Annotated in this window: 50 protein-coding genes and 1 tRNA gene (1 of these 51 only partly in view); 19 read left to right on the plus strand and 32 right to left on the minus strand. The window is 72.3% G+C overall.

All coding sequences use genetic code 11. The features are described from left to right. Positions 1-802 carry the start of a class I adenylate-forming enzyme family protein gene (locus ACZ79I_RS30785; RefSeq protein ID WP_471501534.1) on the minus strand. The gene continues 911 nt to the left of window position 1, outside the view, so the window shows 802 of its 1,713 coding nt (coding positions 1-802); it begins with the start codon at positions 800-802; the stop codon falls past the left edge of the window. A gap of 66 nt (positions 803-868) precedes the next feature. Further along, complete coding sequence (locus ACZ79I_RS30790; RefSeq protein ID WP_471501536.1) at positions 869-2,728, minus strand: sigma-54-dependent Fis family transcriptional regulator; 1,860 nt, start codon at positions 2,726-2,728, stop codon at positions 869-871. A 253-nt stretch (positions 2,729-2,981) separates the two neighbouring features. Here ACZ79I_RS30790 and ACZ79I_RS30795 point away from each other — a divergent pair, with 253 nt between their 5' ends. From ACZ79I_RS30795 to ACZ79I_RS30825, 7 genes are all read left to right on the plus strand, one after another. Beyond that, positions 2,982-4,895, plus strand: coding sequence for a hydantoinase/oxoprolinase family protein (locus ACZ79I_RS30795; RefSeq protein ID WP_471501538.1), 1,914 nt, complete (start codon positions 2,982-2,984; stop codon positions 4,893-4,895). Between the two features lie 95 nt (positions 4,896-4,990). Continuing rightward, on the plus strand, positions 4,991-5,419 hold the full coding sequence (locus tag ACZ79I_RS30800; RefSeq protein WP_381085119.1) for an acetone carboxylase subunit gamma: 429 nt from the start codon (positions 4,991-4,993) through the stop codon (positions 5,417-5,419). A gap of 34 nt (positions 5,420-5,453) precedes the next feature. Continuing rightward, a complete protein-coding gene (locus tag ACZ79I_RS30805; RefSeq protein WP_471501541.1) occupies positions 5,454-7,583 on the plus strand; it encodes a hydantoinase/oxoprolinase family protein in 2,130 nt (709 codons plus the stop codon). Between the two features lie 49 nt (positions 7,584-7,632). Then, positions 7,633-9,936 (plus strand): hydantoinase B/oxoprolinase family protein, encoded by a 2,304-nt coding sequence (locus ACZ79I_RS30810; RefSeq protein WP_471501543.1) that lies wholly within the window; start codon positions 7,633-7,635, stop codon positions 9,934-9,936. Between the two features lie 218 nt (positions 9,937-10,154). Next, positions 10,155-10,961, plus strand: coding sequence for a hypothetical protein (locus ACZ79I_RS30815; RefSeq protein ID WP_471501545.1), 807 nt, complete (start codon positions 10,155-10,157; stop codon positions 10,959-10,961). 17 nt (positions 10,962-10,978) lie between these two features. After that, a complete protein-coding gene (locus tag ACZ79I_RS30820) occupies positions 10,979-11,758 on the plus strand; it encodes a CoA transferase subunit A (RefSeq protein WP_471501547.1) in 780 nt (259 codons plus the stop codon). Between the two features lie 2 nt (positions 11,759-11,760). Further along, a complete protein-coding gene (locus ACZ79I_RS30825; RefSeq protein WP_471501549.1) occupies positions 11,761-12,399 on the plus strand; it encodes a CoA transferase subunit B in 639 nt (212 codons plus the stop codon). Positions 12,400-12,476: 77 nt separating this feature from the next. Here ACZ79I_RS30825 and ACZ79I_RS30830 read toward each other — a convergent pair whose 3' ends face one another. Then, complete coding sequence (locus ACZ79I_RS30830; protein ID WP_471501551.1) at positions 12,477-13,058, minus strand: hypothetical protein; 582 nt, start codon at positions 13,056-13,058, stop codon at positions 12,477-12,479. Between the two features lie 265 nt (positions 13,059-13,323). Between ACZ79I_RS30830 and ACZ79I_RS30835 the strand changes: the two genes are divergently transcribed. The 3 genes from ACZ79I_RS30835 (at position 13,324) to ACZ79I_RS30845 (ending at position 16,933) form a co-directional block, all read left to right on the plus strand. Further along, positions 13,324-15,750, plus strand: coding sequence for a nitric-oxide reductase large subunit (locus tag ACZ79I_RS30835; RefSeq protein ID WP_471501553.1), 2,427 nt, complete (start codon positions 13,324-13,326; stop codon positions 15,748-15,750). Further along, complete coding sequence (locus ACZ79I_RS30840; protein WP_471501555.1) at positions 15,747-16,136, plus strand: hypothetical protein; 390 nt, start codon at positions 15,747-15,749, stop codon at positions 16,134-16,136. Before ACZ79I_RS30835 ends, ACZ79I_RS30840 begins: the two co-directional genes overlap by 4 nt. Positions 16,137-16,216: 80 nt before the next feature. Then, positions 16,217-16,933: a helix-turn-helix transcriptional regulator gene (locus tag ACZ79I_RS30845; RefSeq protein ID WP_471501557.1), complete on the plus strand. Its 717-nt coding sequence runs from the start codon at positions 16,217-16,219 to the stop codon at positions 16,931-16,933. A gap of 2 nt (positions 16,934-16,935) precedes the next feature. Here ACZ79I_RS30845 and ACZ79I_RS30850 read toward each other — a convergent pair whose 3' ends face one another. The 18 genes from ACZ79I_RS30850 to ACZ79I_RS30935 all read right to left on the minus strand — a co-directional run bounded on the left by ACZ79I_RS30850 (position 16,936) and on the right by ACZ79I_RS30935 (position 38,695). Continuing rightward, complete coding sequence (locus ACZ79I_RS30850; RefSeq protein WP_471501559.1) at positions 16,936-17,241, minus strand: putative quinol monooxygenase; 306 nt, start codon at positions 17,239-17,241, stop codon at positions 16,936-16,938. Then, positions 17,238-18,191 carry a sugar kinase gene (locus ACZ79I_RS30855; RefSeq protein ID WP_471501561.1) on the minus strand — a complete coding sequence of 318 codons (954 nt, stop codon included), beginning with the start codon at positions 18,189-18,191 and terminating at the stop codon, positions 17,238-17,240. Before ACZ79I_RS30855 ends, ACZ79I_RS30850 begins: the two co-directional genes overlap by 4 nt. Next, on the minus strand, positions 18,188-18,856 hold the full coding sequence (locus ACZ79I_RS30860; RefSeq protein WP_471501563.1) for a bifunctional 4-hydroxy-2-oxoglutarate aldolase/2-dehydro-3-deoxy-phosphogluconate aldolase: 669 nt from the start codon (positions 18,854-18,856) through the stop codon (positions 18,188-18,190). Before ACZ79I_RS30860 ends, ACZ79I_RS30855 begins: the two co-directional genes overlap by 4 nt. Continuing rightward, positions 18,853-20,418, minus strand: a complete 1,566-nt coding sequence (locus ACZ79I_RS30865) for a GMC oxidoreductase (RefSeq protein WP_471501565.1) — start codon at positions 20,416-20,418, stop codon at positions 18,853-18,855. The genes ACZ79I_RS30860 and ACZ79I_RS30865 overlap by 4 nt, the downstream gene beginning before the upstream one ends. Continuing rightward, the gene (locus ACZ79I_RS30870; protein WP_471501567.1) at positions 20,415-21,329 is read right to left on the minus strand and encodes a carbohydrate ABC transporter permease; all 915 of its coding nucleotides are present in this window, start codon (positions 21,327-21,329) and stop codon (positions 20,415-20,417) included. Before ACZ79I_RS30870 ends, ACZ79I_RS30865 begins: the two co-directional genes overlap by 4 nt. A 1-nt stretch (position 21,330) precedes the next feature. Next, positions 21,331-22,389 carry a carbohydrate ABC transporter permease gene (locus tag ACZ79I_RS30875; protein WP_471501569.1) on the minus strand — a complete coding sequence of 353 codons (1,059 nt, stop codon included), beginning with the start codon at positions 22,387-22,389 and terminating at the stop codon, positions 21,331-21,333. A gap of 85 nt (positions 22,390-22,474) precedes the next feature. Continuing rightward, positions 22,475-23,740 (minus strand): ABC transporter substrate-binding protein, encoded by a 1,266-nt coding sequence (locus tag ACZ79I_RS30880; RefSeq protein ID WP_471501571.1) that lies wholly within the window; start codon positions 23,738-23,740, stop codon positions 22,475-22,477. A 204-nt stretch (positions 23,741-23,944) separates the two neighbouring features. Further along, a complete protein-coding gene (locus ACZ79I_RS30885) occupies positions 23,945-25,114 on the minus strand; it encodes a glycoside hydrolase family 88 protein (RefSeq protein WP_471501573.1) in 1,170 nt (389 codons plus the stop codon). Continuing rightward, the gene (locus ACZ79I_RS30890; protein WP_471501575.1) at positions 25,111-26,616 is read right to left on the minus strand and encodes an aldehyde dehydrogenase family protein; all 1,506 of its coding nucleotides are present in this window, start codon (positions 26,614-26,616) and stop codon (positions 25,111-25,113) included. Before ACZ79I_RS30890 ends, ACZ79I_RS30885 begins: the two co-directional genes overlap by 4 nt. A 19-nt stretch (positions 26,617-26,635) precedes the next feature. Beyond that, entirely contained in the window at positions 26,636-27,433 is a 798-nt protein-coding gene (locus tag ACZ79I_RS30895; protein WP_471501577.1) for an enoyl-CoA hydratase/isomerase family protein, read from the minus strand. Next, entirely contained in the window at positions 27,426-29,021 is a 1,596-nt protein-coding gene (locus ACZ79I_RS30900; protein WP_471501579.1) for an acyl CoA:acetate/3-ketoacid CoA transferase, read from the minus strand. The genes ACZ79I_RS30895 and ACZ79I_RS30900 overlap by 8 nt, the downstream gene beginning before the upstream one ends. Further along, positions 29,018-30,049 (minus strand): Gfo/Idh/MocA family protein, encoded by a 1,032-nt coding sequence (locus tag ACZ79I_RS30905; protein ID WP_471501581.1) that lies wholly within the window; start codon positions 30,047-30,049, stop codon positions 29,018-29,020. The genes ACZ79I_RS30900 and ACZ79I_RS30905 overlap by 4 nt, the downstream gene beginning before the upstream one ends. Next, entirely contained in the window at positions 30,046-31,089 is a 1,044-nt protein-coding gene (locus ACZ79I_RS30910; RefSeq protein WP_471501583.1) for a LacI family DNA-binding transcriptional regulator, read from the minus strand. Before ACZ79I_RS30910 ends, ACZ79I_RS30905 begins: the two co-directional genes overlap by 4 nt. Positions 31,090-31,128: 39 nt before the next feature. Further along, positions 31,129-32,715 carry a GMC family oxidoreductase gene (locus ACZ79I_RS30915; protein WP_471501585.1) on the minus strand — a complete coding sequence of 529 codons (1,587 nt, stop codon included), beginning with the start codon at positions 32,713-32,715 and terminating at the stop codon, positions 31,129-31,131. Positions 32,716-33,402: 687 nt separating this feature from the next. Next, positions 33,403-34,623: a vWA domain-containing protein gene (locus ACZ79I_RS30920; RefSeq protein ID WP_471501587.1), complete on the minus strand. Its 1,221-nt coding sequence runs from the start codon at positions 34,621-34,623 to the stop codon at positions 33,403-33,405. 9 nt (positions 34,624-34,632) lie between these two features. Next, positions 34,633-35,871 (minus strand): AAA family ATPase, encoded by a 1,239-nt coding sequence (locus ACZ79I_RS30925; RefSeq protein WP_471501589.1) that lies wholly within the window; start codon positions 35,869-35,871, stop codon positions 34,633-34,635. Then, positions 35,859-37,565: an ankyrin repeat domain-containing protein gene (locus ACZ79I_RS30930; RefSeq protein ID WP_471501591.1), complete on the minus strand. Its 1,707-nt coding sequence runs from the start codon at positions 37,563-37,565 to the stop codon at positions 35,859-35,861. The genes ACZ79I_RS30925 and ACZ79I_RS30930 overlap by 13 nt, the downstream gene beginning before the upstream one ends. Then, complete coding sequence (locus ACZ79I_RS30935; RefSeq protein ID WP_471501593.1) at positions 37,562-38,695, minus strand: leucine-rich repeat domain-containing protein; 1,134 nt, start codon at positions 38,693-38,695, stop codon at positions 37,562-37,564. Before ACZ79I_RS30935 ends, ACZ79I_RS30930 begins: the two co-directional genes overlap by 4 nt. A 176-nt stretch (positions 38,696-38,871) precedes the next feature. Here ACZ79I_RS30935 and ACZ79I_RS30940 point away from each other — a divergent pair, with 176 nt between their 5' ends. Next, positions 38,872-40,068: an RNA-guided endonuclease InsQ/TnpB family protein gene (locus ACZ79I_RS30940; RefSeq protein ID WP_471505322.1), complete on the plus strand. Its 1,197-nt coding sequence runs from the start codon at positions 38,872-38,874 to the stop codon at positions 40,066-40,068. A 139-nt stretch (positions 40,069-40,207) separates the two neighbouring features. Here ACZ79I_RS30940 and ACZ79I_RS30945 read toward each other — a convergent pair. Continuing rightward, a tRNA-Cys gene (locus ACZ79I_RS30945) sits at positions 40,208-40,283 on the minus strand. A gap of 115 nt (positions 40,284-40,398) precedes the next feature. Then, on the minus strand, positions 40,399-41,367 hold the full coding sequence (locus ACZ79I_RS30950; RefSeq protein ID WP_471501595.1) for an XRE family transcriptional regulator: 969 nt from the start codon (positions 41,365-41,367) through the stop codon (positions 40,399-40,401). Positions 41,368-41,600: 233 nt separating this feature from the next. Here ACZ79I_RS30950 and ACZ79I_RS30955 point away from each other — a divergent pair, with 233 nt between their 5' ends. Next, positions 41,601-41,891 carry a hypothetical protein gene (locus ACZ79I_RS30955; protein ID WP_471501597.1) on the plus strand — a complete coding sequence of 97 codons (291 nt, stop codon included), beginning with the start codon at positions 41,601-41,603 and terminating at the stop codon, positions 41,889-41,891. An 81-nt stretch (positions 41,892-41,972) separates the two neighbouring features. On the opposite strand, the gene ACZ79I_RS30960 is transcribed toward ACZ79I_RS30955, so the two are convergent. Then, entirely contained in the window at positions 41,973-42,242 is a 270-nt protein-coding gene (locus ACZ79I_RS30960) for a hypothetical protein (protein ID WP_471501599.1), read from the minus strand. A gap of 233 nt (positions 42,243-42,475) precedes the next feature. After that, complete coding sequence (locus ACZ79I_RS30965) at positions 42,476-42,706, minus strand: hypothetical protein (RefSeq protein ID WP_471501601.1); 231 nt, start codon at positions 42,704-42,706, stop codon at positions 42,476-42,478. Between the two features lie 270 nt (positions 42,707-42,976). Between ACZ79I_RS30965 and ACZ79I_RS30970 the strand changes: the two genes are divergently transcribed. Genes ACZ79I_RS30970 through ACZ79I_RS30980 form a run of 3 tightly spaced genes read left to right on the plus strand, consistent with a single transcriptional unit; the run spans position 42,977 to position 45,482 of the window. Continuing rightward, positions 42,977-44,107, plus strand: a complete 1,131-nt coding sequence (locus ACZ79I_RS30970; protein ID WP_471501603.1) for an ABC transporter ATP-binding protein — start codon at positions 42,977-42,979, stop codon at positions 44,105-44,107. Beyond that, positions 44,104-44,817: an ABC transporter permease gene (locus tag ACZ79I_RS30975; RefSeq protein ID WP_471501605.1), complete on the plus strand. Its 714-nt coding sequence runs from the start codon at positions 44,104-44,106 to the stop codon at positions 44,815-44,817. Before ACZ79I_RS30970 ends, ACZ79I_RS30975 begins: the two co-directional genes overlap by 4 nt. After that, a complete protein-coding gene (locus ACZ79I_RS30980) occupies positions 44,814-45,482 on the plus strand; it encodes an ABC transporter permease (RefSeq protein WP_471501607.1) in 669 nt (222 codons plus the stop codon). Before ACZ79I_RS30975 ends, ACZ79I_RS30980 begins: the two co-directional genes overlap by 4 nt. Positions 45,483-45,551: 69 nt before the next feature. Here ACZ79I_RS30980 and ACZ79I_RS30985 read toward each other — a convergent pair whose 3' ends face one another. The 4 genes from ACZ79I_RS30985 to ACZ79I_RS31000 are packed head-to-tail and all read right to left on the minus strand — an operon-like array spanning position 45,552 to position 50,018. Then, a complete protein-coding gene (locus ACZ79I_RS30985) occupies positions 45,552-46,151 on the minus strand; it encodes a GTP-binding protein (protein WP_471501609.1) in 600 nt (199 codons plus the stop codon). Further along, positions 46,138-46,587, minus strand: coding sequence for a DUF742 domain-containing protein (locus ACZ79I_RS30990; RefSeq protein WP_471501611.1), 450 nt, complete (start codon positions 46,585-46,587; stop codon positions 46,138-46,140). Before ACZ79I_RS30990 ends, ACZ79I_RS30985 begins: the two co-directional genes overlap by 14 nt. 36 nt (positions 46,588-46,623) lie before the next feature. After that, the gene (locus ACZ79I_RS30995) at positions 46,624-47,100 is read right to left on the minus strand and encodes a roadblock/LC7 domain-containing protein (RefSeq protein WP_359394351.1); all 477 of its coding nucleotides are present in this window, start codon (positions 47,098-47,100) and stop codon (positions 46,624-46,626) included. Beyond that, on the minus strand, positions 47,097-50,018 hold the full coding sequence (locus ACZ79I_RS31000; protein WP_471501614.1) for a sensor histidine kinase: 2,922 nt from the start codon (positions 50,016-50,018) through the stop codon (positions 47,097-47,099). The genes ACZ79I_RS30995 and ACZ79I_RS31000 overlap by 4 nt, the downstream gene beginning before the upstream one ends. 419 nt (positions 50,019-50,437) lie before the next feature. On the opposite strand from ACZ79I_RS31000, the gene ACZ79I_RS31005 reads away from it, so the two are divergent. Beyond that, the gene (locus ACZ79I_RS31005) at positions 50,438-51,400 is read left to right on the plus strand and encodes an ABC transporter substrate-binding protein (RefSeq protein WP_471501616.1); all 963 of its coding nucleotides are present in this window, start codon (positions 50,438-50,440) and stop codon (positions 51,398-51,400) included. 10 nt (positions 51,401-51,410) lie between these two features. Then, positions 51,411-52,907 carry an aromatic amino acid ammonia-lyase gene (locus tag ACZ79I_RS31010; protein ID WP_471501618.1) on the plus strand — a complete coding sequence of 499 codons (1,497 nt, stop codon included), beginning with the start codon at positions 51,411-51,413 and terminating at the stop codon, positions 52,905-52,907. Between the two features lie 46 nt (positions 52,908-52,953). Here the strand turns inward: ACZ79I_RS31010 and ACZ79I_RS31015 are convergent, their stop codons facing one another. From ACZ79I_RS31015 to ACZ79I_RS31025, 3 genes are all read right to left on the minus strand, one after another. Beyond that, positions 52,954-53,769 (minus strand): SAM-dependent methyltransferase, encoded by an 816-nt coding sequence (locus tag ACZ79I_RS31015; protein WP_471501620.1) that lies wholly within the window; start codon positions 53,767-53,769, stop codon positions 52,954-52,956. A 105-nt stretch (positions 53,770-53,874) separates the two neighbouring features. Further along, positions 53,875-54,111 (minus strand): DUF397 domain-containing protein, encoded by a 237-nt coding sequence (locus ACZ79I_RS31020; RefSeq protein WP_471501622.1) that lies wholly within the window; start codon positions 54,109-54,111, stop codon positions 53,875-53,877. Between the two features lie 2 nt (positions 54,112-54,113). Beyond that, positions 54,114-54,989 carry a helix-turn-helix domain-containing protein gene (locus ACZ79I_RS31025; RefSeq protein WP_471501624.1) on the minus strand — a complete coding sequence of 292 codons (876 nt, stop codon included), beginning with the start codon at positions 54,987-54,989 and terminating at the stop codon, positions 54,114-54,116. 694 nt (positions 54,990-55,683) lie between these two features. On the opposite strand from ACZ79I_RS31025, the gene ACZ79I_RS31030 reads away from it, so the two are divergent. After that, complete coding sequence (locus tag ACZ79I_RS31030; protein WP_471501626.1) at positions 55,684-56,154, plus strand: hypothetical protein; 471 nt, start codon at positions 55,684-55,686, stop codon at positions 56,152-56,154. Between the two features lie 161 nt (positions 56,155-56,315). After that, positions 56,316-57,116, plus strand: a complete 801-nt coding sequence (locus tag ACZ79I_RS31035; RefSeq protein ID WP_471505324.1) for a VOC family protein — start codon at positions 56,316-56,318, stop codon at positions 57,114-57,116. The last annotated feature ends 4 nt before the right edge of the window (positions 57,117-57,120 follow it).

The raw sequence follows: 57,120 nt of genomic DNA on the forward strand, positions 1-57,120 counted from the left end.
TCATCCGGATCGGCGCGGCGAACAGACTCGCGTGGGTCGCGCCCAGCTCGGCGACCTCGTGGGGCCACCGGCTCGCGGTGAAGCGGGCGGTCAGCCCCACCGAGGCGCCGACGGCGATGGCCGACGCGAAGCAGTAGTACTGCGCGTTCGCGTGGAAGAGCGGCAGACAGACGTACCAGCGATCCATGGGGCCGAGACCCGAGAGGTCCGCCATGGCCGTGGCGACATGGAGGTAGTTCCGCTGGGTGAGCTCCACCGCCTTCGGCTCCGACGTCGTTCCGGAGGTGAACATGACCGCGATCCGGTCCTCGGGGCGAGGACGTGCTGAGCGCTCGGGGCGCGGACGCGGAGCCGCGAGGAGCAAAGAGCCCGGTGCGAGGTCGGCGGCCGTCTCGGTGAGCGGGAGGACACAGGGGACGCGGCCGTCGGCGCCCTCGCGTACCGTGGCCTGCCGCGCGGCGGCGCACACCGTCACGACGGGGCGGGTGCGGGTGACGTGGCGGGCCACGTCCCGGGCTGACGACGCCGGGTCCACCGGCACCATCCACGCGCCGAGCCGGCTCGTCGCCAGCCACAGCGCGACGAAGGCCGGGCAGTTGCGCAGAACGACATGGACCGGACTGCCCGGGCGCACACCGCACGCCGTCAGCCGGGCCGCCACGCCCTCGACGAGCGCGTCGAACTCGGCGTAGGTCCAGGTGGACACCGCTCCGCTGTCGGCACGGAAGAGAAGGAAGGGATGGTCTGCGTGGTTCCTGACGGCCCGGTCCCAGAGGCCGGCGAAGGTCTGCGGGCTTTCCATGCCCTCGACGATAGGGAGAGCGGCGGCACGCCGGCCGTCCCAATGTGGGACAGTCCCGGCCACCTCTCAAGCCGTGATCCCGTACGACCGCAGCTTGCGGTACAGGCTGCTCCGCGACATGCCGAGGTGTGTCGCGGCGGCGACGCGGTTGCCGTCCTTGTCCCGCAGCGCGGCGATGATCGCGTCGCGTTCGGCGGCCTCGATGCGTGTGAGGATCTTGTGGGACCGGGTCTGGCAGTAGTTCGGCAGGTCCTGGTCCTGGATCTCCCCCACCGGCCGCGCGCGCAGCGCATGGGTCAGCGCCTCGCGCAGCTGCGAGACATTGCGCGGCCAGGTGTACCGGGCGACGGTTCGCATGGCCGTGGGGGACAGCCGCACCCGCCGGCCCGGCGCGATCTCCTCCAGGACCCGGCTGACGATGAGCGCCAGGTCCTCGGTGCGGAATCGGAGCGGCGGGATGGTCACGGCGACCTCGAAGTGTCCGAGGAGCGCATGGAACGGCAGGTCGGAGTCGAGGCTGGAGTCCGACACCGTCGCGGCGAACGTGACAGGAGCCTTCGTCGAACCGAGGGTCGTGAACAGCTCGTCGATGCGTTCGACTCCCTCCGTGCTCGCCTGGTCGATGTTCCGGACGATGCACAGGGTCTGCTCACGGGTGCTGCCCAGCAGCGCGTCGAGGTCGCTCTCCGCCCCCGAGTGCAGCTGGGTCGCGTCGACGGCGACGCTGCGGCCGCAGGGGTGGTCGGCGTGGAAGAGCTCGGCGACGAGGGTGAACTTGCCCGCCCCCGTCTCGCCGAGGACGATCGTCGGGGCCTTCGCGGTGAGGGCGTCGCGCAGTTCCGAGCAGGCGCGGATCCACGCCGGGGACGAGCCGGAGGCGATCGGCACATGCGGCCGGCGCAGGTCGCCGACGAGCCCTCTGGTCTCGGCACCCGCCGTCGCCACTCGTGGCAGGACACGGTCGTCGAACTCCGGGCCGGGGGCGGGGGACCAGGGATGTGACGCCTGGTCGGTCACGGCCTCGGCGACGACGACGATGCCCGCGGTGTCGGAGCCCGTGACGATCCGCGTCCCGCGTATCCGGATCATCCGGCCGGACTGCAGGGCCATCGTCTCGCTGACACGGTCGCGGCGGGCCATGAGGAAGGTCGCGTGTTCCCGGACGGCCAGCTGCTCGACCGGGTCGAACATGGCCTGGGCCGCGGCATTGGCCATGAACACCGAGTCCGCGAAGGCGAACACCGCCTGTCGGGCCGAGCGGGCGTCGGCCCTCAGATAGGTCTCGAAGAGTGCCTGCTGGGCCTGGTTCCGGTCGAGCAGAAGGTTGCGCCCGATGTCCTTGGCCGCCGACTTGACGAGCGTGTGCACGAGCGGGCTCCACGCGTCGGCCAGTGTGGAGACGTCGAGGATGCCCTCGATGCGCCCGGTCAACGGGTCGATGACCGGCGCGCCGGTGCAGGCGAACGCCTGCAGCTCCTCTGTGAAGTGCTCAGGACCGACCACCGACACGGCCTGTCCCGCCTCCAGGACGGTCCCGACCCCGTTGGTGCCCTTCTTCCCCTCGGCGTAGTTGTACCCCGGGGCGAAATCGACCCGGTCGAGCAGCCGCCCGACGGCCGAGGAGGAGTCCCGGCGCTGCACCAGGCGGGCGTGGCTGTCGGTGAGGGCGATGACCAGCGGCAGGTCGGCGGTGTCGTTGCCGAGCTGGTCGAGGACCGGCTCCGCGCAGCGGACCAGACGGGAGCTGGTGTCGATGTCGTCACTGAAGTCCGTCGGCGGACGGGAGATGTCCACCCCGGCCCGCTGACTGCGCACCCATGACGCGGCGAGGACGTCGGGAACGCCCGCGGCGCCCTGCTGTCCGTATTCCAGGAAGTCGGCCCGGGCTGCCGCCATACGCAGCAGCCTGCTGTTCCTGTCCGGCATACGGCCTCCTTGTCGCGGCCACCGACGCGTGCGGCCCTCACGCGCCGGGCCCTCATGATGCCTGCGCCGGTGGCCCGAACCAACCGGCGTGCATGTCCCAAGTTGGGACGGCCGCGGAACCTGGGACGCCAGCACCTTGGATCTCACCGTCGAGGGCGACGGCCGGGCCGGACGTCGGGGGTGCACCCCGGGGGCGGCGGCCGCGTCCCTCCCGCGGATCCGTTGCAGCCCGAGTTGCAGCCCAAGGAGTGGCATGGAAACCCTCATCAACATCGACAACGGTGGGACCCTCACCGACATCTGCGTCTGGGACGGCACCGGCTTCACCTTCACCAAGACGCTCACCACCCCCCACGACCTCTCCGAATGCCTCTTCACCGGCGTGGAGAAGGCTTCGGCGGCCCTGTACGGCACGCCCGACATCGAGCGGCTGCTGCACGCGACCCAGCACATCCGGTACTCGACCACCCAGGGGACGAACGCGCTCGTCGAGCGCCGCGGCCCGATGATCGGCATCCTCACGCCCCTGCCGGACCTCGGACCGGCGATGCGGGCCACGGCCGCGGAGGAGGAGCTCTTCGAGAGCCTCGTCGGCGACCGCCTCCTCACGATCGACATGGACGCCGACAACGAGACGATCGATTTCGAGGTCGTCCAGCAGGTCAACCGGCTGGCCACGCTCGGAGCCGCCCGCGTGGTCGTCGCGGGGGGTGACCCCGAGCAGGAGCGCCGACTGCGGACGGTCCTGCTCCGCAAGTTCCCCCGGCATCTGCTCGGGTCCATCCCGGTCATCTACAGCTGGGACCTGGCGGGCGACCGCAACGACCCCCGCCGGGTCTGGTCGTGCGTCATCAACTCCTTCCTCCACCCGACGATGGAGCGGTTCCTCTACGGCGCCGAACGGCGCCTGAAGTCCTACAAGGTCCTCAACCCGCTGCTCGTCTACCGCAACGACGGCGCTTCCTCGCGGGTCGCCAAGTCGGTGGCGCTCAAGACCTACTCCTCCGGCCCCCGCGGCGGGCTGGAGGGCACGGCGGCGCTGGCCAGGGCGTACGGGCTCGCACACACCCTCATGATCGACATCGGGGGCACCACGACCGACGTCGGAGTGGTCGTCGGCGACCGGGTCGCGGCGGACGAGCGGGGCACGATCAAGGGAGTCCCGGTCTCCTACCCGATGAGCAACGTCCACTCCAAGGGGGTCGGCGGGTCCTCCGTCATCGCCGTCGAGGACGGGCGGATCACGGTCGGCCCCGCATCCGTCGGGGCGGCCCCGGGGCCGGCGTGCTTCGGCTTCGGCGGCAAGCAGGCGACCATCACCGACGTCAATCTGCTGCTCGGCGTCCTCGACCCGGACACCTATCTCGACGGCACGTTCAGGCTGGACGCGGAGCGCTCCCGGGCCGTCATCACCGACACCATCGCGACCCCGCTCGGGATCGGTCTCGAAGAGGCCCTGGTCCGGATGGAGCAGGCGTACTTCGAGGCGCTGTCCTCGTCGTTCGCGCACCTCGTGACCGAGGACACGACCCTGGCCGCGTTCGGTGGGGCAGGACCGATGAGCGCGACCGGCGCCGCCCGGCCCGCGGGGGTGCGGCAGGTCCTCGTCCCGCGTACGGCGGCGGTCTTCTCCGCGTTCGGGATCGCCTTCTCCGACGTCGGCAAGACCTACGAGGTCGGCGCGCCCAAGCCGACGACCGAGGCGGCGAGGCAGACGTACGACGAACTGCTCGTCCGGGCCGAGCGGGACATGTTCCAGGAGGGCTACGCGCTCGCCGACTGCGAGACCACCTGGGAGCTGAGCGTCGAGGAGGAGGACGGGACGCCGGTGTCGCGCTCCCCCTACCGCCCCGGCGATCCGGTCGACCACCCGGGCCGGGAGGTCTCCCTCCGGCTCACCGTCACCGCCCCGCTGCCGCATCCGGAAGTGACCCCGGAGGAGGAGACCGGGACCCGGCCGGCCCCGGTCGCCGGAACCCGCTCGGTGCGGTCGGCGGCCGACCGGGTCGACGAGGTGCCGGTCCACGTCCTGGCCGAACTCAGCCCCGGGGACACCGCAGCGGGCCCGGCGATCGTCGAGGGTCCCTTCTTCACGGCCCGGGTCCTGCCCGGCTGGACCTTCCGGGTCACCTCGGCCGGCGACCTGCTGCTCCACGACACGCTCTGACCCTTCCCGCGACGCCGCCCCCCCCCGGCCCCCGCCCCCCGCCCCCACCCTCGACCCTCGACCCCTTGTTCTTCCCACCCCGAAGGAGGGCTCCCATGCGAGTCCCCATGACCGAGTACCTCGTCATCGACCTCGACACCGAACGCTGGGTGTGCCGGGTCTGCGACCAGGACATGGGCAGCGCGCACGGCAACTACAAGGAGGGCACCCTGGTTCACGACCGGGACCCCCGCGAGATCCACCAGCCGGTCATCGACCCCGAGCGGTACGAGTTCACCTTCTCCCCGGACCCGGAGTACTGCCGGATCCTCGAGTACTACTGCCCCGGCTGCGGCACCCAGATCGAGACCGAGTACATCCCGCCGGGCCACCCCCCGACGGTCGACATGCTGATCGACGTCGCGGCGCTCCGGGCGCAGTGGGAGGAGCGCGGTGTGGATCCCGAGGAGGTCCACACCTACGGCCCCGGCGACGACGCCCAGAAGTACACCGCCGCCCTCAGGGCCATCGGCCACGTCCGCTGACCGCACCGCGCACACGACACCCCAGGGACAGCCCATGAAGCGCATCTCCGTCGACATCGGCGGCACGTTCACCGACTGCTTCTTCGTCTGGGACGACCAGTACGTGGAGGCCAAGGCCCTCACCACCCACCACAACCTCGCCCTCGGCTTCAACGAGGCCCTCGACCTGGCGTGCCGGCGGGCGGGGCTCGACCGCGGCACCGCCCTCAAGGAGGTCGACTCGGTCCGCTACGCGACGACCCTCGGCACCAACGCGCTCATCGAACGCAAGGGCCCCAAGGTCGCCGCGATCGTCACCCACGGCTTCGAGGACACGATCCCGCTCTCCCGGGGCCGCGGTTACGGCGAGGGCCTGGACTACTCGATGCAGCAGAACCTGCCCGCGGCCGAGCGGCCGGAGCCGATCGTGCCGCGCCAGATGATCCGTTCGGTCAAGGAGCGCATCAACTCGGCGGGCAAGGTCGTCGCCCCGCTCGACCCCGAGGACGTCCGTACGGTCGTGCGCGAACTCGTCGACGCCGGGGCGGAGGCGCTCGTCGTCACCCTCGTCAACGCGACCGAGAACCCGGTCCACGAGCTCGCGATCCAGGAGATCGTCCTGGAGGAGTTCCCCGCGCATGAGCTGGGGGCCATTCCCGTCCTGCTCGGCCACCAGGTCTCGGGCCGCAAGGGCGAGTACGTGCGGGCGACGTCGACGATCATCGACGGCTTCCTCCACGAGATCATGTTCCACGCGCTGTCCCAGCTGTCGAACAACCTGCGCGACTCGGGCTACGACAAGCCGATGCTGGTGATCCACAACTCCGGCGGCATGGCGCAGATGAACTCGACCGACGCCCTCCAGACGATCCATTCCGGCCCGATCGCCGGCGTCGGAGCCGCCGAGCACCTCTCGAACGAGACGGGGCTCGGGCACGTCATCTCGACCGACATGGGCGGCACGTCGTTCGACATCGGCCTCGTGCCCGAGGGCGGCGTCAAGCACTACGACTTCCTGCCCACCATCGACCGCTGGCTCGTCTCGGTGCCGATGGTCCACCTCGACACCCTCGGTGCGGGGGGCGGTTCGATCGCCACGTACGACCGCATCCACGACTCGATCAAGATCGGCCCGGAGTCGGCCGGCTCCAACCCCGGTCCGGCCTGCTACGACCGCGGCGGTCTGCGCCCGACGGTGACCGACGCCGACCTCCTCCTCGGCTACCTCGACCCGGACAACTACGCCAACGGCTACATCAAGCTCAACCCGAAGCGCTCCCGGTTCGCCATCGAGGAGACCCTCTGCGACCCGCTCGACATGGACGTCCTGGACATCGCGCGGGCGATCAAGGACGGGGTGGACGAGCAGATGGCGATCGGTATCGGCAAGGAGCTGCGGGTCCGCGGCTACCTGCCGGAGGACTTCACGATGCTCGCCTACGGCGGCAACGGCCCGCTGCACGCCTGCGGCATCGCCCGCCACGCGGGGATCAGACGAGTGCTGGCCCCGCCGTTCTCCTCGGTGTTCTCCGCCTGCGGCGCCGGGAACATGAAGCAGCTCCACTTCCACGAGCGCGGCGTCCACGTGACGATGTACAACCCGACGACGCGGCACCTCTACGACGAGTACGACGAATTCAACGCCGTGGTCGAGGAACTGGAGGCGCGCGGGCGCGAGGACCTGGTCCGCCAGGGCTTCGCCGCCGAGGACGTGAAGTACCGGCTCGAACTCGACATGCGCTACGGCAACCAGTTGCTCACCCAGGCGGTGGCGCTGGAGGACATCAGCCGCATGAACGGCGTGGCCGACGTCCTCGCCATGATCAAGATCTTCGGTGATGTCTACAGCCACCGCTTCGGGGCGTCGAGCGCCGCTCCGGAGGCCGGCATCCGGTGCAACACCGTCCGGGTCGCGTCCTACGTCGACGGGGACGTGGTGAGCTTCGACTCCCTGGAAGCCGGGGGAGAGCGCACGGTCCCGGCCGAGGTCTCCCGCCGCGACGTCGTCTTCATCGGCCATGACGAGCCGGTCAGCACGCCCGTCCACGACCACAGTGTGCTCACCCACGAGCACGTCGTCCCAGGTCCGGCGATCGTCACCACGGAGAACACGACGTACCTCGTCGAGCCCGGCTGGCGGCTCGAACCGACGCGCCAGGGTGCGGTCTGGTTCCTCCGGGACTGACCCGGCACCGGCCGCCGACCCGCCACGCGAAACAGAAGGAGCCACTGACATGACCACCATCGACGACAGGCCGCCGACACCCCTGACTCCCCAGGAGCAGGAGTGGGTCGACAAGTTCATGGACGAGACGACCCTCTTCCTCGGCCCCGACCCGGCCATCATGCGCGACCACAGCATCGCGCCCAGGTCCACCCATGAGGAGCGGGCCATCGCCGCCGGCGTCGACCGACTCCAGGTCGAGCGCATCCGCAAGCGCATCGCCGGCGCCCTCGACGAGGGTTATGAGATGTGCGAGGCGCAGGGAGCGGCGCCCGGCGCGAAGTGGGGCGACCTCACGACCGCCATCTACACCGCGGCCGGAGACGTCTCCTACCTCTCCTGCCACGGTGTCATCGCCTTCAGCGCGATCCTGCACCACCCGATCCGCTACATCATGAAGTACTGGAAGGACGAGCCCACCGTCGGGATCCACGAGGGCGACGGGTTCATCCACAACGACGCGCGGTTCGGGAACATCCACAACACCGACCAGTCGATGATCATGCCGGTCGTCAGGGACGGCGAGATCATCGCCTGGGTCGCCGCGACCATCCACGAGGGCGAGAACGGTGCCTGCGAGCCGGGCGGTATGCCCTCCGGGTCCGAGACGCCCTTCGACGACGGACTGCGGATGAGCCCTTTCAAGATCGTCGAGCGTGGTCGGCTCCGCCGCGACCTGCTCACCTTCCTCCAGCACTCCGTGCGTGACCCCAAGCTCCAGCTCGCCGACCTCAAGGTGAAGATCACCGCCGTACGCAAGATCATGGAACGGGTCGACAAGATCATCGACGAGGTCGGGGTCGACACCTTCGTCGCGGCCCTGCGCACCACGGTCGAGGACGTCGAGGTGGAGGTGCGCCGGCGGATCAGCGAACTGCCCGACGGCACCTACCGTTTCGACCAGTTCATGGACTCGACCCTGAAGGAGAACATCCTCATCAAGTTCGCCTGCAAGGTGACGGTCAAGGGCGAGAAGATGACCATCGACCTGCGCGGCACGGGCCCGGAGATCCTCAACCGCGCCATCAACAGCCCGCTCTGCTCGGTCAAGTCGATGATCATGCAGGCCATCCTGGCCTTCTGGTGGCCCGACCTGCCGCGCTGCACCTCGGCCATGAGCTGTATCGAGATCATCTCGGACGAGGGCACCTGGGCCGACGCCTCCTACGACGCGCCGATGGGGCAGTCGCTCCAGGCGTCGTTCCGCGGCTTCTCCGCCGCGCAGGCGCTCTACAGCCGGATGTCCTTCTCCACCCCGGAGAAGTACAGCAACGTCGTCGCGAACTGGTTCAACCAGATCAACACGTTCCTGTGGGGCGGAATCACCCAGCACGGCGACATGGTCGGAAACCTCTGCGCGGACCTCAACGGCATGCCGGGCGGCGCCAAGCCCTTCCGGGACGGCGAGGACGCGGTCTCCCCGCTCTTCTGCGCGATGGCCGACACCGCCGAACAGGAGGTCATGGAGGAGGAGGTCCCCTTCATGCAGCTCGTGTCCAAGCGGCTCGTCCGCGACAACATGGGCTTCGGCAAGTTCACCGGCGGAATGGGCTACGAGATGATCGTCGCCGCCGAGGGCACCCCGCAGTGGGGCTTCATGACCGTGACCTCGGGGGCGAAGTTCTCCTCCATCTACGGCATGTACGGCGGCTACGGCTGCGGCACCTACCCGCTCGCCATGGTCAAGGGGACCAACGTCTACGAGCACATCCGCCGGGACAGCAAGAAGTTCGACCTGTCGATCGAGAAGGTGATGAACGAGCGTCCCTTCGAGGACGGCCGCTACTCGACCTACCACATGGGCCTGCAGTTCGACATCGCCAAGGACGGCGAGCTCTACATGATCAGCCAGGGGGCCGGCGGCGGCTACGGCGACCCCCTGGAGCGGCTCCCCGAATCGGTCGTCAAAGACGCCGAACTGGGCCGGATCAGCCAGAAGGCCGCCGAGGAGATCTTCGGGGTGCGCTACGACCCGGAGACCTTCCGGCTGGACGTCGAGGGCACCCGGGCGGCGCGCGAGGCCGCCCGCGCGGCCAGGCTCCGGCGGGGCAAGCCCTATGCCGAGTTCTGTGCCGAGTTCGTCACCCCCGAGCCGCCGGAGAACCTGCACTACTACGGCTCCTGGGGGTCGGACACCGACGACATCACGGCGACGGTCTTCACCATCGACGGCCCGCAGCGGGTGACGGCTCCGCTGAAGGAACTCCCGATCGTCATGGTCCCCGACCGGCGCGAGGTCAAGATCGCCCAGCTTGAGGAGCGGGTCCACGAGCTGGAGGACAAGCACGGCGAGGAGGTGCACCGCAAGTCCTGACCCGCCGTGCGCGACGGGCAGCCGCCCGTGGACCGGTTCGCCGGTCGCCCCCACCCGGTGGGGAGCCGCAGCGAGGCTCCCCGCCCCAGGGCCTGTTCCGAGTTCCCCGCCTGCGCCCCGACGCCCGGCACGCACGCCGCTGCGCCCGCGCTCCGCGCGGACGCCTGGAACCCGGAACAGGCCCTCGTCCGAGCCGCTCCCCGACCCCAGGAACGCCCATGGCCATGGACTTCGCCACCCTCCTCGCCGCCCCGCCCTCCGGCCGGCGGACCGCGTTGATCGTCGACCACCAGCACTACGCCCGGGCGGTCGTCCTGCAGGGCCGCCCCGTCCCGTGGACCGACCCGGTCGCCTTCGCCCAGTACACCGGGCAGGTCCAGGGCCTGCTGCGATCCGACACCACCCTGCTGGACCTGGGCGCCTACTACGACGACGCCCTGGCCCGCGAGGACACGTTGCGCGCCGGCCTGTCCGCCCGGCCGCGGACCGGATACGCCCTGCGCACGCTGCTGGGCCACGAGCCCACCGCCGTCGCCGCCGCCGAGCTGGCCGAGGTCGTGGCGCGGGCCTCGGCCGCCCCGCTCGTCGTGCAGATCCCCTCCCCGATGCTGTGGCTGGCGCGGACCCACGAACTCAGCGGCGCCGGTCCGCTCACGGACCTGACCGCCGATCACGCGGAGACCGCCGCGATGTATGTCGCGGACTGGCTGCGGCGGCTGGCGGCACCGCCGGTCTCGATGCTGCTGCTCGACGAACGCGACCCGCGCCCCGGACGGCTGCCGCAGGTCGACGACAGCGTCTACGCACCGGTCGTCAACGTGACCGACCACTACCGCTGGACGCTGGGCCGCCGGACCGGGCAGGGCGTGACGGTCGGCGGCTCCGGGCTGACCGGACCACGGATCCCGCAGGAGTTCTGGCACGGGGACGGCGCGGCGCTGCCGTCCGGTGACTTCCTCCTCGCCGACATCCCCGCGGACGCCGCGCCGGAGACCGTCCTCGCCCAGCTCGCCAAGCTCAACTGACCGGGAAGGAGACAACGGTGGACAAAGTGGTCGCCACCGCGGCCGAGGCCGTGGCAGGCATCCGGGACGGGGCGTCGGTCGCCTCGGGCGGCTTCGGGATCTGCGGCATCCCCGCCGTGCTCATCGACGCGGTCGTCGAGGCCGGCGTGGAGCGGCTGGAGATCTTCTCCAACAACTGCGGGACCGACGGCGTGGGTCTCGGCAAGCTGCTCGACCGCGGCCGGATCCGCAGGATCGTCGCCTCCTACGTGGGGGAGAACAAGGAGTTCGCCCGGCAGTACCTCGGCGGCGAACTGGAGGTCGAACTCACCCCGCAGGGCACCCTCGCCGAGCGGTTGCGCGCGGCCGGTGTCGGCATCCCCGCGTTCTACACCAGGACCGGCACCGGCACGGCGGTCGCCTCCGGCGGGCTGCCGTGGCGGTACGCCTCCGACGGCCGGGTCGAGGTGGCCTCGCCGGCCAAACCGACCGCCGAGTTCGGCGGCGTCCCGTTCGTGCTGGAGCGGGCCCTGCCGGCGGACTTCGCCCTGGTGCGCGCCTGGAAGGGCGACCGGCACGGCAACCTGGTGTTCCGCAAGGCCGCCCGCAACTTCAACCCGGTCTGCGCCATGGCCGGCCGGATCTCCGTCGCCGAGGTCGAGCACCTCGTCGAACCCGGCGAACTCGACCCGGACGCGGTCCACCTCCCCGGCATCTACATCGACCGAGTCCTGCCGCTGACGCCCGGGCAGATCGCGGACAAGGGCATCGAAAGGCTGACCACCAGGCCCCGCCGGGGCGCGGGACGAGGAGCGTGACCATGGCACTGACCAGAGACGAGATGGCCGCCCGCGCCGCACGGGAACTGAGGGACGGCGACTACGTCAACCTGGGCATCGGGCTGCCGACCCTGGTACCCAACCACGTCGACGCCTCCGTGGAGTTGGTGCTGCAGTCCGAGAACGGCATCCTCGGCACCGGCCCCTACCCGTACGACGGGGACGAGGACCCCGACCTGATCAACGCCGGGAAGGAGACCGTCACGGTACGCCCCGGCGCCAGCTTCTTCGACTCCGGCGCCAGCTTCGGGATGATCCGCTCGGGCCGGATCGACGCGGCGATCCTCGGGGCGATGCAGGTGTCGGCGCGCGGCGACATCGCCAACTGGATGATTCCGGGAAAGATGGTCAAGGGGATGGGCGGCGCGATGGACCTGGTCCACGGCGCGCGCAAGGTGATCGTCCTGATGGAGCATGTCGCCCGGGACGGCACCTTCAAGATCGTCAATGACTGCTCGCTGCCGCTCACCGGCGAACGCGTGGTCCAGCGGATCATCACCGACCTCGCCGTGCTGGACGTCACCGACCACGGGCTGCGTCTGGTCGAGTGTGCGCCCGGGGTCACCGAGGCCGAGGTCCGCGCGGCCACCGAACCCGAGCTGATCACCGGGTCCGTGTGAGCACCGCCCCGCTGCCGTGCCCGAACGTCCCGACCGCGGGATCGGCGTACGGGCGGCGTACGAAGGTCCGTGAGGCGTCACACCCCGAACAGTGAACCGGCCGCGGCCGAGAGCTCCGCGGCGCAGCGGATCGCCGTGTCGGGCGGTGCGGCCATCCGGCGCAGTGCCCCGCACATCACGTCCTCGATCAGGGCCAGGCGGGCGGTGAGGTCGGCCGGGCCGACCGGGCCGCCGCGTGCGCGGCCCACCAGGGCGGTGAGCACGTCCTCGGCCCCCTTCTGCAACTCGGCCGTGCTCTGCCAGCCGCCCGTCCGCTGCCGGCCCGAGGCGCCGGCGGCCGGGAGGCCGAGCGCGTCGGAGAGGTGACGGGGCAGCGTGCCGTGCCAGTTCGTCAGGGCGCCCGCCAGCTCCGCCCGCACCCCGTCGAGGAAGAGCAGCAGCACGGCCGCGCCCATGGACGCGCTGACGGCGGGCGGTTCCGGCCCGCGTCGTCGTCCGGCGCCGGAGCGGTCGACGCCCAGGTACGAGCGCAGGACGACGGGCATGGCCTCGTCCTCGGCGGAGGGGCGGCCTCGTTGGGGCGCCAGCACGGCACACACGGGGGCGATCGCCCGCGCGGCCTGCTCGGCTGCGGTCTGACAGGCGTAGTCAGTGGGCACGAGGCCGCTCCTCTCTGCTGAGACGTCGTTGTCCGCGGCGGCGTCGGTTGTGGGTGTGCACGGACGGCGGCGGCGAATGGTTCACCGTCCGCGCCGCTGTTCGCCCCCTTCCGCGCCGGCTACCACGAAGCCACTCCCCGCCACAAGGCCACCCGGCCCATTTATACAAGAGGAGGTTGTTTATATTCTTCGCATCGTCAATATCGCGTACTCGCGCTGAGGCAGGGCGACAGAGCCCACCTCTACGTCCGTTCGAGGAGAACGCATGGGAACGCCGGACACCACGGCCCAGCACACGACCGAAGACCCAGAGGTTTCCCCGAACGGTCCTCCCGGGCGCAAGCGGGCGCGCATGATCGCTCGCGGCTGGGTGCAGGCGGCCATCCTGGTGACGGCCGTCGGATTCCTGGTCATGGGATTCCTGGCCATGCGCACCTATCAGGCGGAGCCCCCCATCCCGGACCGAGTGGTCACCGCCACCGGTGAGCAGGTGTTCACCGGTGACGACGTCCGGGACGGCCAGCGGGCGTTCCTCCGCAACGGCCTGATGCAGTACGGCTCGATCTTCGGCCACGGCGCCTACCTGGGCCCCGACTTCACCGCCGACTACCTGCACCGCAGCGCCACCTACGTGCAGAAGCGGTACGCGGACGGCGCCTCCGCGAGCGACGCGCATGCCCGTACCGTCGCCGACTTCCGCACCAACCGCTACGACTCCGGCACCGGCACGCTGGTGTGGTCCAAGGCACAGGGCGAGGCGTTCCGGAAGCTGACCGCCCACTACGCGGACCTGCTGGGCCGTCCGGAGGCCAAGCAGGGACTGCGCCCGAACGCGGTGACCGATCCGGCGACCGTCCACGACCTGACGGCGTACTTCGGCTGGTCCGCGTGGGCCGCGGCGGCCGACCGGCCGGGCGAGACCTACTCCTACACCAACAACTGGCCTGCCGAGTCCCTCGTGGACAACGGTCCCACCGGCCACACGATGACGTGGAGCGTGCTCTCCCTCGTCTTCCTGCTGGTGGGCACGGGCGGCCTGTTCGCGGCGTTCGGCCGCTGGAACTTCCTCGGCTGGCACGGCCGCGACCAGCGCATGCTGCGCTTCCACGCGCCGAAGGACGTACGGCTGACCCCCGCTCAGCGCACCACCGCCTGGTTCTTCTTCGTCATGGCCGCGCTCTTCCTCCTCCAGTCCCTGCTGGGGGCCGCCACCCAGCACTACCGTGCGGATCTGGGCAGCTTCTTCGGCATCCCGCTGGACCGCCTGCTGCCGTACAACCTCACCCGCACCTGGCACACACAGCTGGCGATCTTCTGGGTGGTCACCTCGTTCCTGGCCATCGGCATCTTCCTGGCGCCGCTGATCTCCCGCGGCTGGGAGCCCGCCCGGCAGGCACTGCTGTCCCGGCTGCTCCTCGGGGCCCTCGCCGTGGTGGTCTTCGGCTCGCTGCTGGGTGAACTGGCCGGTACCCGGGGCTGGTTCGGCAGCCTGTGGAGCTGGCTCGGCGACCAGGGCTGGGAGTACCTCGACCTCGGGCGGCTGTGGCAGGTGCTGCTGGTGGCCGGGCTGGCCGTGTGGACGCTGATCCTGTTCCGCGGGCTGCGCCGGCGGCTGGCCGCCGAGAGCGTGGCCAACATGCCCTGGATGTTCTTCCTCGCCGCCCTGGCCCTGCCCGCCTTCTACGCGGTCGGCCTGCTGGCCACGCCCGACTCCACGTACACGGCCGCCGACTTCTGGCGGTTCATCGTCGTCCACCTGTGGGTCGAGGACTTCCTGGAGCTGTTCACCACCGTCACCGTCGCCTACCTCTTCGTCCTGCTCGGCGTGGTCCGCGAGCGGGTGGCACTGGCCGTGATCTACCTCGACATCGTGCTGTACAGCGCGGGCGGCGTGATCGGCACCATGCACCACCTGTACTTCTCCGGCGAACCGGCCGAGCACCTCGCCCTGGGCGCGATGTTCTCCGCGCTGGAAGTGGTGCCGCTGCTGTTCCTGACCGTCGAGGCATGGAGCTTCCTGCAGCTCGGCGCCCGCCGGCACAGCCCGTCGGGGACCCCGTTCCCGCACCGCTGGGCGGTCATGTTCCTGGCCGCCGTGGGCTTCTGGAACTTCCTGGGCGCCGGGGTGTTCGGCTTCCTGATCAACCTGCCGATCGTCTCCTACTACGAGATCGGCACCGGGCTGACGGCCAACCACGCGCACGCGGCCATGATGGGCGTCTACGGCATGCTGGCCGTCGGGTTCGCGATGTTCGCGCTGCGCTACCTCATCCCCGAGGACCGCTGGGACGACCGTTGGCCGCGGCTGTCCTTCTGGTCGCTCAACCTGGGCCTGGCGTGGATGAGCTTCGCCACCCTGCTGCCCGGCGGGGCGCTGCAGCTGTACAAGGTCCTCGACGCCGGATACGCCGACGCCCGCAGCCTCGGCTATCTGCAGGGGCACGCGAACACCGTCCTGGAATGGCTCCGGCTGCCCGGTGACGTGGTGTTCCTCGCCGGCGGGGTGCTTCCCCTGCTGTGGATGACCTGGCTGGGCGTGCGCCACCGGGTCAGCGGGTCGCGGAGCCCGGACGCCCCCGGACAGGACCTGCTCTTCACCGAGATCGTCTCCGGCGACGCGGCTCAGGACGAGGCCGCGGAGGACGAGGCCGCAGCCGGGGCCGAGCCGCCGGCGGTCCAGGAGCAGTCGTGAGCGGCGAGGCGGTCTTCGTGGCCCTGTACGCCGTCGTCCTGCTCGCCGTGGTCGGCGTGCTGGAGTTCTACGGCCGCCAGCCCACGAGCGCATGGGCCTCGCAGGTGTTCGCCGGGTACCGGCGGGCCGTGCCGGACGCGCCCCGGCCGGCCGACCCCGGCGACTGGCCGCACTCGGAGGTGGGCCGCTTCCACCGGGTGCTGTCCCTGTTCGTCGCGGCGATCGCGGTCCTGCTGGTCTCGGCGGAGCTGGTGCGCAACCACCGGCCGCTGGAGGCCTTGGCGCTCCTCGCCGCAGGGGGCCCGCACGCCGTGGTCGTCCACCGGCTGCAACGGCGCCTGCGCCGCCCCCGCCGTCCGGAAGACAGGCGGGGAAACACTTCCTGACCTGGGCATCCACCGAACGGGAACGGCACCCGTGAAACACACACCTGTATTTACGAACAAAGTCAAATAAAATAGCGTCCATGACCGAACAGCCCATGACCGATCCCAGTCCTCCGGCCCCCCTGGGAGAGAGCCGCAACCGGGTTCTGGAGATCCTCCGGGCGGAGCAGCAGCCCATGGGCGTACAGGACGTCGCCGCACGCACCGACCTGCACCCCAACACCGCCCGCTTCCACCTCGACGGGCTGGTGGAGGCCGGGCTGGCCACGCGCCACACGGAGGAGCGCGACCAGCCCGGCCGGCCCCGCATGGTCTACCGCGCCGCCGCCGTGGACGCCGCCGGCGGGCTGCGCAGCTACCGCATGCTGGCCGAGATGCTGACCGGCATCGTCATCGACAGACTGCCGCGGCCCGAGCAGGCCGCCGTCGAGGCCGGTGAGACCTGGGGCCGCTATCTGGCCGACCGCCCTGCGCCGCTGGAGCACCTCGACGCCGCCGAGGCGGTCCGGCGGGTGGTGCGGGTCCTTGAGACCATCGGATTCGCGCCCGAAGCGGCACCGGGTGACACGGCGGACGCGGACCAGCAGGTCATCCGCATCCGGCACTGCCCCTTCCGGGAGATCGCCGAGCAGCACCGGGAGGTGGTCTGCTCCCTCCACCTGGGCCTGATGCGCGGTGTGCTGGCGGAGGTGCGCGCCCCGATCGCCGCGGAGCGTCTTGAACCCTTCGTCGAGCCCTCCCTCTGCGTGGCCCGGCTCGCCCCCGCACCCCCGGCCGGCGGGCGGCAGCCCCGCTGACGTCACACCGGCGTCAGCGCGGTCACCTCCGGCGGCTCCCGCAGAAACGCGCCCCGTGCGGCGAGGAACTCCCGGACGTACGTCTGGCGCTCGTGGAACACGAACGCCTCCCGGTCCCGGTAGAGCTCGTAGAAGATCCGCTCGGCGGGTGCCGCGGCGGTGTGGACGGCGTAGACGAGGGTTCCCGGCTCGTGGGCGCGGACGAGGCCGACGGTGCGGGCCACCAGGGCGTCGAAGGCCGGCCCGGCCGCGTCCCGGAGGGCGAACCGCACCAGCAGGGCATAGCCGCCCCGAGGGAGAGTGATCACCGCTGGACCTCCGCGCCGGCCTGGGCGAGCCGTTCGAGTTCGGCGCGTTCGGGGGCGCCCTCCCAGTCGCCGCGGACCGCGCAGGCGGCGGCCCCGCAGATCGCCGCCGTGCGCAGGCGCCGTGCCATGGGGGCGCCCGCGATGCGCTCGGCGAGGTATCCGGCCACGAAGGCGTCGCCGGCGCCCACCGGATCGATCACGGTGGTCGGTATCGCCGCGGTCTCGTGGGCGACGCCGTCCGCGAGCGCGTAGGCGCCGTGCGGGCCGCGTTTGACGACCACTTCCGCGGGCCCGAGCCGGGCCAGCCCGGCGGCCAGCGCGACATGGTCGCCGGACGCGCCGAGCAGGGCCGCCTCGTCCTCGCCGGCGAACAGCACGTCGGCCTGCCGGGCGAGGGGGACGAGGCAGGACCGGGCCTCGTGCCGGGACCACAGTGTGGCGCGGTAGTTGACGTCGAGCGAGACCGGTACGCCGTTCTCACGCGCGAGCCGGACCGCGTACTCGACGGCGTCGCGCGCCGACGCCGACAGGGCCGGGGTGATCCCGGTGACGTGCAGCACCGCAGCACCGGGGACGAGGGACTCGCCGACGTCCTCGGGCGACAGCCGTGACCCGGCGCTGCCGCGCCGGTAGTAGGTGACGCGCCGGTCGACGACGGTCCTGCGGGTCTTGAGCATCAGACCGGTGGGGGCCCCGGCGTCCTCGCGGACGGCGCTGGTGTCGACGCCTTCCGCGCGCAGGCTCGCCAGGACCAGCCTGCCGATCTCGTCGTCGCCCACGCGCCCGATCCACGCGGCCGGGGCGCCCAGCCGCGCCGCTCCGATGGCGACGTTGGACTCGGCCCCGCCGGTGCCGAGTTCCAGGGTCCGCTGGTGGCGCAGCGGGCCCTCGCCGGTCGTGGTCAACAGGCCCATCGTCTCGCCCAGGGTGACCAGGGGGCGGTTGCTCATACGTGTCCTCCTTCTTCCGTACCGCCGGGCCGGGCCGCGGGCGCGGGGCGCTGCGGCCCGGTGCAGGACCGGACGAGGGCGTCGGCCCGCCGGGTGATCTCGTCGAGGGGGGTGCCGCCGTCGCCGACGAGCGGGGTGCCGAGCCCGACGGCGAAGGCACCCGCCCGCAGATACCCGGCGGCCGCGGCGACGGTGATGCCGCCGGTCGGCATCAGACGCAGGTGCGGCAGCGGAGCCCGTACCTGCCGCAGATAGTCCGGGCCGAAGACGGCGGCCGGGAACACCTTGACGGCCGCCGCACCCTCACGCGCGGCCGCGAGCATCTCCGAGGGGGTCAGGGCGCCCATCACCACGGGGACCCCGTGCGGGGCGCAGCGGCCGACGACACCCTCGACCCGTGCGGGGGTCACCACGAACGCGGCGCCGGCCGCGCAGGCGTCCGCCGCCTGGGCGGGTGCGATGACGCTGCCCACGCCCACGGTGAGTCCCAGCTCCCGCAGGGCGGCCACACTGTCCAGGGCGCCGGGCGAGGTCATCGTCACCTCGACGCAGGTGACGCCGCCGGCCGCCAGGGCGCGCGCGACGGCCGGAAAGCCGCTCGCGTCGGCGGCGCGCAGCACCGCCACCACGCGGCGCCGGGCCAGCTCGTCCAGGATCCCGTTCACGGCAGTACCTCTCCTTCACGGGCCACGCGGATCGCCTGCGCGGCGATGGTCAGGGCCGGGTTCATGGCGGCGGACGACGGGAGGAACGAGGCGTCGACCACGAACAGGTTGCGTACGTCATGGCTGCGGCAGTACGGGTCGAGGACCGACCGGGCGGGGTCCTCGCCGGCGCGGAGTGTGCCGCACTGGTGGGAGTTGGTCTCCACACCGAAGGTGTCCGCGGCGACGAACCGGTAGCCGGCCCGGCGCATCATCCGCCGCGCGCGGGCGACCAGTTCCCGGTGGGCGCGGGTGTTGGTCGGGCTCCAGTGGACCCGGACACGCCCCGAGGACGCCAGGACCACCCGGTTGTCGTCGTGCGGCAGGTCCTCCGACATCACCCACCACTCCACGCTGTGCGCGGTCACGGTGCGCAGGAGGGGGCGCGGCAGCCGCGGCCGGGCGGCCTTGAGCATGGCGGCCTGCAGCTTGCCCAGCAGCTGGATGTTGCCCAGCGGGTAGGGGCCGCCCCGCCCGGGGCGGTAGTAGTCGTTGACCGCGAGCGTCTTCTGGAACCAGGTGGGGTTGGGGCGGCGCATGTCCACGGCCAGCAGGGCGGTGTTGTTGTGCTGCATGTAACCCCGGCCGACCAGACCGGAGGAGTTGCCCAGGCCGTGGGGGTGGGCCGCGGACTGCGAGCGCAGCAGCAGCGCGGCGGACTCCACGGCGCCCGCGCCGACGACGAACGTGCCCGCGCGCAGTTCGAGCGGGGCCCCGCCGCGTTCGGCCCGGGCCGCCACCACGGTGCGCCCGGAGGGATCGGTGTCCAGGCGCACCACGCGTGTCCCGGTCAGCAGCCGGACCCGGCCGCCTTCGAGGGCCGGGCGCACCCCGCAGGTCTCCGCGTCGCTCTTGGCCCCCACCAGGCAGGGGAAGCCGTCGCAAGTGCGGCAGCGCACACAGGCGCCGCCCTCGCCCCGGTCGACGCCCATGGCCAGGGCGTAGGGGTGCAGGCCCTGGCGGCGCAGCCGTTCGGCGAGGTCGGCCACGTAGGGCTCGTGGCCGAGCGCGGGGAAGGGGTACGGGCCCGAGCGGTGGGGCTCGGTGGGGTCCTCGCAGGGCGAGCCGTGCACCCGGTACCACTGCTCGGCGACCGCGTAGTGCGGTTCGAGGTCGGCGTAGGAGAACGGCCAGGCCGGAGAGGTGCCCTCCCAGTGTTCCACCGCGGTGAAGTCCTCCTCGCGGAAGCGGGGCAGGCCGGCCCCGTACACCTTGGTGCTGCCGCCCACGTACTGGTGGACGCCCGGAGTGAAGGTGCGCCCCGTCCGGTCCTCCCACGGCGGGGCGTTCTTGTAGCGCCGTCGCTCGAAGACGTCGGCGGGGGACCAGTTCTGCGGTTCCCGGGGCAGGAAGCCACCCTGTTCGACGAGCAGGATCCGGGCTCCGCTGCCGGCCAGGGCGCGGGCGAGGGTGCCCCCGCCCATGCCGGTGCCGATGATCAGCACATCGCAGTCGACGACCGGGCCCACCTCGCCCGTGACGAGGGCGGGGGAGGAGGCGGACCACAGGCCGGCGGTGCTCACTTGACCGATCCCGCCGTCAGGCCGCGGATGAAGTACTTGCCGAGCAGCAGATAGATCAGCGCGGTCGGCACGGCCGCGATGACCGCCCCGGCCATGACGACGTTCCAGTTCACGGACTGGGTGCCCGAGAGGTTGTTCAGCGCCACGGTGACGGGCTGGCTCGCGGGGTCGGGCACGACGACGATGCCGAAGACGAAGTCGTTCCAGATGTTGGTGAACTGGAAGATCCCGGCGACCACGAACCCGGGCAGCGACAGCGGCAGCATCACCCGCCAGAACGTCTGCAGCACACCGGCCCCGTCGATCGAGGCCGCCTCCACGATGGCCTGCGGCACCGCCGCATAGTAGTTGCGGAAGATGAGGGTGGCGATGGGGATGCCGTAGACGACGTGGACGAGCACGAGCCCGGGGATGGTGCCGTACAAGCCGATCTGCTGGAGGAACGTCACCAGCGGGATGAGCACGGCCTGGTACGGGATGAACATGCCCAGCAGCATGATCGTGAAGACCAGGTTGGCCTTCGGGAAGCGCACCTTCGACAGGACGAACCCGTTGAGCGCGCCGACCAGCGAGGAGATGACGGTCGCGGGCACCACCATCAGCAGGCTGTTGACGAAGTTGCCGGACAGCCGCGACCACGCCTCGTGGTAGCCGTCGAGGCTGAGCGGGGACGGCAGGTGCCACATGGTGGAGACATCGGCCTGCGCCGGCGACTTCAGCCCCGCGGAGACCATGACGTAGACCGGCAGCAGGAACAGCAGCGTGCCCACGGTCAGGGCCGCGACGACGGCCCACTGGCCGGGGGTGCGGGGCAGGCGGCGGCGCCGCGTCCGGTCGCCGGGCGCCCCGGGGCCCGGGCCGCCGGGCGGTCCGGCGGCGACGGAGGCCGGGAGCTGGGTGACGGCGGCCATGTCAGGAGTCCTCTCGGGTGTAGGTGCGGGCGAGGTAGGGCACGACGACCGCGCACACCAGCAGCAGCATCACCACGCTCGCCGCGGCGCCGGCGTTGTAGCGCAGCGCGCGGAACATCTGCTCGTAGACGAAGATGCCGGGGACGTCCGTGCTGAAGCCGACTCCGCTGCCCGCCATCGCGTACACCAGGTCGAAGATCTTCAGGCTGACGTGCCCCAGGATGACCAGGGTGGTCACGGTGACCGGCCGCAGCATCGGCAGGATCACCTTGCGATAGGTCTGCAGATGCCCGGCGCCGTCCATCAGGGCGGCCTCCCGGACCTCGTCGGGGACGGCGGCGAGACCGGCGAGGTACATGGCCATCGCGAACCCGCCGAGCTGCCAGGCGGCGGCGATCACGACGGGGATGAGGGCGAGGGGGATGCCCACCTGGGTGTGCAGATAGGTTCCGCCCGGGATGACCGCCTCCAGTACGCCGTTGAGCTGCCCGACGACGCGCTGGTCGCTGATCCAGTCGGGGCGCAGCGGCGTGCCGGTCACGGAGGCGTAGGCGCTCGACACGCCGGTCGCGTCGAGCAGCAGGTTGGCGCCGGTCTGCGGGGTGAAGATCCACCGCCAGACCACACCGGTGACGATGAACGACAGGGCGTAGGGGAAGAGGAAGACGCTGCGGAAGAAGGCCCGCCCGACCACGACGTGGTGCACCAGGACGGCCAGCACCAGACCCAGGGCGACGGAGGCGAGGAGGAACAGCACAGTGAAGACGACGGTGTTGCGCAGGTCCGCCTGGAACCGGGGCGTGGCGAACAGCTCGGCGTAGTTGCCCAGGGCGGAGTCGCGCAGGGTGGTGTCGCGGTTGAAGGGGTTCCACCGCTGGGTCAGGGAGATGAAGACCGTGAAGCCGATGAAGCCGTAGACGAAGACGGCCAGCAGGATGAAGCTCGGGGCGACGAGCGCCGGGCCGAGCCAGGTGCGGCGCAGCCGGGCCCAGCGCCCGTGGCTCGTGAGGCGGCCGGTGCGGGCGGGCCGCCGCGCCGGGACCGTGCTCGTGTGGGTCATGGTGGACTCTTCTGTCGCTGGGGGTTCGGTGGTCGGGTGTCCTCGGCCGGGAGGGCCGAGGACACCCCGCTGCGGACGCCGTGCGTCACTTCTCGGCGGCGCCGTCGAGTGCCTCGACGAAGGCGTCGATGTCGTGGCTCGCGTTCAGCTGGTTGACGGCGTCGAAGAAGGTCTGCTGGAAGCGCGGCGACGTGGCCTCACCGTGCACCAGCGTGCTGACCAGCGTCTCCTTGCGGAAGTCCTGGGCGGCCGCCTGCTGGTAGGCCCCCAGCGACGACACGTCGACATCGGTGCGGACGGGCGTGGAGCCCTTGGCCTTGTTGAAGGCCAGCTGGCTCTCCTTGCTGCCGACCGAGGCGATCCACTTCTTCACCAGGTCGGGGTTCTTGCCGGCGGCCGAGGCCACGAAGACGTCGCCGACGGTGACGAAGACGTGCTCCGAGCCGGGGAAGGGCACGTACCCGAAGTCCTTGCCGTCGCGCTGGCCGTCCTTGACCAGTTCGCCGTACGCCCAGTCGCCCATGGTGTTGAAGGCGCAGCCGCCGTCGGCCATCCGCTTGACGGCCTGGTCCCAGGTCAGCGCGGAATGGTCGCCGTTGACCCGGCCGAGCAGCCCGGTGTACTCCTTCACCGCGGCGCGGACCTGCGGGTCGGACCACTTCATGCGGCCGCTCACCAGCCGGTCCCAGCCGTCGGCGCCGAGCCGGCCGACGAGGACGTTCTCCAGCACCTCGGCGGAGGCGAAGATGTCCTTGTCGCCCAGGCACAGCGGTGTCCTGCCCTTGGCGCGGAGCTTGTCCAGGGCGCGGTCGAACTCCTGCTGGGTGAGCTGGTCGCCGACACTGATCCCGGCGTCGGCGAGGACCTTCTTGTTGAACCACAGGACGTTGCCGCGGTGGACGCCGGTGAGGACGCCGTAGACCTTGCCGTCGCGGCTCATCGCGTCGACGAGCGGCTTCGGCATGACGGACGTCCACTTGTTGGCGGTGTAGACGTCGGTGAGGTCGAGGGCCAGGCCGTTGTCGAGGATCTCGCTCATCGCCTTGCCGGGGTGGGTCTGCCAGGTGTCCGGCGGGTTGCCGCCGACCAGCCGGGTCTGCAGGACCTGCTGGGCGTTGGAGCCGCCGCCGCCGGAGACCGCGCCGTTGCGGACGGTCGCGCCGGGGTTGGCCTTCTTGAAGTTGCCGATCAGGGCGTCGAGGGCGGCGGCCTCCGATCCGGAGGTCCACCAGGAGAACACCTCCACCTGGTTGGTCTTCTCACTGCCGCCGACCGATCCACCGCCGCAGGCGGTGGCCGTCAGGGCGGCCGCGGCGGTCAGCGCCACGGCCCACAGGGGCGTCCTTCTCATGTCGTCGAGCTCCTTGTGCGTACGGGTGGGTGCGGGGTTCACCGGCTGGGGACGCGCGGGCGTGCCACGGCAGCGGGCGGCTGGGCGTGGGGGGTTGCCCGGGGAGGGGAAAGGAGTGAGGGGAAGGGAGGGGAGCGGACAGGCCGGCCGCCGACCGCGGCGGCGGTGGCCGGCGCGGCCGGCCGCGGCCGTGCGGGGAGACGGTCAGACGGCCGGCCGGGGGCCGGACACGGCGGTCAGGGGGCCGCCGAGGATCTTGTGGAGCGCCTCGGTGAAGAAGTAGTCGCCCCACATGACGCTCTCGTCGACACCGAGTCCCTTGGACTCGTGGTAGGAGCCGCGCTTGAGCACGCCCTCCCAGGACGGATCGTGCGAGGCCAGGAAGTCCTCCTGGCACAGCCGTTCCAGGGCGGCGAACGCGTGGCCGCGGTAGCGCGCCGCCCGTTCGTCGTCCACCAGCTCCGCGAGCTGGAGCAGACCGCTGGCCGCGATCGCGGCCGCGGAGGACTCGTAGGGCAGACGGGGGTCGGGTTCGTCCCAGTCGTTCGGCGGGACGAGCCGGTCCCCGGTGCGGGAGATGTAATGCTCGGCGCAGGCGATCGCGGTGTCCAGGTAGTCGCGCTCGCCGGTGAGGGCGTGACAGGTGCCGAACCCGTACAGCGCCCAGGTCTGGCCGCGTGCCCAGCAGGAGTCGGCGCGCCAGCCCTGCTGGGTGCTCTGGCGCAGGAACTCGCCGGTGGACAGGTCGAACACGCCCTCGTGCGCGGTGCTGCCGTCGCCGCGGACCAGATGGCGCCGCGTGGTGCGGCAGTGCTGGTGGGCGACGTCCAGCAGGGCGTCGTCCCCGCTGTGCTGGGCGGCGTGGAAGACGATGCCCACGTTCATCATGATGTCGATGAACAGGCTGTCGGGGGCGAGGAAGGACCGCAGGTACCGTCCCGCCGGGTTGTAGCGCAGGCCCATGGTGCGCCCGGCGGTCACCACGATGTCGTTCCTGGACGCGTCGCCGGTCAGGTCGTACCACCGCTTCCAGGTGGGCCAGAAGACGAACCCGAGGTCGTGCACGGTCCGGTCGTGCTTGCGGTCCTCCACCAGCAGCGAGTAGTGCTCGGCCCGGCGCCGCCACAGCGGATCGCCCGTGACCTCGGCGAAGATCCACATCTGGCCGCCGAGGAAGCCCTCGCACCAGTTGGTCCACGACTCCTTCTGGTGGTGCCACCGGCCGTTCTCGGTGTACAGGGGGAAGTAGTCGCCGTGCGAGGTGACCAGCCGGTCCACCTTCTCCTGGGCGACCCCGAGGGCGCGTTCGGCCGCGGCGCGCAGCGAGGCGGGCGGATTCAGCCCCCGCGCGGCGCCGGCGACGGTGTCGGTCATGGTCTGTCCGTTCCTTCCAGGGGGACCCACGGGCTGCGCCGTGGGCCGGTGTGCACCACCACGCTCTTCAGCTCGGTGAAGGCGTCGATGGCGTGCCGTCCGAGTTCGCGGCCGATGCCGCTCTCGCCGTAGCCCCCGAAGCTGATCTCGGGGAACCCGTCCATGAAGCAGTTGACCCAGACCGTCCCGGCCCGGCTGCGGCGCGCGTAGGCCAGGGCGGTGTCGACGTCCCGTGTCCACACCGCCGACGACAGGCCGTACGGGGTGGAGTTGGTGATCGAGACCGCCTCGTCGAGGGAGCCGAAGCGCAGCACGGACAGCACCGGCCCGAAGATCTCCGTCGTCGCGATCGACATGTCGGCGGTGACGTGGTCGAAGACGGTCGGGGCGTAGAACCGTCCCGCGGGGGTGTCGAGGCGGTGCCCGCCGAGCAGCAGTTCCGCGCCGGCCTCGGTGCCCTCGCCGACGAGCCGTTCGATGACCCGCAGCTGCTCGTCGCTGGCGATGGCCCCGACCTTGGTGGTCTCGTCGAGGGGGTCTCCCACCACCACCCGCCGGGCGTGCCCCACCACGCGCCGGACGAACTCGTCGGCGATGTCGCGGTGCACCAGCAGTCTGCTGCCGGAGTTGCAGCATTCGCCCTGGTTGAACAGCACGCCGAAGACCACGGCGTCGACGGCGGCGTCGAGATCGGCGTCGGGGAAGACGACCTGGGGGTTCTTGCCGCCCAGTTCCAGCTCGACCCGCTTGAGGGTCCGGGCCGCGGCGGTCATGACCTTCTTGCCCACCTCCGTGGAGCCGGTGAAGGAGACCACGTCCACGTGCGGGTGTTCGCTCAGCCGGGCCCCGACGTCTCCCCTGCCGGTGACGACGTTGACCACACCGGCCGGGACGCCGGCCTCGGTCAGCAGGTCGCCGAGGATGAGGGTGGTCCCCGGCGTCAGCTGGCTCGGCTTGACCACCGCGGTGCAGCCGACGGCGAGCGCGAAGGGCAGCTTCTGGCTGACGATCAGCAGGGGGAAGTTCCAGGGGGTGATGATGCCGGCGACGCCGACCGGTTCGCGCAGGGCCAGGCCCAGGTAGTCGCCGCCGAGGGCGTTGTGGGCGTCGCCGTAGGCGTGCTGGGCCAGGGTGGCGGCGTAGTACCACAGCTCGGCGGTGGTGGCGACCTCCCCGCGTGCCTGGGCGACGGGCTTGCCGCTCTCCAGCGCCTCCACACGGGCCAGTTCCTCGGCGTGTTCCTCCACGAGCGCGGCGACACGCCGCAGGACGCGGGCGCGCTCCATGCCGGGCAGGTCCCGCCAGCGGCCGTCGTCGAACGCCTTCCTGGCGGTTTCCACGGCCAGGTCGACCTCCTCCGCGGTCGCCTCGACGTATTCGCCCACGACGCGGTCGTGGGCCGGGCTGGTGCGGGTGAACAGCCGCCCGCCGGGCGCGTGGACGTGCTCGCCGCCGATGAGCAGCGGATAGCGGCGCGGCGCCGTGGTGTCGGTGGTGGTCATGGCAGGGATCTCCAGTGGTTCATCGGCCGAGGAATCGGGGACTGCGCCGGTCACGGAAGGCCGCCAGGCCCTCGGCGCGGTCGTCGGTGGCGGCGGACAGCGCCCCGGCGAGGGCCTCGAACGCCTCGGCGCTGGACGGGGTGGCGTGGTTGAGCACCTGCTTGGCCAGCTGCACCGCGACGGGGCCGCGGCGGGCGATGGCGGCGGCGAGGCGATCGGCGGTCTCCCGCACCCGGTCGGCCGGCGCGACCTCGTCGACCAGACCCCAGCTCAGGGCCGTGGCCGCATCGACGAGGTCACCCGTCAGGATCAGCCGCTTGGCCCGGGCCGGGCCGATCAGCGCCGGGAGGCGGGCCGTGCCGCCCCAGCCGGGCAGGGTGCCGATGCCGACCTCCGGCAGGCCCAGGCGCGCGGTGTCCGCGGCGACCCGCAGATCGCAGGCCAGGGCCAGTTCCAGACCGCCGCCGAAGGCACCGGCCTGGAGCACCGCGATGGTCGGCTGCCGCAGGGACGCCAGCCGGCGGAACGCCTCGTGACCGGTGTGCACCCAGTGCCGCCACACCGCCAGCGCGTCGTGGTCCGCGAAGGCGTCGAGGTCAGCCCCGGCGCAGAAGGCGCGGTCGCCTTCCGCGGTGACCAGGACGGCGCGGATCGTGTCGTCGGCGTGGACGGCCTCGGCGTGCTCGGCGAGTTGCTTGAGCATCGCCGGGGTCAGCGCGTTGAGCTTCTCGGGCCGTGCCAGGCTGATCACGGCCGTGTCGCCGTGGCGTTCCAGCCGGACGGCGCCCTCGGGCGGCGGGGGAGGAGCGTCACTCATGGCGGTCTCCTGGGACGAGGTCGAGCGCGATCGGCTCGGGACGGAACAGCCGGGCGTCCATGAGGGTGAGCCGAGGACTGACACGGAGCGGGAAGCCCGCGCGTTCGACCACATCCCGCTGGACGTCGACTCCGGGGGCGACCTCGGTGACCGTCAGCCCCTCGGGCAGCAGCCTCATCACGCACCGCTCGGTCACGACGGTGACGCGCCGGCCCTGGGCCCGCGCCCGGCTGCCGCTGAAGGTGACCTGCTGGACGGCCTCGACGAACTTGGGTGCGGTGCCGTCCCGGTGGATGCGCAGCGCCCCGTCCTCGATCGCGATGTCGCTGCGGCCCGCGGTGAAGTAGCCGCTGAAGACCAGGTGGCGGGCGTTGGCGGTGATGTCCGCGAAGCCGCCGACGCCGGCGGTGATGTGGGAGCGGCCGGGCAGCGCGGAGACGTTGACGTTGCCCTCGGCGTCGATCTCCAGGAACGACAGCATCGAGGTGTGGAACGCCCCGCTCTGCAGGAAGGTGAACTGGTCCGCGGACGGGAGGATCGCCTCGGGGTTCAGCGCGCATCCGAAGGCGAAGCCGGTGAGCGGGAACCCGCCGACCGCGCCCTGCTCGATGACCCAGGTGACGTCGGTGTGACGGCCCTCCTCCAGCAGCACCCTCGGGACGAGGGCCGATATGCCGAAGCCGAGGTTGACCACGGCGCCGCGGTGGAGCTCCATGGCGGCGCGCCGCGCGATCACCTTCTCCAGCCCGAACCCGGCGGGCTCCACCTCCGTCAGCGGGCGGCGCAGCCCACCGGCCAGGGCCGGGTCGAACGGGGTCTGCGTGGTCTGCATCTGCTCGGCGTCGACGACGATGCGGTCGACGAGGATGCCGGGTACGCGTACCTGCTGCGCCGGCAGCGATCCCGCCTCGGCTATTCGCTTGACCTGCGCGATCACCAGGCCGCCGTGCGCCCGGGCGGCCAGCGCCTGGTCGAGGGCGCCCAGGGGCGAGCCCTCGTCCTCCATGGTGAGGTTGCCGTTCTCGTCGGCGGTGGTGGCGCGGATGACGGCCACGTCCACGCCGATGGCGGGGTAGAACAGCCACTCGCGTCCGTCGAACCGCTCGACACGGACGAACTGCGGTGTGGCCGCGTTCATCCGGCCGCCCTCGCGGCGCGGGTCGACGAAGGTGTCGAGGCCGACGGTCGTCAGGACGCCCGGTTGAGCGGTCGCCGCGCTGCGGTGCATCTGGAACAGCACGCCCGACGGCAGGTTGTACGCCTGCACCTCTCCGGCCTCGATCAGCTTGCGGATCAGCGGCGGCTCCAGGGAGGACGGCCCGCTCGGGTAGGAGCCGGCGAACACCCGGCTGAGCAGGCCCGGCTGGGCGAGGTGGTCGATGCCCCTGATGCCGTACATGTCGCCGGCGGCGATGGGGTGCAGGGTGGTCAGCCCCCGGGGGGCGCCGGTCGCGCCGAACCGCTCGCCGATGGCGCGCAGCACGGCGTCGGGGCAGCCGAGGCCGCTGGAGGAGCTGACCGACACCACCGCGCCGTCCGGCACGAGGGCGGCGGCCTCGGCCGCGCTGATCACGGGTGTGCGGGTCACGGCGCCTCGCCCTCCAGGGTGCCGACGGGGATGACGGGGGTACGGGTGCCGCTGCGCAGGGCGTCGCGGACGGCGAGGGCGACGGCGAGGGACGCGAAGCCGTCGGCGCCGGTCGCCAGCGGTTCGCCCTCGCCCCGGACGGCGTCGGCGAAGGCCCGCAGGCCGGTGACGTAGAGGTCGTCGCGGGGGCCGACGCCGACGGGCGTGGTGGTGTCGCCGCGGCGGAGCACGACCTCGCCGTCGGGGTCCTGGGTCATCGCGTCGGTGGCCAGCAGCGAGGCGTCGGTGCCGTGGACCTCCAGCGCGGTGCCGGCGTGCGGGACGGTGAACGCGTCGTGGGCGCAGGCGAGTACGTCGCCGTCAAGGCGCAGCACCGCCATGGCGGCGTCCTCCACGCCGGGCGCGGCCAGTCCCTGGTTCACGGCGGTCGCGGTCACGTCGAGCACCTCACGGCCCAGGACGAAGCGCAGGGCGTCGGCGTCGTGGACGGTGATGTCGAAGACCACTCCGCCGCCGGCCGCCGGGTTCTTCAGCCGCCAGCCGCGCAGGCGCTGCGGCAGTTCGACGGCGTGGTGGACCCGTACGGCCAGGGGCCGGCCGATGTGCCCGCCCGCCACCATCTTTTGGATCGATCTAATAACGGGCGAGGCGCGCAGATGGTGGTTGGTGCCGAGTGCCACGCCGGCGGCGCGGGCGGCGCGGACGATGTCCGCGGCGTCGTCCAGGGTCATCGCCAGCGGCTTCTCGCACAGCACGTGCCGGCCCGCCGCCGCGGCGGCGACGGCCTGCTCGTGGTGCAGCTCGTTGGTGGTGCTGATGTACACCGCGTCCGCCGGCACCGACAGGGCCTGATCGAGCGTCTCCGCGGCGACCGGCACCTGATGACGCCCGGCGAACCGCCGGCCGCGCTCGGGGCTGCCGCTGAAGACGGCCACCGGTTCCTGGCCGAGCGCCCGCATCGCGGGGATCATCCGCGTGGCGGCGATGTCGCTCGCTCCGACCAGGACCCATCTCAGGGGCCTGTTCATACGGTCTCCTTCTCACTGTGTTCCTCGGGGCGGCAGCCGCAGGAGGCGCGCACCACGAGCCGGGGCACGCTCACGTCGCTCTCCGGGGGGCCGTCCGGACGCTCTATGCGCCTGATGAGCAACTGGGCGGCACGTTCGCCCAGTTCACGCGGCCTGATGGCCACGGTGGTCAGTGCCGGGTGCTGCAGGGCCGACTCCGTGATGTCGTCGAAGCCGGTCACGCGCACTTCCTCGCCGACACGGATGCCGAGTTCCTCGCAGGCGAGGAGGACGCCGAAGGCGACGACGTCGCTGTAGCACACGATGGCGTCGGGGCGGTCCTTGCGGCGCAGCACGGCCAGTGCGGCGTCGTACCCGCCCTGCCGGGTCGCCGGGCTGGGCACCGACCTGCTCGCCGGGAGGGTGCGCCGCCGTGCGGCCAGCGCCTCCTCCACGCCGCGCTGCCGGTCGTAGCGGGCCGAGGAGTGCTCGGGCCCGCCGAGGAAGGCGACCTTGCGCGCACCGTGTGCCAGCAGGTGCTCGGTGGCTGCGCGCGCGCCCACCACGTTGTCGGCGCCCACGTACGGTGCGGGATGGCCGTCGACATAGCGGACGACCAGCAGGTGCGGCACCCGGGCGGTCACCAGGGGGCGCAGGTCCTCGGCGGTGGTGTCGTGCGCCGGGGTGATCAGCAGGCCGTCCGCGCCGTACTCCTGCATCACCCGCATCAGGTCGGCCTGCTTGGCGGTCGACTCGTAGTTGTGGCCGAGCAGCACGACGATGCCCGCGTCCGCGAGGGCGGCCTCCACGCCGACGGTCAGCTCGGCGAAGAACGGGTTGGAGACGTCCGTGACGAGCAGTCCCACGGTGTGCGAGCGGCGGCTGCGCAGGCTCGCGGCGCCGCGGTGGTAGACGTACCCGAGCCGGTCCATGGAGGCCCGCACGCGCGCCCGGGTCGAGTCCGCGACCAGCGGACTCTCCCTCAGCACGAGTGACACGGTCGCCCGCGACACCTTGGCGTCCGCCGCCACGTCCGCCAGGGTGACCCTATTCCTGCCCATTCCCCCGCCGCCTTTCGTCGACTTGACCGGCCATCACGTTCACGCCTCGCCCAGGATGTGCGCGGCACCCTTCTCGCCGATCATGATGGACGGCGCCTGTGTGTTGCCGCTGATCAGCGTCGGCATGATGGACGCGTCGACCACCCGCAGCCCCGCCAGCCCGTGCACACGCAGGTCCGTGTCCACCACGGCCGTGTCGTCGCCGCCCATCTTGCAGCTGCCGACGGGGTGGTAGTCGGTCTTGGCCCACTGCTTGATGTAGGCGCGGATCTCCTGCTTGGTGCGCACCTGGGCGCCGGGCATGTGCTCACGCTTGATCAGCGGCGCGAAGGCGGAGGTGGCCAGCAGTTCGCGGCCCTTCTCGAAGGCGGTCATCGAGACCTCCCAGTCGTAGGGGTCCGCGAGGAAGTTGGGGTCGATGGCGGGCGGGACGAGGGGATCGGCCGAGCGCAGCGTCACCTCTCCGATGCTGCGCGGGCGGAGGTTGCAGGTGTTGATCGTGACCCCGTGGCCCTTGACGCGCTGCCGGCCGTGGTCGACGACGTACGCCGGCAGGCAGTGGATCTGGATGTCGGGCGAGCGCACCTCCTCGCTGCTGCGCAGGAACGCGCCGGCCTCCGCCACACAGGCGGTGACCGGGCCGGTGCGGAAGAGGAGGTACTGCAGTCCGTGCCGCAGCGCGCGGTCGGCGCGGTCCTCCTGGTTGTAGCTGACCGGGGCCGTCTCCGCCGTGAGGTAGACGTCCATGTGGTCCTGGAAGTTCTTGCCCACGCCCTTGAGTTCATGGACGACGGGGATGCCCAGCCGGCTCAGCTCCTCACCCGGTCCGATGCCGGACAGCAGGAGCAGCCGGGGCGAGTTCACGGCGCCGCCGCTGAGGACCACCTCGCCCTCGGCGTACGCGGTGTGCTCCTTCCCGCCCCGCAGATACGTGACGCCCACGGCGCGGCCGTGCTCCACCAGCACCCGGGTGGCCGTCGCCTCCGTGACGACGGTGAGGTTGGGGCGCCGCCGCGCCGGCCGCAGGAACGCGGTGGCGGTGCTCTCCCGCCGGGCGTTGCGCTGGGTGACGTCGTAGTAGCCGACGCCGTCCTGCTCGGCGCCGTTGAAGTCGTGGTTGTAGGGGAGGCCGATCTCCTGGCCCGCCCGCACGAACGCCTTGGTCAGGGGGTTGTGCATGAGCTGCTCGACGACGCTCATCGGCCCGGTGGTGCCGTGGAAGTCGTCCGCGAAGCGCTCGTTGGCCTCCGACTTCCTGAAGTACGGCAGGACGTCCTGGTAGCCCCAGCCCTTGTTGCCCAGGTCCCGCCACTCGTCGTAGTCCAGGCGGTGGCCCCGGATGTAGATCATGGCGTTGATGGAGGTGCTGCCGCCCAGCGTCCGCCCCTGGGGGTAGTACATCGGGCGGTCGCCGAGATGACGCTGGGGAACCGTCTCGAAGCGCCAGTTGACCTTCGGGCTGGTGAGCTTGGTGAAGCCGACCGGCATGTGGATCAGCGGCGACCGGTCCGCCGGTCCCGCCTCCAGGAGCAGGACCTGGTGATCCGGGTCGGCGCTGAGCCGGTTCGCCACCACGCACCCGGCGGCACCGGCGCCCACGACCACGTAGGTGAAGCGGTCGACCATGACGTTCACTCCTTCGCGACCGGTTATTAGACCGATCTAAATCCGCGTTGGAGCGATCTAAATGCCGCGCTCCCCGACCGTCAAGGGGGCCTGCACGAAAAACTTGGCGAACATGGCGCCGGGCCCGTCCGGCGACCGGGCCGGGAGGGCTGGGCACGCCGCCCGGGGCACCGGTGACCCGGGCCCGCTCACCGGCCCTTCGCCGGTGCCGGGGAATGGCATCTGACCTGCTGGAACGTAACGTATTCGGTGAGCGGCCGACATGGTGCCGCCGTAATGCCCGGCACTCGTGCCGTGGGTTCGTGCGGCGGTGGCCGGCCAAGGCCGGCGGCCGTCTGCCGCAGGAGGCGCGGACGGCTTGGCGCGTCTCGTTGGCGGCGCTCCGGGCCGGTGGTCTTTAGATCGATCCAACGCCTGGTGTCACGCATCTCGTCAGCTGCCGTCGGCGGTCCGGCCCTTGCGGATCACGAGGTCGGCGGGCCGTACCGCCCTCGGCGGACGGTGCGTCGCGGTCCGCCCTGGGGCGGGTGCCTGGGGCGGATGCCGGAGGCCGGCGACCGGAGGCCATGGTGCCGGAGGCCGTGGTGCCAGAAGCCGGTGGCCCGAGGCCGTGGTGCCGGAGGCCGGCGACCGGGCGCCGCGGACCGCGGACCGCCAGCGGGGCGGGCGGTCACGGCGTTCCGCGCGTCACGGGCCCGCGGTGGCACCGGTGGCAGGGGCGCCGCCCGCGTCCACGCGTACCGTCTCCACCCATGAGGGCGGTGCCGGCGCCTCCTCGCCGATCAGGGCGGCGATGAGACGGCAGGAGGGGGTTTCCGCGGGCCAGGGCGTGAACCCGTCGGTGAGGACGATGACGATGCGGGGCCGGTCCCGCATCGCGAGGGCGGCCTCGATGCCGACGCGCATGTCGGTGCCCCCGCCGCCGTCCAACGCGACCTGCTCCGCGGTCATCACCCGGGAGACGGCGTGGACATCGGCGTCACAGGCGAGCACGGCGACCCGGTTGCCCCGCACCCCCACCTCGCGCAGCACTCCGGTGATCTCCCCCAGGGCCGCGGCGAGTTCCCCCTCGCCCATCGAGCCGGAGGTGTCGACGACGATCGCCACCCGCGGCAGCGGGCGGCGCAGGCTCGGCAGCACGGCCCCACGCAGCGCCGGGGTGCGCCGGGACGGGCGACGGTAGGTGTAGTCGACGGCACCGCCGGCCCATGCGGCCGCCTCACGGACGGCACCCGACAGCACCTGCCGCCAGTCCACCGTGGGCTCCAGGACCTCCTCCGCCCAGCGCCGCCACCCGGCCGGAAGGGTCCCGCGGGTGCGCTGGTGGGCGCGCATGGCCTCGGCGGTGTGCCGACGCAGGGCCTCCGCCTCCACCGGCCCCAGCCGGGCGGGACCGCCGGGCCCGGCCGCCTCCCAGGGCGAGTGGCGGCCGTGGGCCCCCGACCCGCAGTCCGGCGAGCGCACCTCGGGCGGCAACAGGGCCAGGTACGCCTCGAACAGCAGGCCCTCGGGCAGGCCGAACCCACTGGGTTCCATCCGCCCGGCCGGCAGGGGCAGTCCGTCGGCGAGGAGATCGTCGTTGATCTCGCAGTCCTGCGCCACGTTCACGCGGTGCCGGTCGCGCTGGTCGGCGGCGGGCAGCCGCCCGGCCCGGCCGTGGTGGTCGCGCAGCAGGTGCGCCACCTCGTGCACCCACACGGCCGCGAGTTCGGCCACGGGTGTCCGCTCGACGAAGCCGGGTGACACATAGCAGCGCCAGTGCCGGTCCACTCCCATCGTCGGGACCTCGGCCGACGGCACGACGGTCAGCGCGTACAACGCCGAGGCGAGGTACGGCCGTTCGCTCGCCGCCCGGTACCGCGCGGCGAGCAGCTTCGTCATGTCCAGGCTGGGGCCGCGCTCCGCCATCCGGTCGCCTCAGCCGTGTCCGGGCAGGGCGCCGGACAACTGCAGCAGGTCCAGGAAGCCGTCGATGCCCTGGGGCACCGGCCAGTCGGTGTCGCGCATCGCCGCCAGATCGACGGCGGCCCGCGCGGCGACATCGGGCACACCCGCCTCGACCGCCTTGCCCAGGACGGCCCACCCGGCCTCCCAGCGTTCCCGGGTGAGGTCGCTCTGGACCGCCGCGACGACGGCGATCAGGAACGCGAGCTGCCGGTCGCCGCGGTCGGGCAGGGCGAAGGCGCCGGGATCGGCGAGCACGCGGTCGGGATCCGGCAGGTCCAGGTGCTCCAGGTACGACAGCAGCTCGATGCCGGCGCCGTCCCCGACGGCCCCGGCGAGCGCCGCGGCCACGGACTCCCGGCCGGCGCCGGTCGCGTAGCCGGCCGCGAGCAGCGCCAGCGCCATCTCCCAGGTACGGGGAGAGGGCCACGCCCGGCCGCGGCCCTCCGCGTCGGCCGGCATGTGGTGGACCAGGCCGGGCCGGGCGGTCAGGAAACCGGAGACGGCGCCGCGGGCCCGCGCGACCGCGCCGGCGGCCTTGGCGGGATCGACGACCGGAACGGTCATCGCCGGCCAGGTACCGGCCATGCCGCGCGCCACCGTGCGCGGATCGTGCGTCCAGTGGAGATGGACGAACCGGTTGGCCAGCGGCGGGCTGAGGTGCCAGCCGTCGGCGGCGCTCGACGGCGGGTTGGCGGCGGCGACGATCCGCACCGCCTCGGGCAGGACCAGGCTGCCCACCCGGCGTTCGAGCACCACGCGCAGCAGCGCCGCCTGGACGGCGGGCGGTGCCGAGGACAGTTCGTCGAAGAAGAGCAGACCGTGCCCGGCCCGGGCCAGGCGGACCGCCCAGTCGGGAGGCGCCATCGGGACACCGGTCGTCGCCGGGTCGTCACCGATGATGGGCAGACCGGCGAAGTCGGAGGGTTCGTGGACGCTGGCGACGACGGTCTCCAGCCGGATCCCGAGGCCCGCGGCGAGCTGCTCCATGCCCGCCGACTTGCCGATTCCCGGCTCACCCCACAGCAGGACCGGCTGGTTGGAGGTCACCGCGAGTGCCAGCGCCTCCAGTTGGGGGCTGGCGGACGGCTCCGTGCGCGAGCCGCGCAGCCTGCGCCGCAGGTCGTCGGCCGCGGCGAGCGGGGCGGGCAGGTCGCGGCCGGCGGCCTCGCGGCCTCCGGCGCTCCTGCCGGGTGCGCTCACTGCTCCCATTCCTCCCACTCCTCCCACCAGTCGGCGCCGATACCGGGATGTTCCTTCTCCACGCGCTCCCGCAGGAACGCCAGGTCGTGCCGCTTGTACTTGCGGATGATCTGGGCCAGCGACAGATCCATGGCATCGACCACGTCGATCCGCGCCCCGGCCGCGAGCAACGCCTCCACCAGGGCCACGGAACCGCCGTGGCCGACCGCGGCACACAGCGGTGTGCGCTCGCGGTGGTCCCTGCCCTCGAGATCGAGTCCCGCCGACAGCAGCCGGGGAAGCAGCGGTTCGTGGTCGAGCAGGTTGAGTACGTGCAGCAGGCCGCGCCTGGCCCCGTCCCGGATCCGGGGATCGACCCCGGCGTCCAGGAGTTCCAGCACTCCGGGGGTGTCGCCGTGCTGGGCGCGCAGGAACAGCTCCCGCCGCTGGTCGTGCAGGGCCCGGGGCAGCCGTCCGGTGCCCGACGTCCACGCCTGCTGGACGGCGAAGCAGCCGGCCACGGCGCCGCCGAAGGCGCGCATGGCCCGTTCCCGCTGCTGCTCCTCCTCGCCGTGCGGCACGTCGAGGCGGCCGCCGCGGGAGACGACCCGGTGCCAGGAGCCGCGGCACCTGACCCGCACCGGCACGGGTGCCTCCGGTCCCTCAGGGCCCTCCGGGACCGGAAGCGACGGAAACAGCGCGGCGCCGACCAGTGGGTGGAGCTGGGCCGGCGCGAGCCGGCCGGACCGCAGCAGCTCAAGGTCCGGGAGCTCGCGCCACAGCGCCCGCGGCATGACCGGACTGTCGTCCTCCTGGACGACACTGACCCGCAGTCCGCCGCCGGGGCCGGTCCGGTCCGTCAGTTCCAGCAGGATGGAGTTTCGCCATCCGTTGGGTATCCGGAAGCGGTTCCCGGCTCCTGCCCCGGCGAGCCGCCGGATCTCCGGCTCCAGCCGGGTCAGACTGAACGGCCGTGCGGCGAGGAGGGCTTTCGGGTCCGTGTGGTACCAGCTGCGGGAGGGCGGCGGCGTCAGATCCGCCGTGACGCCCGCGGCGGCGAAGGCCGCTTCGACCTCGCCCTCCTCGTGCAGCAGGGTGGCCCACTCGGCGCGCGCCGCCGGATCGTCGCCGGGGTCCGAGCGGGGCAGCTCGGACGGCGGGCGCGGGGTGCCGTCGGCGTTGAGGAACGGCGGCCTCTCGGCGTTGCCGCCGCAGTGTTCGCGCAACTCGGCGGCGTGGCGTACGTCCCACAGGTGCCGCGCCGTCGTCCAGTCCTCGGTGGTGATGTCCGTGGCGCCCGGGCGGTGTTCCTCCCCCAGCTCCCCGAACCGCAGGACCAGCCGCTGGGGTCCCTCGGTCATCGCGGGTGTGAGGACGTAGAGGTACGGTGCCGCGCCCTGGTCCGGCGGGCGGTGGCCCGAGAGCAGCACGGTGAGGTTGGGGGCGAGCGTCGTCCGTCCGCCCAGCAGCCGCGGAAGGTGCCACCGCAGCAGGTCCGGTGCGAAGTGATGGAGGTCGTCGGCCACGGCGGTGGCGACGTCCGCACCGTACTGCCCGGCGATCCGGGGCAGTTCGAAGTCCACGTCCACGGCGGCCGCGGCGCAGGCGCCGGCCCAGTCACCGGCCAGCCGACGGGCGGTCGCGCGCTCGATCATCCACCGGGGCACCGCGTAACGGCGTATCCGCCGCCAGTCCGCCGCCTCGGCGGGGGGAAAACGGCTCAACGGTAGGCACTCCCTATCGCGTGCAGATCGGGATGCGGTCGGGAAGCCGGCCGCATGAGCCGGTTGAAGGACTGCTTCACCCTGCGCGGCAGGCCGGGGCCCAGCCCGACGTACTCCAGGGGCGAGTCGTCGCGCACGGCCGCGAGGAGGGTCTTCGCTCCCCGGCCGGTCAGGCCGGTGTGGCGCAGTTCGAGCCGGCGCAGCGGGCTGCCCGCGAGCGCCGTGGCCAGCGCGGCGGCTCCCGCGTCGCCCATGGTGTTCGCGGGGGCGCCGAGGCTCCGCTCGGACGGCGGCCGGCCCAGGTCGAGCGTCTCGATCCCGCCGAGGGCATCGGCCAGGGCACGCGCGCCGGAGGGTCCGATGCCGTTGCCGCCGAGTCCCAGGCGTACCGGCCGGGCCGGGTCGAGCGCCGCCGCCAATACGGTCGCGCCCTCGTCGCCGAGGTGGTTGGCCGGCAGGTACAGCTCGCGGACGCCCGCGTCCCGGACGAGGGCGGCGAGGAGCGGCGCGGCCTCGGGGGTCAGCCCGTTGCCGCCGAGGAAGAGGCGTTCCACGGGCCGGGCCCGCGCGGTGAGGGCGGCGAGCAGTGCGTTCAGGCCGTCGGTGGTGATCCCCGTGTTGACCAGATCGAGGGTGCGCAGGGCGGTGTTGCGGCGCAGCATGGCGGCGAGTGCGCGGACGCCGTCGTCGCGGACCGGGTTGCGCTTGAGCCACAGGGCGCGGACGGTGTCGTCCGCCGCCAGCCCCTCGGCGAGCGCCCCCGCGCCCTCGGCGCCGATGCGGTTGCAGCCCAGGTAGAGCGTGCGCAGGCCGTGCCCCTCGGTGAGGGCGCCGGCCACCGTGCGGGCGCCGTCGTCCCCGATGGAGTTGGTGCCGAGCAGGACGTGGACGGCGTGCGGCGAGGACGCGGCCACCGGCAACACCCGGGCGGCCCCGCCCGGTCCGAGGCCCTGCTTGCACAGGTCGACCCGGCCGTCCGCACGCAGTGTTCCGAGGGGGAAGGAGACGTCGGACCGGACCGGATCCGGCGAGGCGAGCCGGTCCAGCAACGGGTCGAGGAGCACCGGATCCGCGAGGGGGATGTCCGGGTGCTCGATCGCGGGGCAGCGTACGGGCGTCTGCTGGGTCATCGGGTTCCTCCGTGGATACCCCTGCCTTCAGGCAGGGGTGGGGGTACTTCCCGCTTGCGGGGGAGAAACGGACTCCTGCGGAGCGGGGCATGGGGCTGCGATTCGCCGCCTGGGCGGATCACAGTGCTCTGATGCGCAGATTTGGTCTTAAGCTGCAGCCCCGCTAGTTTGTGAGCATGACCACGACGTGCGTGAAGCGGGCATTCAAGTACCGCTTCCATCCGACCGATGCGCAGGCAGCCGAGCTGTCGCGCACGTTCGGCTGTGTCCGCAAGGTCTACAACCTGGCTCTCGCCGCTCGTACCGAGGCGTGGGCCCGTCAGGAGAGGGTCAACTACAACCAGACCTCGGCCATGCTGACGGTGTGGAAGAAGACCGAGGAACTGGCCTACCTCTCCGAGGTCTCCTCGGTGCCGCTCCAGCAGTGCCTCAGGCATTTGCAGACGGCGTTCACGAACTTCTTCGGCAAGCGGGCGAAGTACCCGCGTTTCAAGAGCCGGAAGAAGTCGCGGAAGTCCGCCGAGTACACCACCAGCGGTTTCCGTTTCCGTGACGGCAAGCTGACCCTGGCAAAGATGAGCGAACCGCTTGACATCGTGTGGTCGCGCCCGCTCCCCGAGGGGGCGAACCCGTCCACCGTGACCGTTTCGCAGGATGCGGCGGGGCGCTGGTTCGTCTCGATGCTGTGCGACGACCCGTCCGTGAAGCCGCTGCCCGCCACCGGTCGGGCGGTCGGGATCGATGTCGGCCTGGATCACCTGCTGACCCTCTCGACGGGTGAGAAGATCGCCAATCCCAGGCACGAGCGCCGCGACCGGGCACGTCTCGCCAAGGCCCAACGGGCGCTGGCGAAGAAGGCCGAGGGCGACGGCGCCAACCGGGCCAAGGCCCGGCGCAAGGTCGCCAAGATCTACGCTCAGATCGCCGACCGCAGGCGTGACGGCCTGCACAAGCTGACCACTCGTCTCGTTCGTGAAATCCAAACGATCGTGATCGAGGACCTGACCGTGCGCAACATGGTCAAGAACCACACCCTCGCCCGAGCGATCTCGGACGCGAGCTGGAGCGAGTTCCGCTCCATGCTGGAGTACAAAGCCCAGTGGTACGGGCGGGAAGTGATCGCGGTCGATCACTTCTTCCCCTCCTCCAGACTGTGCTCCCACTGCGGCACCCTGCAAGTAGAGATGCCGCTCAACGTCCGCACCTGGACGTGCGACTGTGGCGCGACCCATGACCGCGACGTGAACGCGGCGAAGAACCTTCTGGCGGCCGGGCTGGCCGTGTCTGTCTGTGGAGCTGGTGTAAGACCTCAACGGAGTTCTCCGGGCGGGCAGTCGGCGATGAAGCAGAAACCCCTACGGCGCGAGCCGTAGGAATCCCCCTCGTTCACGAGGGGGAGGAGGTCAACACCACTCCACGGTCCCCTGCCGCCGGCCACCGGCGGGGACGGCGCCGTCCTCCGCCCGCGGCAGGACGAACCGACACCGATCGACGTTCCTCCATGGCAAAAGGTGGCAAGGCCGGTCGGATTCGAACCGACGTCCTCCAGCTTGCTGCGTGGGCGCGACGACCACTGCGCTACGGCCTTGCCAGGCGTGATCATAACGAAGAAACGTCGTACGCGCGTTCGTTCGGGCCTGCCCGGGCGGGGCCACTCGTACGCGGCCGGGGCGTGCTTCCGCAGTCGGCCGTGATGAGGGCCGTCACCCCGTCCGGACGAGGAACCGCTGGCCGGCCGCGCCGGTACACGGTTCCTGGACCGCCTCGGCCCCCTCGGTGGTGTCGCCGCCGGAGATGCCGATGCACCGGCCGCTGCCGGCCGGGTGCAGCCGGAAGCCTCCGGTGCTGCCACCGGTGCTGCCACCGGTGATGGGTTCCAGGCGGAACAGGGTGGCCTGCACGCAGTTGTCCCGGGGTTCGAGCATGCCCTTGACCGGGCCGGTACTCATGACCGTCAGGCATCCCCTCCCTTCTCGGGGATGGTGCCACTGGATGCGGTACAGACCCTCGCCGACCGGTTCCAGGTAGGTGCGCGGCACGGTGGCCTGCGCGCAGGGGAGCTGGACCGCGACGGCGCTGGCATAGGCGGCGCGCCGGTCGCGTCCGTCGGTCAGGCAGAGGCCGGGTGTACGGGCGGGGCGGATGGTGACCCAGCCGTCGACGGGAGTTCGGGAAGCGGCGGCGGGACCAGCCGGTGCGCCAGGGTCATCGGAGCCGTCCGGGAGCAGCCCCCAAGCGGCCAGGCCGAGCAGCGTGACCAGGAGCGGGACCGCGACCGCGGCCGTGCGGCCTCCGGTCCGGCGCGGCCGTGGGTCCGTGGATTCCGCAGTCTGCTGCCGGGCTTCGGTCCTGGGCCCGGGTGCCGCGGCGGGCATGGCAGCGATGTCCGCGGCGATCCGGTCCCTGGCGTCCAGCCAGGCGCCGACCCGCTGCCCGTCCCCGCAGGCGCGGACGAACGCGGCCAGTACGTCGGGCCGCGGCAGGCTCGTGCGACGCAGGATGTCGGCCAGTGTGCTGCGCGGCAGCACATCGCCGCCGCGGGCGGCCTGCTCCTCCAACTCGCGGTATGTCAGCCCCGAGCGCTCCTTGAGCCGCCGCATCGACTCGACGAAGCCGGCGGCGTCGCGGGCTTCGTACGGTGACAACTCCCCCAGGTTCCCCACAAAGGTCATCCTGCTGCGGTCATGGCACCGGGACAACGTCGGATTCCGTCATCCCCCGGCTGTCCGGACGTCATCCGGACAACGCCCCGACCAGGCCGGACAGCCGTCGGCCCGTCCGGGACACGGGTCTGTGTTGCTCCGTCCCGGCACGGGCCAGCAGTCTCGCTGTCGAACGAGCGGCCGTACGGAAGCCGCTCGGGAGTGGACATCCCAGACGGAAAACGTCACTCAAGGAGAGACCCATGCGTCTACGTCAAGCGTTCGCCGGGGCCGTGATCGGTGCCGCCCTGGTCGTGGGCGGCATCACCGCGCCGGCCTACGCCAAGCCCGCGGGGTGCTGGAGTGAGCAGACCAGCCCGACCTTCGCCCGGGGGGCATGCAGTGACATGTCGAAGGGCGGCATGTGGAGGCTCGGCATCAGGTGTTCCGACGGCGACTACAAGTGGTCCGCCTGGAAGAGGACCAGCACGTCCACCAGCCTGCGGTGTTCCGGCGGTCCCACCATCACCCATCACTGGATCGACACGCACTGACGCCACGACCCGTGCGCCTGCGGCCGCGGCCGCAGGTCCGCCCCGGCCACCGGTGGCCGCCGCACTCCCGTGCGGCGGCCCTCACCGGCACCGCACCCTGCCCCGCGCGTGTGGTCGCCAGTCGTCGCGCCGCCGGGTGTGCGCACCCTTGTGCACTCCGGCGTCACGGGCGGCGCGGAACGCGGCCGTCGCCCGCCGTTCGGACTCCGGGGTGAGGGCGTTCTCGGTCAGCGCGCGGGTGAGCAGGGGTGCCGCGGCGCCCTGGACCTCGCCGCCGGCCCCGCGCACATGGCCGCGGGGGTACGCGAGCCGGGGGCCGAACGTTCTGCCCCGGCTTGGTCTGTTCCCCATGCCCGTATCCATCCTTGCCCACCGGTAGTTCGGTATGTCGTCGTTTCTGGCGGAGTTCTTCTCATGTCGACTGCCCCAGCGTGCGGCGGCGCTCTTCTGTCACACCGAGGCGGCACGACCGGGCGCCCCCGTCGCCGGGCGGCGCAGCGCGCGCTCACGGGGCCGCCGGTGGGGGCGGCCGGTCGGGGTGGCGACGGCCGAGCCGGCGCCGCCGCTCAGACCACCACCGCCGCTCAGACCACCGCCGTCCGCCGGGCCCGTCCGTGCGGCGTCAGGCGGAAGGCGTGCAGGGACTCCTCGGGGCCGCCCGCCTGGCAGCGGTCGAGGACCCTGCGGGTCCACCACCGCGAGTGGCCGGGCGTGAGCCGGTCGAGGGCGGTGACGCGGGCGACGAGGGCAGCGGCGCGGGGACGTGGCGGACGTGTCCCGTCCGCGCGCGGAACGCGGTCGTGCACGGTGTCCATGCGCCCCGCCCTTCGTCGCCGTCTCGGGGCACGTCGCCCGGCCCCGCCCACGGTTGAACAAGCGGACGGCGTACCGGGAGCATCACGGGTCGCGGAAGTGTCGATCGACACAGCCAGGACCCGGGGCCGGCGTACAACCCTTTCGGGTTCTCGTGCATCGTACGGCCGCGGTGCCGTTCCGCACGGCGTCTAGACTTTCCCGGCAACGGCCCGCGCGACAACGGCCGGGATCAGGCCGCCTCTTGCCACACCCGAAGGGTATTCGGCGCTTTGATACGGATAGATTCAGTCACCAAGCGGTACCCGGACGGCACGGTGGCGGTCGACCGGCTGTCGCTGGAGATTCCGGACCGCTCGATCACCGTCCTGGTCGGCCCCTCGGGCTGCGGCAAGACGACGACCCTCCGCATGATCAACCGGATGGTCGAGCCGAGCGAGGGCACCATCACCCTGGATGGCGTCGACATCAGCCGGCAGCCCGTGAACTCCCTGCGGCGGTCCATGGGGTACGTGATCCAGAACGCCGGGCTCTTCCAGCACCGCACCATCGTCGACAACATTGCGACCGTGCCCCGGCTGCTCGGCTGGAGCAAGGACCGGGCCCGCGCACGCGCCCGGGAGCTGATGGAGCGCGTGGGGCTCGACGCGTCGCTCGCCAAGCGGTACCCGTACCAGCTCTCCGGCGGACAGCAGCAGCGCGTCGGCGTGGCGCGCGCGCTCGCCGCGGACCCGCCCGTGCTGCTGATGGACGAGCCCTTCTCCGCCGTCGACCCGGTCGTGCGCAAGGGTCTGCAGGAAGAACTGCTGCGGATCCAGAGCGAGTTGGGCAAGACCATCGTCTTCGTCACCCATGACATCGACGAGGCGATCCGGCTCGGCACCAAGGTCGCCGTGATGCGCACGGGCGGCAGGCTCGCCCAGTTCGCGCCGCCCGCCGAGCTGTTGTCGTCGCCGGCCGACGCGTTCGTGGAGGACTTCCTCGGCGCGGACCGCGGCATCCGCCGGCTGTCGTTCTTCACCTCGCAGAGCCTCCGGCTGGAGACGACGCCGATCGTCGCCGTCGACTCCACCGCCGAGCAGATCGCCTCCCGCTCCACGCCCGGGGTGCCGTATCTGCTCGTCATCGACCTCGACGGCAGGCCGCTCGGCTGGAGCGAGCCCGGGAACCTGGTCGCCGGGAGCGTCGAGGCGGAGCGGCTGCTGCCGTACGGGCGGCCGTTCGAGTACGGCGAGGACTCGCTGCGCGCCGCGCTCGACGGCTCCGTGCTGTCGCCCACCGGCTGGTCCGTGGCCGTGGACGGCACCGGCCGCGTGGTCGGCGTCGTCTCCCAGCAGACCATCGGCGAGGCGATCCGCAGCGCCCACACCGCGGGCATCCCGGACCAGAAGGTCGCCGGATGAGCGGGTTCTTCGACATCCCGAGCGACCTTCAGCACAGCTGGCTCGGTCTGATCGGGCTGCATCTGCGGGAGGCCCTGCTGCCGGTCCTGGCCGGTCTGGCCGCGGCCCTGCCGCTCGCCCAGCTGTGCGTGCGCTTTCGCTGGCTGTACGTGCCCGTGCTGGGGGTGACGACGGTTCTGTACGCCATCCCCTCGCTGGCGTTCTTCGTCGTCCTCATCGACTACACCGGCCAGAGCGAGCTCACCGTGATGATCCCGCTGGCCGTCTACAGCCTGGTGGTGCTCGTCCCGGCGATCGTGGAGGGCGTGCGCTCGGTGCCGCAGGAGACGCTGGCCGCGGCCACCGCCATGGGCTTCGGACCCGTACGCCGCTATCTCCAGGTGCAGTTGCCGATCGCCGTGCCCGCCATCGTCGCGGGCCTGCGGGTGGCCACCGTGTCCAGCATCAGCCTCGTCAGCGTCGGCGCCCTCATCGGCAACCAGGGCGCGCTCGGCAATCTGCTCGCCGACGCGATGTTCTACCACCGGCCCGTGCTGGCGGTGAACTCCGTGGTGACCACGGCCGTCCTGGCGATGCTCGTGGACGCCGCGCTGGTGCTCGTACGGCTCCTGCTGACGCCCTGGATGCCGCGCGGCGCGGGCGGCGGACCGAGGCCGGCGACCGGACGGCCCGAGCCGGCCGCCCCCACCCTGGAGGACACCGTCCGGTGAACGTACTGCACTTCGGCCACGCGTTCTTCAGCGACGGCGCCCACTGGCACGGCTACGACGGCATCCCGCACCGTCTGCTCGAACACGTCCAGTACTCGCTGGAGGCGCTCGGCATCGCCGCCGCCCTCGGGCTGCCGGTCGGTCTGCTCACCGGTCACACCGGGCGCGGCGGCAACGCCCTCGCCCTCATCGCCACCGCCGCCCGGGCGCTGCCCAGCTTCGGTCTGCTCGTGCTGATGTTCGTGCTGCTCGGGCTGGGGCTGCTGCCGGTGATGATCCCGCTGGTCGTCCTGGCCGTCCCGCCGATCCTGGTGACCACGTACGAGGCGGTGCGCTCCCTCGACCCGGCCCCTGTGGACGCCGCGCGGGGCATGGGGATGACGGAACCGAGGATCCTCTTCCAGGTGGAGGTGCCGGTGGCGCTGCCGCTGATCATGAGCGGTCTGCTCTCGGCGGCCATCCAGATCGTCTCGACGGCCACCATCGCCGCCTACGTCAGTCTCGGCGGCCTCGGACGGTACATCGTCGACGGCCTCTACCAGAGGAACTACGAGAAGGTCGTGGGCGGGGCGACCCTGGTGGCCGTGCTGGCGCTGGTGACGCTCGCGGTGTTCTGGGCGGTGACGCGGGCGGTCGTGTCCCCGGGGGTGCGCCGGAGCGCCTGACGGAGCGGGGGACCGGGCGGGGGACGGAGCGGGGGACGGAGCGGGGGGCCGGACGCCGGCCCCCGCGCGTCATCCCTCCGTGCGCGCCAGCGCCAGCTCCAGGACGACCAGCAGCGCGTCGCGGACCGAACCGCGCTCCCGGGCGTCGAAGACGACCACCGGGATGTGCTCGGAGACGTCCAGCGCCCAGCGGACCTGGTCCACGTCGTACTCCACCGTGCCGTCGAAGGCGTTGAGGGCGACCGCGAACGGGATCTGCCGGTGCTCGAAGTAGTCCACCGCCGCGTAGCAGTCGTCGAGGCGGCGCGTGTCGACGATGACGAGTCCGCCGACGGCGCCCTCCACGATGTCGTCCCACATGAAGCCGAACCGTTCCTGGCCGGGCGTGCCGAACAGATACAGCTTCAGGGTGGGGTCGATGGTGATGCAGCCGAAGTCCATCGCGACCGTCGTCGTGGTCTTGCGCGGGGTGTGCGTGAGGTCGTCCACGCCCGCCGCGACCTCGGTGATGGCCGCCTCGGTGGTCAGTGGCTCGATCTCCGAGATCGAGCCGACGGCGGTGGTCTTGCCCACGCCGAAGCCGCCCGCGATCACCATCTTGACCGGCAGCGGCGGCCGTTCGGCGGCCTGCGCCGCCGTGCCGAGGGCGGCGGCTTCAGTTGGTGTCACGGAGTACCCCCCGGGAGTCGGGGATGGCGCGGAGGCCATCGATAACCCTGCGCAGGACGGATGCGTCGTGCGTGACGTCGGTGTGCGGCACGTGCACCGTCAGCTGCCCCGCGGCGCGCAGGTCCTCGGCGAGGACGCGGACCACGTTGAGATGCAGCCGCAACCGTGCCGCGATCTCCGCGATGGACTGCGGCTGCCGGCAGGCGGCGACGATGTCGTGCTGCTCGAACGAGAGCCGTTCGAGGGTCTGGAGACCCAGGGCGGTGGCCACCACCTGGGTCTCGACGGGAACCGGCCGGCCGGACGCGGTGGGCGCCACCCGGCCGGCGGTGACCAGGAACGGCCGTACGGCGGGAGCGGGACCGACCGGGTCCGGCGGGCCCGGGGGCGAGAAGCCGTCTTCGCCGGCACTTCGCGGAGTGCGGCCGTCCGCCATGGGTGGTACTTCCTTCCTCGACCGGGTGGGGACCGGTCACCCCGTCGACGCGGCGCCGACGCTGTTCTTCAGCTCCAGCACGAGCTGGGGGCTGAGCGCCGCACCGGCCCGGTTGGCGAACAGGGTCATCTCGTAGGCGATGTTGCCCAGTTTGGCCTCCTTGTCGGTGACCACGCCGAGCACGGCGCCGCTGCCGATCGCGGAGACCAGCACGTGCCCGCCCTCCAGATCGATGATGACCTTGTTGAGGCCGCCGAGGCCGTAGTTGCCCGAGGCGCCGGCGGCCAGGCTGGTGATGCCGGAGACGATGGCGGCGAGCCGCTCCGAGTCGGCGTGCTCGCGCAGTTCGGAGACGGCGATGAGCAGTCCGTCGGAGGAGACGGCGATGGCGTCGACGACGCCCGCGGTCTCGGTTGCGAAACGGTTGAGCAGCCAGGTGAAGTCGGCTGCGGCGGCCTGCAGGTCGGCCGGCGTGGTGCCGCCTGCCGGAGTGTCACCTGTCGACGTACTCACTGCTCCGCTCCTTCCGTGAGGTGGTTCTGGTCGCGTCGGTCGCGCGGGGCGGTCTGGCCGGCGCTGTCGCGGTGCGCGCGCTCCACCGCGGCCTCGAACTCCTCGAGGGCGGAGCGGACCGCGTCCGCGTCGGCCGGCCGGGGAGCGGGTCGCGCCGTCTGGCGGGCGGCATCGGCGGTGCTGCGCAGCGTCGCACCCCGGACGCGGCGGCGCAGGGGGCGGGGTGCGCCGGTGGTGTCTTCGGCCGGGCCGGGGGCCGGCACCGGCCGCGGGGCGGCGCCGGGCGCCGGTGCGTCCGCCTCGGTCCGGGGGCGGGGGACGAGCGGGGCGGCCCCGGCGCGGTCGTGCGACGCCGCACCGTCGAGGGCGCCGGGGGAGTCCGTGCCGCCGCCGGGGGCCTGCGCGGTGGCCCCCGCCGGGTCCGTCTCGCGGCGGGGGACCCGGCGGGGCAGGGCACCGGGCCGCTCGGCGGCCGACGGTTCCTCCGCGGTGACCGCCCACGACGGCACGGGCCCGGACGGGGCGACGGCGGACTCCGGCCCGGTCCCGGGCTTGGCCTGGGTTCCGGGTTCCGGCCCGGTTCCGGGCTTCGTCTGGGCTCCGGGCTTCGTCTGGGGTCCGGGCTCCGTCCGGGTTCCGGGTTCCGGCCCGGTTCCGGGCTCCGTCTGGGTTCCGGGCTTCGTCTGGGGTCCGGGCTTCGTCTGGGTTCCGGGTTCCGGCCCGGTTCCGGGCTTCGTCTGGGTTCCGGGCTTCGCCTCGGGCTCACGTGCCGTCCGGGTGGCCGGCCTCGTGCCGGCGGGCGTCATCTCGGTCCCGGACCGGGGCCGGGGGGCCGGATCCGGCGTGCCGGCGGGTGCCGTGACGGGTCCGGGCAGTGCCTGGGCGGCCGGTGCCGCCGTGACGGCGGCGGCCGCGGCGGGTTCCGGTTCCGCCGCCGGTGCGGTCAGGGGGCTCATCGTCAGCAGCAGCGTCGACGGGATCTCCACGGTCGCCGTCACACCGCCGCCGGGCGTGCGGGACAGTACGACCCCGACCTCCCAGCGGCGGGCCAGCGTGCCGACCACGAACAGGCCGAGCACCTTCGTGGGGACGAGATCCAGGCGTTCGCGGCGGATCAGCCGGGCGTTCTCCTCGGCGAGCCGCTCGGCGCTCATCCCCAGGCCGTGGTCGGCGACCTCGATCAGCGCTCCCTCGCCGCCCACGCGCACCGTCACCTCGACGGGGCTGCCGGCGGGCGAGAACGCGACGGCGTTCTCCAGCAGTTCGGCGATCATCAGCGTCAGGTCGCCGACGATGTCGGGCTCCACCACGACCTCGGTCTCGGCGTGCAGCCGTACCCGCTGGAAGCCCTCGATCTGGCCGAGCGCGGCGCGCACCACGTTGGTGAGGGCGGTGGGACCGCCGTCGAGGACCGTCTCGCGGATACCGGCGAGCAGCATCAGGCTGTCCGCGTTGCGCCGCAGGCGTACGGCGATGTGGTCGATCGAGTAGAGCCGTTCGAGGACCGCGGGCTCGGTCTCGCCGCGCTCCACCGCGTCGATGAGGGCGAGCTGACGGGTGGTCAGGTTGCTGACCCGTCGCCCGACGTTGCCGAACATCTCGGCGACGTTGCGGCGGCTGAGCACCTGACGCTCCAGCAGCGCGGCCGCGGTGGTCTGCACATGGTTGAACGCCCGGGCGAGTTCGCCGATCTCGTCGTGCGCCGTGACGGGCACGTCCCGCAGCCGCGGCGAGGCGTCGTCCTCGGCGTCGTCGTCGGCCACGCGGGCGAGTTCGCGGCCGGCTGCCTCCGCGACCTGCTGGGCGGCGCCGGTGAGGGCCTGCACCGGGCGGACCACCGAGCGGCGCACCGCCACGGAGAAGGCGATCCAGACGCCGAAGCCGACCAGTGCGAGGCTCAGCAGCAGCCCGGCCCGCCACTGGGCGTCGGAGGAGGCGCGGTCGGCGCGGTCGGCGATCTGCCCGATGAGCGAGGCGACGATCTCCAGCCGGCTCTCGGCCTGCTGCGGATAGGAGGGGTAGTCGCCCAGCGCGTCCGCGAACGTCCGGCGGATCTCGTCCCGGCCGTCCGCCTGCAGCCCGCTGGGGTCGACCTGGAGCTCCGCGTACGCCTCGGCGATGGACCGCTGGGCCGGGGTGTGCTCGATGCCGGAGAGCCGGTCCGTCTGCTGCTCGGTGGCGAAGCGCCCGAACCGGTCGGCCTGGTAGGTGTACAGCTCGTAGGAGCCGACCGCGCCCGTGAACTCGATGAGCGCGTTGGTGTCGCCGGTCGTCGCCGAGAACACGCCGGTCTCGAAGGCGGCGTGCGCGGCGTCGGCGCGCAGCAGGGAGTCGAGCAGGTTGCCGGTGAAGGTGGCCGCGAGGTCCGCGTTGCGGTCCAGAGCGAGGCCGTCGATCAGGCCCTTGGCGGCGTTCATGTAGGCGGGGTCGATGTTGTCGGCGGGCAGATAGCCCTGGGCGACGGTCTCGCGCAGGCTGCTGAGGCCCTCGACCTCCTTGAGCGCCTGCGCCTCGGTGGCGGGCAGCCGGTCGCCGAAGGCGCCGCGTACCTTCTGGACCTGGGAGTTCACTGCGGCCTGTGCCCTGCGGTAGGCGGCCAGGGAGGGCCTGGCGCCGCCCCCGGCCTCGTACCGCACGGAGAGCAGGACGGCCTGCTGGTGCTCGCGCTCCACATGGTCGACGAGGACCGCCACCTGCTCGCTGTCGCGGACGAGCCGGGCCGCCGACTCCGCGCGGTCCGACTGCCGCACCAGGTCGACGATCAGGTAGGTGAGCAGCACGGCGACCACGGCCAGCGGCACACCGACGAGGACGTTGAGCTTGCGCCGGAACGGCCATCGGTCGGCGAAGCCGCGTCGGCCACCACCGGGCGGCGACGGCGCCGGGCGGGCCGGCGCGTCCACCTCGTTCGTGGACACCAAGCCTCCTTCGAAGGCGTCTCGGGCGTGCGAAGAAACCGCGTGACCGTCGTGAAGTGACCGGAGCCGGCAGGAAGAACCGGCCGAGGCCGGCGCAGAACGGTGCCGGACGGCCCGGAACGCCGTTGTCGGCCCGCAGCCCGTCGCCAACTCCCCGGAGACTACCGCCTCTTCAGGCGCCGAATCCGGTCGCCCTACGTCAAGAATCCATTACAAAGAGCGTGTGGTTCCGCCTCGGTCCGTTCGTGTTTTCTCCACAAGCGAAACCTGGCAACCAGGCGCGTGCCGAGGCCGATCGGGGCCCCGAAGGCTCTTGACCGATGCGGAACGAGCTGTATTGGATCAGTGGATGTGCGGCGCCCGCACCCCCGCACGCTCTGCCACGTCCTGACAGACCCTCTGAGCCCGGAACGGGAACCGTGACTTCTACCGCGAACACCAGCACGTCCAGCAGGAGACTCCCCGTGGCGGCCGCCGTCGCGCTCGCCGTCGGCGCGACGCTGCTCGCCGGGTGTTCCTCGTCCTCCGACACCAAGTCCGACGACCCCCTCTCGGGTGACAAGGCGGGCGGCAGCACCGTCGTCGTCGGCTCCAACAACTTCGCCGAGAGCATCCTGATCGCCGACATCTACGGAGAGGCGCTCAAGGCCAAGGGCCTCAAGGTCGCCTACAAGCCCAACATCGGCAGCCGCGAGACCACGTACGGGCTGCTGAAGAACGGCTCCATCACCGTGCTGCCCGAGTACAACGGCGCCCTGCTGGCCTACCTCGACCCGAAGGCCACGCCGAAGACGGTGGCCGCGACGACGGCCGCCATCGACGCCAAGCTCGACGCCAAGCTGACGCTGCTCGAAGCGGCGCCCGCACAGGACAAGGACTCCGTCACCGTCAACGCGGCCACCGCCAAGAAGTACAACCTCACCGACAAGTCCAGCATCGCGGACCTCAAGGACGTGGCCAAGGACCTGGTGATCGGCGGCTCGCCGGAGTTCCAGACCCGGCAGCAGGGGCTGGTGGGCCTGAAGTCCGTGTACGGCGTGGAGTTCAAGTCCTTCAAGGCGCTCGACGCGGGCGGTCCGCTGACCCAGGCGGCGCTGAAGAAGAACACCGTGCAGGCGGCGGACATCTTCACCACGGACCCGACCATCTCCAAGGAGAAGTTCGTCGTCCTGCAAGACCCGCAGAACCTCTTCGGGTTCGAGAACGTGCAGCCGCTGGTCTACAAGTCGAACCTGCCCCAGAAGGGCGTCGACGCCCTCAACGCGGTCTCGGCCAAGCTCGACACGGTGACGCTGCTGGACCTGGACGCCCAGGTGCAGCTGGAGAACAAGGACCCGCTGGATGTCGCCAAGGCGTGGCTGAAGTCGGCTGGCCTGGCCTGACGTCCGCGCCGTGGACACCGCCGCGGACGGACCGACGCGGGTGCCCCCGTCCGCCGGGGCCGACGGCGCCCGCGTCGTCCTGGACGGCTGCGGCCTCGACGTCGAGGGGGTGGTCCGCCTCGCCGACGGCGCGGCGGTGCCCGTCGTCCCCCCGAAGGCACTGGGGCGGGCCCGGCGTGCCTGGCGCACGGCACAGCGGCTGGCCGGCACGGGCCGGCTGTACGGCCGCGGCACCGGCGTAGGCGCCCATCGCTCGGTGGCGGTCGCGGCGGACGACGAGGCCGGGCACGGCCTGCGGCTGCTGCGCAGCCACGCGGGCGGCGCCGGCGCCCTGCTCCCGGCCCGCGAGGTGCGGGCGATGCTCACCGTGCGCGCGAACCAGCTGCTGGCGGGCGGCTCCGGCATCCAGCCCGCCTTCGTCATCGCGCTCACCGAGGCGCTGCGGCTCGGAGTCCGTCCCGCCGTCAACGAGTACGGGAGTGTGGGCACCGGCGATCTGACCGCACTGGCCCAGACCGGGCTGACCCTGATCGGTGAACGCCCCTGGCTCGGCGACACGGCGGGCGGCCTGCCCGGACCCGTGACCCCGCGGCCCGGCGACGCGCTGGCGCTGCTCAGCAGCAACGCCCTCACGCTCGGGCAGTCCGCCCTGGCCTGCCACGACCTGACGGTACTGCTGCACGCCACGCACGCGGTGGCGGCCCTGTCGCTGGCCGCGGTGTCCGGCTCCCTGGAGGCGTACGCGGCGCCCGTGCACGCCCTGCGCCCGTACCCGGGGGCGGCCCGCGCCGCCGCGGAGGTACGGCGGCTGCTCGGTGCGCCCGACCGGCCGGCCCCGGCGCGGGGGCGGATCCAGGACCCGTACGGCTTCCGGGCCTTCCCGCAGGCGCACGGGCCCGCCCTGGAGGCCGCCGGCGCACTGCGGCGGATCGTCCGGGTGGAGGTCAACTGCCCCTCCGAGAACCCGCTGATCGGCGCGGACGGCACGGCCCACCATCACGGCGGCTTCTTCGCGGCGCCGCTCGGACTCGCCCTGGACGGGCTGTGCCTGGCCCTCCTGGGGACCGCGCAGCTGTCCGCCGCCCGGCTGGCCGCGCTCGGCAGGCCCGACCTCACCGGGCTGCCCGCCTATCTCGCCTCGGGTCCCGCGAGCAGCTCGGGCACGATGATCCTGGAGTACACCGCCAACTCCGCGCTCGCCGAACTGCGCGCGTGCGCGGCACCCGCGTCGGCCGGTCACGCGGTCCTCTCGCAGGGCCTGGAGGAGACGGCGAGCTTCGCCTCCCAGGCGGTCCGCCAGACCCTGCGCGCGACGGACGCCTACCGCACCGTCCTGGCATGCGAACTGGTCGTGGCCGTACGGGCGTTGCGGCTGCGGCCCGCCCCGCCGCCCGTCCCCGCGTTCACGGTGGCCGCCGCGGCGCTCCCGGCGGGCACCGAGGACCGCCCGCTGACCGCGGACGTGGCGGCGGCGTCCGAACTGCTGCCCGCGCTGGCGCGGTTGTAGCGGCCCCGCACCCGGCCGGACCGGATGCGGGGCCGTGACGCGAGCCTCAGGGTTTACGGGCGACCGCCCCGTACATGGCGATGTCCTCGTCACGGATGCCCTGCTCCCCGGCGCCGTCCGGGTGCCACTTGTGCACCTGGACCACGCCGGGCTCCACCAGCTCCAGCCCCGCGAAGAACTCGTGGGCCTCGTCGATGGTCCGCAACCGCATCGGCATGTTGCGTGCCGCGTACTCGCGGGCGACGCGCCCGACCTCCTCCGGCGCGAACTCCGCGGTACCGATGGACATCGCCAGATAGCTGCCGGACGGCAGCGGTTCGAGCAGCCGGCGCACGATGCCGACGGCGTCGTCCTCGTCCAGGATGAAGTGGACGATGGCGATGACCGTCAGGGCCACCGGCCGGCTGAGGTCCAGGGTCTCGCGGAACTCCGGGGCGCTGAGGATGGCGTCCGGATCGCGGAAGTCGGCCTCGATGTACGAGGTCTTCCCCTCGGGGGAGCTGGCCAGCAGCCCCTGGGAGAGGGTGAGCACGATCGGGTCGTTGTCCACGTACACGACCCGGGACTCGGGCGCCACCGACTGGGCGATCTCGTGCAGGTTGGGGGAGGTGGGGATGCCGGTGCCGATGTCCAGGAACTGGCGCATCCCGGCCTCCTCGGCGAGCCAGCGCACCGCCCGGTTCATCCAGTCGCGGTTGGCGCGCATGTGCACGGGGAGGGCGGGCCATTCCCGGGACATGGCGTCCCCGGCCTCCTTGTCGGCCGGGTAGTAGTCCTTTCCACCCAGGATGTAGTCGTAAATGCGCGCGGAGTGCGCGCTCTCGGTGTCGATGCGGTCGGCCGGCCATCCGTTGTCGGGCAACGCCGCCTCCTCTTCCAGGGGTCTCGTCGGTGGGGGTGGGTGGGGAGCACGAGCGGTCGACGGGGCGGCGCACGGGGACGGTGCGCCGGAACGCATAACAGGGTGTCAGAGAAGGAAGTCGGCCTCGCCCGCCTTCACACCCGCCAGGAATCCCGCCATCTCCTTCGGCGTCATGACCAGCGCCGGGCCGTCGGGGTCCGCGGACTGCCGCAGCGCCACACTGCCGTCGGCCAGTCTCTTCGCCTCCACGCAGGCCCCGCCCGCGTCGTCACTCCAGGGTTTGGACCAGCCACGGCTGCCGAGCGCATGGGACGGCACACAGCTGCGTATCGTGTGGGGCACTCTCACAACTCCTTGCGGATCGCGCCGAGGACGGCCTCGGTCTTCGTCGCGGGCGCCGACTGGGCGCCCAGCCGGTCCAGGGCCTCGCGGTAGACCACGACGTCGTCCGTCTTGTCGAGGTAGACGGCGCCCACGAGGCCGCTCAGGTACACGATGTCCGGCAGTTCGGGGACCCTGAACCGGAAGAGGTGGAACGCGCCCGCGCGCATCGCCGGGTGCGGGCCGTTGCGGAACGGCATGATCTGCAAGGTGACATGGGGCAGCGCGTTCACCGCGATCAGATGGTCGATCTGGGCGCGCATCACCCGGGAGCCGCCGACCGGCCAGCGCAGCACCGTCTCGTCCATCACGACCCACACGCGCGGCGGCGAGGGCCGCGACAGCAGTTCCTGGCGCCGCATGCGCAGTGCGACCCGCCGCTCGGTCGCCTCGGCCGGGGCGTGCGGATTGCCGGCGCCCAGCAGGGCGCGCGCGTAGTCCTCCGTCTGCAGCAGCCCGGGCACGAACTCGGCCTCGTAGGCGCGGATCTGAAGCGCCGCCTGTTCCAGGCTCAGATACGCGGCGAACCAGTCCGGCAGCACGTCGCGGTAGGTGTGCCACCAGCCACGCTTGTTGGCCTCGCGGACCGACTTCAGGAACGTGTCGATCTCCTGCTGGTCCGTGACGCCGTAGGTCTGCAGGAGCTTCTCGGCGTCCGTGAGGCGCAGCCGGGCCACCTTGGCGGACTCCATGCGGCGGATCGTGGAGTGGCTCACACCGATCGTCTCGGCGGCCTGTTCGTAGGTCAGCCCGGCACGCGTCCGCAGCTCCTCCAGCTGCCGGCCGAGGATCATGCGCAGCACGGTGGGGGCGCCGCCCCAGTCGGTCTCCGCGGTCACGCCTACCCCCTCACCCGGGCTGCACGGTCGCAGTGTGTCACGATCACCCGGCGCCTGGAGCAGCATGCACCCGGCGAATTGCAATTTTCAACTTGCTGGTTGCGGAGCGTTGTTGGCGGGTGTCACAGTGGTCATACCGTCGGTAGCCGGGGAACTGGGCTGCTGAGCAGCCCAGTTGGGGGAGACAGGGCTGCGGTTCGGCGCGCTGGGGCGTCCGGCGGCGGGGTACCGGCCAGGGTGCCCAGGCAGACGAAAGGCGAACGGCTGATGGCTCCGCCCTCCCTCCCCCAGCCCGTGGACCGCCTGTCCGGGGGCACGCCCTCCCGCAGATCCGACGTCTTGCGCCTCCCGGCCGTCCACGCCGCGGTGGGCGCCGCCCGCAGGAACGTGCGCGCCCTGCTCCGGCGGCGGGGCACCGGACGGGAGACCTCTGACAACGCTGTCCTGGCGGACGAGAACCGGGGCGCCACCGCGCCCGTTCCGCTCGGCCCCGGGCCCGACCGGCAGGGCGGCCGCCGACCGCCACCGGTGTGCGCGCTCGGCGGCGGCCGAGGGGTCCGGGACGCCCCGCAGGGGGCCGGGCGCGTCATCCGGGCCGGACTCGTACCGGAACCCGGCGAGGCGGTCGCGACCGGCCCGCCGCCCGCCCCGTACCTCAGGCCCGCCCCCCACCCGGCCGAAGGACAGCCACTCCATGGAACGACTGCACGTCTTCGAACCCCGGTCGCACCCGGCCCCGGCTCCGGCCGTCGCGACGGCCGGCCGTCTCGTCCTTCCCGGGGAGCTGACCGCCACCCTGGGGTACGACGCCGTGGGCATCCCCGGGGACCACGGCGAACGGATCATGAACTGCCTGCCCCGTGTCGGGTGCGTCTTCGCGGACGACCTGCGCTGGTGGTGGATCGTCCCCTCGGGCTCGCAGATCGGCGTCACCTGGCCGCCGTCGACGAGCTACGCCGTCGACGCCCGCGTGGGACGGCCGGTGATCCCGGCCGTCGGCGTCCGCCCGGCCGACCCCTCCTGGAGCGGTCCGCGCCCCGGCCGTCCGGTGCTGATCCATCGCCCGGACGGTGACTCTCCGTACACTCCGCCGATCCCGCTGTACTTCCTGGCCTGCCGACTGGCCGGTATCGACCCCCACTGGTCGCCGGGTGTGGGCGCCTGAGGCTGTTCCGGGCCTCGGGCGCCCGTGCAGTCCCGTCTCCGGATGACGCCCGGCGCCCGGTGGCGCATCCTTGCAGAGGTGCGATCGGGGTACCCGTGGGCCCTGAGCGAACGGCGGAGGAGGTGCCCGGCATCTCCCTCCCGGAACCGGGCGGTGTGGTCATGGTCAAGAACGAGGCACGCGGCCGGAGGGATGTCTCCACTCAGGCGGTGTTCGGCGCACCGTGCTGGGTCAGTCTCACCACGCGCGACGTCGAGGCCGCGGAGGAGTTCTACCGGGCCGTGTTCGGCTGGGAATGGCGGCCGAACAGCCTCGGCGACCGGTTCCGGGTGGCGCAGGCGGACGGCGTGCCCGTCGCCGGGATCGCCGCCGTGGCCTCGATGTGGCAGATGGCCGTCGCCTGGACCCCGTACTTCGCGGTCTCCAGCGCCGACGAGGCCGTGGCCCGCTGCCGGGAGCGGGGCGGGACCGCGGCCGTCGGGCCGCTCGCCTTCCCGCCCGGCCGGGCGGCCGTGCTCGCGGACCGCGACGGAGCCGTCTTCGGCATCTGGGAGGGCCGGCTCGTGACCGGCTGGGAGGAGTGGCGCGAGGCCGCCCCCACCTTCATCCGGCTGCACACGCGCGACGCCTTCGACGCCGCCATCTTCTACGGGGAGGTGCTGGGCTGGGCCTCCGCGGTCCCCGGCTGCTGCGAGGTCCACTACGACGGCGACGAGGTCGTCCTGCGCAGCGGCGGGTCGGTGGTGGCCCGCATCCATTCGGGTGCCGTGGAGGCCGCCCCCGACCCCACGATCCGCCCGCACTGGCAGATCCACTTCGCGGTCGCCGACGTGGACGCCTGTGTCCGGACCGCCCGCGCCCACGGCGGCAGCGTTCTGCGCTGGCAGGAGGGCGCCGGGGACGCGGTACTGGCCGACCCGGACGGCGCCCGCTTCACGGTGACCGCGAAACGAGAGCCCTGACCGG

The organism is Streptomyces sp. PSU-S4-23 (assembly GCF_055632315.1).

Bases quoted from the DNA above. Each gene is read 5' to 3' on its own strand.
- ACZ79I_RS30870 (WP_471501567.1), bottom strand. From the start codon at position 21,329: ATGGCCGCCGTCACCCAGCTCCCGGCCTCCGTCGCCGCCGGACCGCCC.
- ACZ79I_RS30940 (WP_471505322.1), top strand. From the start codon at position 38,872: ATGACCACGACGTGCGTGAAGCGGGCATTCAAGTACCGCTTCCATCCG.
- ACZ79I_RS30885 (WP_471501573.1), bottom strand. From the start codon at position 25,114: ATGACCGACACCGTCGCCGGCGCCGCGCGGGGGCTGAATCCGCCCGCC.
- ACZ79I_RS30800 (WP_381085119.1), top strand. From the start codon at position 4,991: ATGCGAGTCCCCATGACCGAGTACCTCGTCATCGACCTCGACACCGAA.
- ACZ79I_RS30920 (WP_471501587.1), bottom strand. From the start codon at position 34,623: ATGGCGGAGCGCGGCCCCAGCCTGGACATGACGAAGCTGCTCGCCGCG.
- ACZ79I_RS31030 (WP_471501626.1), top strand. From the start codon at position 55,684: ATGGAACGACTGCACGTCTTCGAACCCCGGTCGCACCCGGCCCCGGCT.
- ACZ79I_RS30805 (WP_471501541.1), top strand. From the start codon at position 5,454: ATGAAGCGCATCTCCGTCGACATCGGCGGCACGTTCACCGACTGCTTC.
- ACZ79I_RS30910 (WP_471501583.1), bottom strand. From the start codon at position 31,089: ATGGGCAGGAATAGGGTCACCCTGGCGGACGTGGCGGCGGACGCCAAG.
- ACZ79I_RS30905 (WP_471501581.1), bottom strand. From the start codon at position 30,049: ATGAACAGGCCCCTGAGATGGGTCCTGGTCGGAGCGAGCGACATCGCC.
- ACZ79I_RS30880 (WP_471501571.1), bottom strand. From the start codon at position 23,740: ATGAGAAGGACGCCCCTGTGGGCCGTGGCGCTGACCGCCGCGGCCGCC.
- ACZ79I_RS31035 (WP_471505324.1), top strand. From the start codon at position 56,316: ATGGTCAAGAACGAGGCACGCGGCCGGAGGGATGTCTCCACTCAGGCG.
- ACZ79I_RS30810 (WP_471501543.1), top strand. From the start codon at position 7,633: ATGACCACCATCGACGACAGGCCGCCGACACCCCTGACTCCCCAGGAG.
- ACZ79I_RS30925 (WP_471501589.1), bottom strand. From the start codon at position 35,871: ATGGGAGCAGTGAGCGCACCCGGCAGGAGCGCCGGAGGCCGCGAGGCC.
- ACZ79I_RS30855 (WP_471501561.1), bottom strand. From the start codon at position 18,191: ATGAGCAACCGCCCCCTGGTCACCCTGGGCGAGACGATGGGCCTGTTG.
- ACZ79I_RS30825 (WP_471501549.1), top strand. From the start codon at position 11,761: ATGGCACTGACCAGAGACGAGATGGCCGCCCGCGCCGCACGGGAACTG.
- ACZ79I_RS30895 (WP_471501577.1), bottom strand. From the start codon at position 27,433: ATGAGTGACGCTCCTCCCCCGCCGCCCGAGGGCGCCGTCCGGCTGGAA.
- ACZ79I_RS30990 (WP_471501611.1), bottom strand. From the start codon at position 46,587: ATGGCGGACGGCCGCACTCCGCGAAGTGCCGGCGAAGACGGCTTCTCG.
- ACZ79I_RS30975 (WP_471501605.1), top strand. From the start codon at position 44,104: ATGAGCGGGTTCTTCGACATCCCGAGCGACCTTCAGCACAGCTGGCTC.
- ACZ79I_RS30965 (WP_471501601.1), bottom strand. From the start codon at position 42,706: ATGGACACCGTGCACGACCGCGTTCCGCGCGCGGACGGGACACGTCCG.
- ACZ79I_RS30950 (WP_471501595.1), bottom strand. From the start codon at position 41,367: ATGACCTTTGTGGGGAACCTGGGGGAGTTGTCACCGTACGAAGCCCGC.
- ACZ79I_RS30835 (WP_471501553.1), top strand. From the start codon at position 13,324: ATGGGAACGCCGGACACCACGGCCCAGCACACGACCGAAGACCCAGAG.
- ACZ79I_RS30875 (WP_471501569.1), bottom strand. From the start codon at position 22,389: ATGACCCACACGAGCACGGTCCCGGCGCGGCGGCCCGCCCGCACCGGC.
- ACZ79I_RS30790 (WP_471501536.1), bottom strand. From the start codon at position 2,728: ATGCCGGACAGGAACAGCAGGCTGCTGCGTATGGCGGCAGCCCGGGCC.
- ACZ79I_RS30815 (WP_471501545.1), top strand. From the start codon at position 10,155: ATGGCCATGGACTTCGCCACCCTCCTCGCCGCCCCGCCCTCCGGCCGG.
- ACZ79I_RS30890 (WP_471501575.1), bottom strand. From the start codon at position 26,616: ATGACCACCACCGACACCACGGCGCCGCGCCGCTATCCGCTGCTCATC.
- ACZ79I_RS30955 (WP_471501597.1), top strand. From the start codon at position 41,601: ATGCGTCTACGTCAAGCGTTCGCCGGGGCCGTGATCGGTGCCGCCCTG.
- ACZ79I_RS30845 (WP_471501557.1), top strand. From the start codon at position 16,217: ATGACCGAACAGCCCATGACCGATCCCAGTCCTCCGGCCCCCCTGGGA.
- ACZ79I_RS30935 (WP_471501593.1), bottom strand. From the start codon at position 38,695: ATGACCCAGCAGACGCCCGTACGCTGCCCCGCGATCGAGCACCCGGAC.
- ACZ79I_RS30960 (WP_471501599.1), bottom strand. From the start codon at position 42,242: ATGGGGAACAGACCAAGCCGGGGCAGAACGTTCGGCCCCCGGCTCGCG.
- ACZ79I_RS30795 (WP_471501538.1), top strand. From the start codon at position 2,982: ATGGAAACCCTCATCAACATCGACAACGGTGGGACCCTCACCGACATC.
- ACZ79I_RS30915 (WP_471501585.1), bottom strand. From the start codon at position 32,715: ATGGTCGACCGCTTCACCTACGTGGTCGTGGGCGCCGGTGCCGCCGGG.